Origin of the sequence: Lysinibacillus sp. NPDC097868, assembly GCF_044761135.1 — a bacterium.
In the GTDB taxonomy this organism is placed as follows: domain Bacteria; phylum Bacillota; class Bacilli; order Bacillales_A; family Planococcaceae; genus Lysinibacillus.
In genome coordinates this window covers 816,384-874,054 of the sequence record NZ_JBIWBS010000001.1, presented here as the reverse complement: position 1 = coordinate 874,054, position 57,671 = coordinate 816,384, and the positions used below count along the sequence as shown (strand labels likewise).

At 37.2% G+C, this 57,671-nt stretch carries 54 protein-coding genes (1 of these 54 only partly in view); 14 read left to right on the top strand and 40 right to left on the bottom strand.

Annotation, left to right across the window (positions count from 1 at the left end; genetic code table 11):
• The 3 genes in view from ACIQXJ_RS04090 to ACIQXJ_RS04080 are tightly spaced (at most 12 nt apart) and all read left to right on the top strand, a layout consistent with a single transcriptional unit that may run on beyond the window.
• Window positions 1–135: the 3' portion of a hypothetical protein gene (locus tag ACIQXJ_RS04090; RefSeq protein ID WP_403049950.1), read on the top strand. 600 nt of this gene lie to the left of the window's left edge; the window shows 135 of its 735 coding nt (coding positions 601–735); its start codon lies beyond the left edge, outside the window; its stop codon occupies window positions 133–135.
• On the top strand, window positions 132–830 hold the full coding sequence (locus ACIQXJ_RS04085) for a hypothetical protein (protein ID WP_403049947.1): 699 nt from the start codon (window positions 132–134) through the stop codon (window positions 828–830). Before ACIQXJ_RS04090 ends, ACIQXJ_RS04085 begins: the two co-directional genes overlap by 4 nt.
• Before the next feature lie 12 nt (window positions 831–842).
• Complete coding sequence (locus ACIQXJ_RS04080) at window positions 843–1,481, top strand: ABC transporter ATP-binding protein (protein ID WP_403049944.1); 639 nt, start codon at window positions 843–845, stop codon at window positions 1,479–1,481.
• Between the two features lie 261 nt (window positions 1,482–1,742).
• Here the strand turns inward: ACIQXJ_RS04080 and ACIQXJ_RS04075 are convergent, their stop codons facing one another.
• The 6 genes from ACIQXJ_RS04075 to ACIQXJ_RS04050 form a co-directional block, all read right to left on the bottom strand.
• Complete coding sequence (locus ACIQXJ_RS04075) at window positions 1,743–1,937, bottom strand: helix-turn-helix transcriptional regulator (protein ID WP_401010468.1); 195 nt, start codon at window positions 1,935–1,937, stop codon at window positions 1,743–1,745.
• A 15-nt stretch (window positions 1,938–1,952) separates the two neighbouring features.
• The gene (locus ACIQXJ_RS04070) at window positions 1,953–2,456 is read right to left on the bottom strand and encodes a DUF6773 family protein (protein WP_403049941.1); all 504 of its coding nucleotides are present in this window, start codon (window positions 2,454–2,456) and stop codon (window positions 1,953–1,955) included.
• A gap of 249 nt (window positions 2,457–2,705) precedes the next feature.
• Window positions 2,706–3,056, bottom strand: a complete 351-nt coding sequence (locus ACIQXJ_RS04065) for a VOC family protein (protein ID WP_403049938.1) — start codon at window positions 3,054–3,056, stop codon at window positions 2,706–2,708.
• Window positions 3,057–3,121: 65 nt separating this feature from the next.
• Window positions 3,122–3,937 (bottom strand): lipid II flippase Amj family protein, encoded by an 816-nt coding sequence (locus ACIQXJ_RS04060; protein WP_403049935.1) that lies wholly within the window; start codon window positions 3,935–3,937, stop codon window positions 3,122–3,124.
• 142 nt (window positions 3,938–4,079) lie between these two features.
• Window positions 4,080–4,976 (bottom strand): deoxyribonuclease IV, encoded by an 897-nt coding sequence (locus tag ACIQXJ_RS04055; protein WP_403049932.1) that lies wholly within the window; start codon window positions 4,974–4,976, stop codon window positions 4,080–4,082.
• Window positions 4,977–4,988: 12 nt separating this feature from the next.
• The gene (locus ACIQXJ_RS04050; protein ID WP_340823678.1) at window positions 4,989–6,290 is read right to left on the bottom strand and encodes a DEAD/DEAH box helicase; all 1,302 of its coding nucleotides are present in this window, start codon (window positions 6,288–6,290) and stop codon (window positions 4,989–4,991) included.
• 299 nt (window positions 6,291–6,589) lie between these two features.
• Between ACIQXJ_RS04050 and ACIQXJ_RS04045 the strand changes: the two genes are divergently transcribed.
• The gene (locus ACIQXJ_RS04045) at window positions 6,590–7,645 is read left to right on the top strand and encodes a 2,3-butanediol dehydrogenase (RefSeq protein ID WP_403054823.1); all 1,056 of its coding nucleotides are present in this window, start codon (window positions 6,590–6,592) and stop codon (window positions 7,643–7,645) included.
• Between the two features lie 91 nt (window positions 7,646–7,736).
• On the opposite strand, the gene kdpC is transcribed toward ACIQXJ_RS04045, so the two are convergent.
• The 3 genes from kdpC to kdpA are packed head-to-tail and all read right to left on the bottom strand — an operon-like array spanning window position 7,737 to window position 12,164.
• Window positions 7,737–8,378, bottom strand: coding sequence for a K(+)-transporting ATPase subunit C (kdpC, locus tag ACIQXJ_RS04040; protein WP_403049929.1), 642 nt, complete (start codon window positions 8,376–8,378; stop codon window positions 7,737–7,739).
• 12 nt (window positions 8,379–8,390) lie between these two features.
• Window positions 8,391–10,454, bottom strand: a complete 2,064-nt coding sequence (kdpB, locus tag ACIQXJ_RS04035) for a potassium-transporting ATPase subunit KdpB (protein WP_403049926.1) — start codon at window positions 10,452–10,454, stop codon at window positions 8,391–8,393.
• 15 nt (window positions 10,455–10,469) lie between these two features.
• Entirely contained in the window at window positions 10,470–12,164 is a 1,695-nt protein-coding gene (gene kdpA, locus ACIQXJ_RS04030; protein ID WP_403049923.1) for a potassium-transporting ATPase subunit KdpA, read from the bottom strand.
• 368 nt (window positions 12,165–12,532) lie between these two features.
• On the opposite strand from kdpA, the gene ACIQXJ_RS04025 reads away from it, so the two are divergent.
• The 4 genes from ACIQXJ_RS04025 (at window position 12,533) to ACIQXJ_RS04010 (ending at window position 17,937) form a co-directional block, all read left to right on the top strand.
• Window positions 12,533–15,241, top strand: coding sequence for an ATP-binding protein (locus tag ACIQXJ_RS04025; protein WP_403049920.1), 2,709 nt, complete (start codon window positions 12,533–12,535; stop codon window positions 15,239–15,241).
• The gene (locus ACIQXJ_RS04020) at window positions 15,234–15,938 is read left to right on the top strand and encodes a response regulator transcription factor (protein ID WP_403049917.1); all 705 of its coding nucleotides are present in this window, start codon (window positions 15,234–15,236) and stop codon (window positions 15,936–15,938) included. Before ACIQXJ_RS04025 ends, ACIQXJ_RS04020 begins: the two co-directional genes overlap by 8 nt.
• Window positions 15,939–16,356: 418 nt before the next feature.
• Window positions 16,357–16,899 (top strand): 4-hydroxy-3-methylbut-2-enyl diphosphate reductase, encoded by a 543-nt coding sequence (locus ACIQXJ_RS04015; RefSeq protein ID WP_403049914.1) that lies wholly within the window; start codon window positions 16,357–16,359, stop codon window positions 16,897–16,899.
• Window positions 16,900–16,968: 69 nt separating this feature from the next.
• Complete coding sequence (locus ACIQXJ_RS04010) at window positions 16,969–17,937, top strand: 4-hydroxy-3-methylbut-2-enyl diphosphate reductase (RefSeq protein ID WP_403049911.1); 969 nt, start codon at window positions 16,969–16,971, stop codon at window positions 17,935–17,937.
• Between the two features lie 265 nt (window positions 17,938–18,202).
• Here the strand turns inward: ACIQXJ_RS04010 and ACIQXJ_RS04005 are convergent, their stop codons facing one another.
• Both ACIQXJ_RS04005 and ACIQXJ_RS04000 read right to left on the bottom strand, forming a co-directional pair.
• Entirely contained in the window at window positions 18,203–18,904 is a 702-nt protein-coding gene (locus ACIQXJ_RS04005; RefSeq protein WP_403049908.1) for a response regulator, read from the bottom strand.
• 126 nt (window positions 18,905–19,030) lie between these two features.
• A complete protein-coding gene (locus ACIQXJ_RS04000; protein WP_403054821.1) occupies window positions 19,031–20,611 on the bottom strand; it encodes an ATP-binding protein in 1,581 nt (526 codons plus the stop codon).
• Window positions 20,612–20,723: 112 nt separating this feature from the next.
• On the opposite strand from ACIQXJ_RS04000, the gene ACIQXJ_RS03995 reads away from it, so the two are divergent.
• Together ACIQXJ_RS03995 and ACIQXJ_RS03990 are read left to right on the top strand one after the other, a co-directional pair.
• The gene (locus tag ACIQXJ_RS03995; protein ID WP_403049905.1) at window positions 20,724–21,770 is read left to right on the top strand and encodes a TRAP transporter substrate-binding protein; all 1,047 of its coding nucleotides are present in this window, start codon (window positions 20,724–20,726) and stop codon (window positions 21,768–21,770) included.
• A 259-nt stretch (window positions 21,771–22,029) separates the two neighbouring features.
• Window positions 22,030–23,292: a dicarboxylate/amino acid:cation symporter gene (locus ACIQXJ_RS03990; protein WP_403049902.1), complete on the top strand. Its 1,263-nt coding sequence runs from the start codon at window positions 22,030–22,032 to the stop codon at window positions 23,290–23,292.
• Between the two features lie 563 nt (window positions 23,293–23,855).
• On the opposite strand, the gene ACIQXJ_RS03985 is transcribed toward ACIQXJ_RS03990, so the two are convergent.
• The 4 genes from ACIQXJ_RS03985 to ACIQXJ_RS03970 all read right to left on the bottom strand — a co-directional run bounded on the left by ACIQXJ_RS03985 (window position 23,856) and on the right by ACIQXJ_RS03970 (window position 28,567).
• Window positions 23,856–25,280: a four-carbon acid sugar kinase family protein gene (locus ACIQXJ_RS03985; RefSeq protein ID WP_403054819.1), complete on the bottom strand. Its 1,425-nt coding sequence runs from the start codon at window positions 25,278–25,280 to the stop codon at window positions 23,856–23,858.
• A 6-nt stretch (window positions 25,281–25,286) separates the two neighbouring features.
• On the bottom strand, window positions 25,287–26,186 hold the full coding sequence (gene garR / locus ACIQXJ_RS03980) for a 2-hydroxy-3-oxopropionate reductase (protein WP_403049899.1): 900 nt from the start codon (window positions 26,184–26,186) through the stop codon (window positions 25,287–25,289).
• A gap of 111 nt (window positions 26,187–26,297) precedes the next feature.
• Window positions 26,298–27,659: a GntP family permease gene (locus tag ACIQXJ_RS03975; protein WP_403049896.1), complete on the bottom strand. Its 1,362-nt coding sequence runs from the start codon at window positions 27,657–27,659 to the stop codon at window positions 26,298–26,300.
• Window positions 27,660–27,718: 59 nt separating this feature from the next.
• Window positions 27,719–28,567: a MurR/RpiR family transcriptional regulator gene (locus ACIQXJ_RS03970; RefSeq protein ID WP_403049894.1), complete on the bottom strand. Its 849-nt coding sequence runs from the start codon at window positions 28,565–28,567 to the stop codon at window positions 27,719–27,721.
• 288 nt (window positions 28,568–28,855) lie between these two features.
• Here ACIQXJ_RS03970 and ACIQXJ_RS03965 point away from each other — a divergent pair, with 288 nt between their 5' ends.
• Complete coding sequence (locus tag ACIQXJ_RS03965; RefSeq protein WP_403049891.1) at window positions 28,856–29,392, top strand: tubby C-terminal domain-like protein; 537 nt, start codon at window positions 28,856–28,858, stop codon at window positions 29,390–29,392.
• 50 nt (window positions 29,393–29,442) lie between these two features.
• Window positions 29,443–29,640 (top strand): YwbE family protein, encoded by a 198-nt coding sequence (locus tag ACIQXJ_RS03960; RefSeq protein ID WP_403049888.1) that lies wholly within the window; start codon window positions 29,443–29,445, stop codon window positions 29,638–29,640.
• A 164-nt stretch (window positions 29,641–29,804) separates the two neighbouring features.
• Here the strand turns inward: ACIQXJ_RS03960 and ACIQXJ_RS03955 are convergent, their stop codons facing one another.
• The 17 genes from ACIQXJ_RS03955 to ccpN form a co-directional block, all read right to left on the bottom strand.
• Entirely contained in the window at window positions 29,805–30,695 is an 891-nt protein-coding gene (locus ACIQXJ_RS03955; protein WP_403049886.1) for a PhzF family phenazine biosynthesis isomerase, read from the bottom strand.
• 205 nt (window positions 30,696–30,900) lie between these two features.
• On the bottom strand, window positions 30,901–31,437 hold the full coding sequence (locus ACIQXJ_RS03950; protein WP_403049883.1) for an NADPH-dependent FMN reductase: 537 nt from the start codon (window positions 31,435–31,437) through the stop codon (window positions 30,901–30,903).
• Between the two features lie 318 nt (window positions 31,438–31,755).
• Window positions 31,756–32,004: a DUF2164 domain-containing protein gene (locus tag ACIQXJ_RS03945; RefSeq protein ID WP_403049880.1), complete on the bottom strand. Its 249-nt coding sequence runs from the start codon at window positions 32,002–32,004 to the stop codon at window positions 31,756–31,758.
• A gap of 125 nt (window positions 32,005–32,129) precedes the next feature.
• Window positions 32,130–32,756: an ABC transporter ATP-binding protein gene (locus ACIQXJ_RS03940; RefSeq protein WP_403049877.1), complete on the bottom strand. Its 627-nt coding sequence runs from the start codon at window positions 32,754–32,756 to the stop codon at window positions 32,130–32,132.
• Between the two features lie 22 nt (window positions 32,757–32,778).
• On the bottom strand, window positions 32,779–34,791 hold the full coding sequence (locus tag ACIQXJ_RS03935; protein WP_403049874.1) for a hypothetical protein: 2,013 nt from the start codon (window positions 34,789–34,791) through the stop codon (window positions 32,779–32,781).
• A gap of 89 nt (window positions 34,792–34,880) precedes the next feature.
• Window positions 34,881–35,303: a lactococcin 972 family bacteriocin gene (locus ACIQXJ_RS03930; protein WP_403049871.1), complete on the bottom strand. Its 423-nt coding sequence runs from the start codon at window positions 35,301–35,303 to the stop codon at window positions 34,881–34,883.
• 66 nt (window positions 35,304–35,369) lie between these two features.
• On the bottom strand, window positions 35,370–35,573 hold the full coding sequence (locus tag ACIQXJ_RS03925; RefSeq protein ID WP_403049868.1) for a hypothetical protein: 204 nt from the start codon (window positions 35,571–35,573) through the stop codon (window positions 35,370–35,372).
• A 66-nt stretch (window positions 35,574–35,639) separates the two neighbouring features.
• On the bottom strand, window positions 35,640–35,978 hold the full coding sequence (locus ACIQXJ_RS03920) for a hypothetical protein (RefSeq protein ID WP_403049866.1): 339 nt from the start codon (window positions 35,976–35,978) through the stop codon (window positions 35,640–35,642).
• Window positions 35,979–36,323: 345 nt separating this feature from the next.
• Window positions 36,324–36,554, bottom strand: coding sequence for a hypothetical protein (locus tag ACIQXJ_RS03915; RefSeq protein WP_403049864.1), 231 nt, complete (start codon window positions 36,552–36,554; stop codon window positions 36,324–36,326).
• A 9-nt stretch (window positions 36,555–36,563) separates the two neighbouring features.
• The gene (locus tag ACIQXJ_RS03910; RefSeq protein ID WP_403049861.1) at window positions 36,564–37,685 is read right to left on the bottom strand and encodes a Nif3-like dinuclear metal center hexameric protein; all 1,122 of its coding nucleotides are present in this window, start codon (window positions 37,683–37,685) and stop codon (window positions 36,564–36,566) included.
• A gap of 1 nt (window position 37,686) precedes the next feature.
• Window positions 37,687–38,379 (bottom strand): tRNA (adenine(22)-N(1))-methyltransferase, encoded by a 693-nt coding sequence (locus ACIQXJ_RS03905; protein WP_403049858.1) that lies wholly within the window; start codon window positions 38,377–38,379, stop codon window positions 37,687–37,689.
• Window positions 38,380–38,534: 155 nt separating this feature from the next.
• Window positions 38,535–38,885, bottom strand: a complete 351-nt coding sequence (cccA, locus tag ACIQXJ_RS03900) for a cytochrome c550 (RefSeq protein WP_172772070.1) — start codon at window positions 38,883–38,885, stop codon at window positions 38,535–38,537.
• Between the two features lie 495 nt (window positions 38,886–39,380).
• Window positions 39,381–39,944, bottom strand: a complete 564-nt coding sequence (locus ACIQXJ_RS03895; RefSeq protein ID WP_401010526.1) for a hypothetical protein — start codon at window positions 39,942–39,944, stop codon at window positions 39,381–39,383.
• Between the two features lie 286 nt (window positions 39,945–40,230).
• The gene (gene rpoD / locus ACIQXJ_RS03890; protein WP_172772072.1) at window positions 40,231–41,358 is read right to left on the bottom strand and encodes an RNA polymerase sigma factor RpoD; all 1,128 of its coding nucleotides are present in this window, start codon (window positions 41,356–41,358) and stop codon (window positions 40,231–40,233) included.
• A gap of 32 nt (window positions 41,359–41,390) precedes the next feature.
• Window positions 41,391–43,223 carry a DNA primase gene (dnaG, locus tag ACIQXJ_RS03885; RefSeq protein WP_401010529.1) on the bottom strand — a complete coding sequence of 611 codons (1,833 nt, stop codon included), beginning with the start codon at window positions 43,221–43,223 and terminating at the stop codon, window positions 41,391–41,393.
• Between the two features lie 208 nt (window positions 43,224–43,431).
• Complete coding sequence (locus ACIQXJ_RS03880) at window positions 43,432–44,244, bottom strand: pyruvate, water dikinase regulatory protein (protein WP_403049854.1); 813 nt, start codon at window positions 44,242–44,244, stop codon at window positions 43,432–43,434.
• Between the two features lie 18 nt (window positions 44,245–44,262).
• The gene (ccpN, locus tag ACIQXJ_RS03875) at window positions 44,263–44,895 is read right to left on the bottom strand and encodes a transcriptional regulator CcpN (protein WP_024363022.1); all 633 of its coding nucleotides are present in this window, start codon (window positions 44,893–44,895) and stop codon (window positions 44,263–44,265) included.
• Window positions 44,896–45,397: 502 nt separating this feature from the next.
• Here ccpN and ACIQXJ_RS03870 point away from each other — a divergent pair.
• The gene (locus ACIQXJ_RS03870) at window positions 45,398–46,783 is read left to right on the top strand and encodes a glycine--tRNA ligase (protein ID WP_403049851.1); all 1,386 of its coding nucleotides are present in this window, start codon (window positions 45,398–45,400) and stop codon (window positions 46,781–46,783) included.
• 286 nt (window positions 46,784–47,069) lie between these two features.
• On the opposite strand, the gene ACIQXJ_RS03865 is transcribed toward ACIQXJ_RS03870, so the two are convergent.
• Entirely contained in the window at window positions 47,070–47,834 is a 765-nt protein-coding gene (locus tag ACIQXJ_RS03865) for a GNAT family N-acetyltransferase (RefSeq protein WP_403049848.1), read from the bottom strand.
• 116 nt (window positions 47,835–47,950) lie between these two features.
• Complete coding sequence (locus ACIQXJ_RS03860; RefSeq protein ID WP_403049845.1) at window positions 47,951–49,669, bottom strand: HD-GYP domain-containing protein; 1,719 nt, start codon at window positions 49,667–49,669, stop codon at window positions 47,951–47,953.
• Window positions 49,670–50,437: 768 nt separating this feature from the next.
• Between ACIQXJ_RS03860 and ACIQXJ_RS03855 the strand changes: the two genes are divergently transcribed.
• The gene (locus ACIQXJ_RS03855) at window positions 50,438–51,868 is read left to right on the top strand and encodes an S-layer homology domain-containing protein (protein ID WP_403049842.1); all 1,431 of its coding nucleotides are present in this window, start codon (window positions 50,438–50,440) and stop codon (window positions 51,866–51,868) included.
• A 34-nt stretch (window positions 51,869–51,902) separates the two neighbouring features.
• Here the strand turns inward: ACIQXJ_RS03855 and recO are convergent, their stop codons facing one another.
• The 6 genes from recO to ACIQXJ_RS03825 all read right to left on the bottom strand — a co-directional run bounded on the left by recO (window position 51,903) and on the right by ACIQXJ_RS03825 (window position 57,393).
• A complete protein-coding gene (gene recO, locus ACIQXJ_RS03850) occupies window positions 51,903–52,697 on the bottom strand; it encodes a DNA repair protein RecO (protein ID WP_401010541.1) in 795 nt (264 codons plus the stop codon).
• A 179-nt stretch (window positions 52,698–52,876) separates the two neighbouring features.
• Window positions 52,877–53,794 (bottom strand): GTPase Era, encoded by a 918-nt coding sequence (gene era, locus ACIQXJ_RS03845; RefSeq protein WP_403049838.1) that lies wholly within the window; start codon window positions 53,792–53,794, stop codon window positions 52,877–52,879.
• Complete coding sequence (locus ACIQXJ_RS03840; protein WP_340823628.1) at window positions 53,781–54,194, bottom strand: cytidine deaminase; 414 nt, start codon at window positions 54,192–54,194, stop codon at window positions 53,781–53,783. The genes era and ACIQXJ_RS03840 overlap by 14 nt, the downstream gene beginning before the upstream one ends.
• A gap of 244 nt (window positions 54,195–54,438) precedes the next feature.
• A complete protein-coding gene (locus ACIQXJ_RS03835; protein WP_403049835.1) occupies window positions 54,439–54,789 on the bottom strand; it encodes a diacylglycerol kinase family protein in 351 nt (116 codons plus the stop codon).
• Window positions 54,790–55,263: an rRNA maturation RNase YbeY gene (gene ybeY / locus ACIQXJ_RS03830; protein ID WP_403049832.1), complete on the bottom strand. Its 474-nt coding sequence runs from the start codon at window positions 55,261–55,263 to the stop codon at window positions 54,790–54,792.
• A 9-nt stretch (window positions 55,264–55,272) separates the two neighbouring features.
• Entirely contained in the window at window positions 55,273–57,393 is a 2,121-nt protein-coding gene (locus ACIQXJ_RS03825) for an HD family phosphohydrolase (RefSeq protein WP_403049829.1), read from the bottom strand.
• Between the last annotated feature and the right edge of the window lie 278 nt (window positions 57,394–57,671).

Sequence of the window (57,671 nt, the reverse complement as noted above, 5' to 3'; positions counted from 1 at the left end):
ATTGCCTTTCACAGTGAATTAACGTCACCTTTAAGTACATTCTTTATACTAATTGCCGTTATGGTATTGCTAATCAATGCTATTCATTATTTAGTCAATAAAGTAGACTTTTACGTGCGAGATGATGATTCATGACGACATTTTCGTTAGAGTGGAAACTACTGCGAGAAGATGCCCTTAAAATTTGTTGTATTTGTATCGTCTACCCATTATGTACTACTTTATTGTTACTCTATATGACATCACTTTTTGATGGCATGACATTGCGCCAAGCATTTACTGCCCTTTTGGGACAAGTGGAGGAACTTACTTGGATGTACTGGACTTTGCTATGGTTTGGTTATGTGCTTTTAATTCAAATTATTTGGAAGCCTCGCTCCACTTCTTTTTCATACAATATGCTATTACGCTATCCAACAAAAAGCTGGTTTTGGCTTAATCGGCTGCTAATTCTACTTATATTCACTGCATGCTATGTCGCAATCACTTATCTCATGAGCTTCTTCCTTTTTTTAAAAGCTCACGTGACACTACAATTTGATATCTTGATTGTGCTACAGGCATTGATTCTGTGTATCAATATGTACTGTCATGCTTTGCTTTGGAAAATAATCGAATTATTGTTTTCAGGTAAAATTGCATCTGTGCTACTGATCATTCTATTTTTTGCGGGTATTAAGCAATCCGCTCCTTATATTCCTTTCTATTATGGGCTAATGGGAAATTTAGAGGCAAACATGGTCGCTATTGTTTTATTTATCGAAGGGCTATTAATTTGTATGATGTGTCTACTCATTGTTCGCTTCGGATTAAAAAAAGATTACTTCTAGGGAGGTTACGATATGTCAATTGAAGTATCCAACGTTTCTAAGGTGATTAAAGGAAGGACTGTGCTTCAAAATATAAATTTTCAGCTAGAACGAGGGAAAATTTATGGCTTTGTTGGTCATAACGGTTCAGGGAAATCGATGTTATTTCGCGTTATTTGTGGCTTAGTAAAACCGAGTGTCGGAACCGTAAAATTATTCGGGGATGTGTTACATCGAGATATTTCATTTCCTAAAAGTGCAAGTGTTATTCTTGAAAAACCAGGATTTTTAGAGCATTATTCAGGGTTTTCCAACTTGAATTTTTTAGCATCAATACGTAAGCAAATTACTGACCAAGAGATAAAAGCTGCGATATCAAAAGTAGGTTTAGATCCCGAAGATAAACGCCCTGTTAAAGCATACTCTCTTGGGATGAAGCAAAAACTAGCGATCGCTCAAAGCATTATGGAAAGACCAGAATTAATTTTACTAGATGAGCCAATGAATGCTTTGGACGAAGATTCTGTCCAAAATGTTTATAACATTATTAACGCGGAAAAACAGCGAGGTGCTACCATATTATTAACTTCACATAATAAAATCGATATTGATTCCTTATGTGATCAAGTTTTTAGGTTGCGTGAAGGCGTGTTAACAGAAAGTCCCGTCTGACCTCTCTTTGCCAACATATTCAGTTGATTGGAGCGAAGGACGGGCGACTCCGGGAACGCACACATTGTGAGACGCAACAAACCGCGCGTTAGCGAGGGTTGCGACTTACGTTGTGCCCGCGGAAAGCGCCAGCCCGTAGCGGAAATCCACCGCAGTATTTATCTTTTGTTTGAACACAATTGCAGTAATTTTAACTTTTGATTTCCCTCAAATATAGTAAAACCTCCACTTTGACAAAGTTCAAAATGGAGGTTTTCTTTCTTACTCTTCCCAAAACAATTCATCTAACGTTTTATTTAATGTTTTACAGATTGCAAGACATAAGTTTAATGTCGGATTATATTTACCTACTTCAATTAAGCCGATCGTTTGTCGAGTAACCCCTACTTTTTGTGCTAAATCTTCTTGTGACAGATCATGTTCTATTCGAGCCATTTTTAAACGGATATTTTTCATGCTTATCACCACTTGTTAATCTTCTAAATTTTTTTGTACGACTTGATCACTTTTCTTTTTAGCAGCCATATACGATAATCCCAAAAACCCTGCAAAAAATGGCACATATATAAGTAGAGATACTAAAAAGACAACGAAGAAATATTCTATTGCTTGTTGTGTGCTGTCAGCATAATTGAAAGCACTGTTAAGTCCTAAAATAATTGCAAAAACTAAACCAAATGCAACACCAAAAAGTACATTTTTTGTTCCTAATTTGACTTTGCTATTACTATCGTGAACCTCTATTTCATCAGTCAATATGCCAAGATAAGCCGTTCTAACATAATAATAGACAGATGATATAAATATAATCAACCACTCTGTTATTACATTATCCAAGGACACACCCATTTTAAAGAATTTAATTAAGATTGATATTGAACATACAATCATGATCAATACATAAACTTCTTTGTATATTTTATTTTGTAAATTTTCCACACGTTCATCAACTTGCTTCTTCTGTCTTGCAGCCATAATTTTCCTCCATTCGTTTTATTAATTTTATTATATAAAACAACATTGCTTTTTGCAATATATAAATTGCATTAAGTTAATTATAATTTACAAAATGCAAAATGGGTTCTTCTAAAGACATGAAAAAGGCACATTTTCTTGTGGAAAATGTGCCTTTTTCATTGATGCCATTTATATATATACTAATTATTGGTCTTGATTAAAAAAACAGAGAACCCAAATAAATGTTTCTCTGTTTTTTATTTTCGATTACTTCTCCCATAGCTCTATGCGTCTGCCTTCAGGATCTTCAATCCAAATAAACTTGCCAAATTCACTCACTTCTTTTTCCTTTACAAGCGGAACACCCATTTTTTCTAGATGTTTAATGCTGTCCTCAATATTTTCTACTTGAAAGTTTAGCATCACTTGTTGTGCTAGTGGAAAATAGCCGTCATCTTGAGAAAAGAGCGAAAAAATCGTTTCGTTCCCTTCTTGCGGCGTAATAATGGTACCATTCCACTCGTTAATATCCATATTGAGCACTTCCCTGTACCATTTTTTTATGTCCTCTATACTTCTGGTTCTCCAAAAGATTCCGCCAAAGCCCTTTATATTCATAAAAGTCACCCTTCCTATTCATCATATTTAAATTCTCGTTTTATAATCGAATTCCTTCTTAGCGATTAAGCAATCAGTTTCGCAAACCAAGCAACATAATGTGCCCCTGGTATAAATAATACTTGTGCCAAAATCGTGCCTAAAAATCTTGATGTCATCATCATAACAGATGCTCTTTTTAAATCTAAATAGCTACCTCGCTTGTTGATGACATCATCAGCAAGTATTGATATTTTTGGGTCAATGGAAATAATTAACAGAATCGTCGCTATGCCATTGATTAATCCAGAAGCCATTATAGCAGTATTATTGTGTTCAGGTACTAGTAAAGCTGCATATAAAGCGGATAAAACCCCAATCGTATATATCGCTGTAATAACAATATTAATAATAAATAATTTGACTGGAATATCCCTTAACCCAATGCCTTTTAAATAACTAAAGCTAGGCTTACGAATATGCTTAATGCCACGTCTAACATATTCAAACGTCAATCCTTTTTTCAATAAGGCAGGGATCGAACCTCTTTCCTCAGCTAAATGAATAATCCCTCTTGAAAAGATTGCTACGAATGTTGGCAGTAATAATATCCCTAATAGCGTACCGATTGATGCCGCTCCAATAATAAAGCGAAACTGATTTTCTACAAAGGTTAACGTATTGTCAGCGGGTGCAGTATCGACTAAACTCCCTGTAAACGGTTGTTGCATCATATTCGCTAACCTCGAAACCATGACCATCACATTAAAAAGAGATAAAGCAGATGCTAGTAATTTTACACGTGCTCCTGATAAGCGCACTGCATATGCAAGTGTCTCGATTGAATGAATGATTAAAATAAATAAAGCAATCATGATTAATTTGTCTGTTATGATATCCATTCTCTATACCTACTTTTATCTTCCCCATTATTTCACATGTAGACGTTTCATTTTGTAAATAGTTGCGGAATGATAAAATATCCGCGTTATTATAAAAAAACGTAGCCAAACACAAATTTCTTTGCATTTGACTACGCTTCTCTTACTCTCCTCGTAGGGCATCAATCAGCTCAGGCTTAAATTCACCACTACGTAACATATCAATTTCATATTTATAAGGTGCTGTTTTTGATTTAGCATCACTGTTTAATGCAACAAATGGTGTTTCTAATATTTTTGGCACGTCCATCAATTGAGGATGGTGGACTACGTATTTTAAAGCATCAAATCCGATATGCCCAAATCCAATATTTTCATGACGGTCTTTCCCTGCGCCACGAACATTTTTAGAATCATTTATATGAAGGACCCTAATACGATCCACACCGATAATCTTATCGAACTCGTTTAACACACCATCAAAATCTTCGACAATATTGTAGCCCGCATCATGCGTATGGCATGTATCAAAGCATACAGAAAGTCGTTCATTATGTGTAACACCATCAATAATTTTGGCAAGTTCATCGAAAGAACGCCCACACTCTGTTCCCTTACCTGCCATTGTTTCTAATGCAATTTGTACGGGAAAGTCTTGTGAAAGCACTTCATTTAAACCTTCAATAATTTTGGCAATCCCTGCATCTGCTCCAGCGCCTACATGTGCACCAGGATGTAATACAATTTGTGTTGCTTCCAATGCAGCAGTGCGCTCAATTTCTGATTGTAGGAAATCTACACCAAGACGGAAGGTTTCAGGTTTTTCAGTGTTTGCAATATTTATAATATATGGAGCGTGCACGACAATATTGGTCATGCCATGCTCTTTCATGTGTAATAGACCATTCATAATATTAAGATCTGCAATTGGTTTTCGACGCGTGTTTTGTGGAGCACCCGTATAAATCATAAAGGTGTTAGCACCATAAGAAAGAGCTTCTTTACTAGAGCCGAGCAGCATTTCTTTACCGCTCATTGAAACATGTGAGCCAAGTAACATATATATGCCTCCTTATTTTTTGCCGCGTGCTTTTATGCGACGTTCGCGTTTTTTAATTTTTTCCATTTCCCATTTCATATTACGTTTGTAGCCTGGTTTTACTTTTTTCGGCTTGCGCACTAAAGATTTTGCTTTTACATCAATTTCATTTTCGTGCTTCACTCGGTTTTTACGCGCATGACGTTCTTTTAGTTCAGACCATTCACCATCTTTGACATCCTTTTGTTCAAACGGAATACCCATTTTCTCAATGCGCGCTAATGCGTCCTCGTCTGAAGGCTCAAATAATGTAATCGCCGTTCCTTTATTGCCTGCACGTGCTGTTCGTCCAACACGGTGAATAAAGAATTCTAGATCTTCTGGAATTTCATAGTTAATGACATGTGAAATTCCTTGAATGTCGATACCACGCGCAGCAAGATCTGTTGCCACGATATATTGAAACTCTAAATCGCGAACTTGCTTCATCATTTTTTTACGATCACGAGGGGTTAAATCACCATGAATTTGACCACAGCGAATCCCTTGCTCGTTTAAATAGCCCGCAACATGCTCTGCATTTTTACGTGTATTAGTAAAAATGACCGCTAAAAACGGGTTAATGCCTTCAATGACATCAAGTAAACGTTTGTTGCGTGATTTCGAACGAACAGGCACAAGCACAAAGTCAATACCTTCTGCTACTGGACGTTTATCGTTCATATGAATGTGTACAGGAGCTTCCATGTATTTTTTTAGGAATGGCTGTAGACGTTCTGGAATTGTTGCTGAGAACACGAACATTTCAAGCTTTTCTGGCATTTGAGAAGCAAAGCCGTCAATCTCTTCGATAAAGCCCATATCGAATGCTAGGTCCGCTTCGTCCACAACTAAAATTGGTGCCGTATGCACAAATAACGCTTGAGCTGAAACAAGATCACGAATACGTCCTGGTGTACCAACAACGATTTGTGGTTGCGTTTTTAACTTATCAATGGAGCGTTGTTTGTCCGTACCCCCAATAAATAATTTCGCTTGAATCTCTGTTCCTTCTATTAATTGATTTAACGCATCAAAAATTTGTTGAGCAAGCTCTCGTGTTGGCGAAGTAATAACAGCTTGTACCTCTTGCTTGTCAACTTGAATGCGTTGCACGATTGGAATAAGGAAACTATGCGTTTTCCCTGTCCCTGTATGTGCTTGACCAATCGCACTTTTCCCTTTAAGTATTAGCGGAATAATTTCCTTTTGTATTGGTGTTGGTTCTGTGAAGCCAAGCTTTGCAATTGCGTCCTGCAAAAATGGCTGAAAATTATAATCAGTATATTTTGACATAATTCGTTCCTCCTTACATCTTTCCCATTGTACCATGATTCGGCCTTTTAGGTATGTTTCGATACCATTAACATAAGCATTTACAATATTCTCTTGTTTTTTTCATCGATGCAACGCTAACCCTTAACAAACTTACTTTAATTGCGGCTATTATGCAATGAAAAATGTAAAGTGTGAATAATGCAAAAAAAACAATAGACTTTTCATCTTTTTTATGTCGATTTTTATCCAACTAATGATTTGAATATTTTCCACATGATAAAATAAAACATCAAATATTATAAGGAGGTTGCTAGATGATGAAAGCAGCAAGATGGTATAAAGCAAGAGATATCCGTGTTGAAAATATTGAAGAGCCTACCATTGCATCTGGAAAAGTAAAAATTAAAGTACATTGGGCTGGAATTTGTGGCAGCGATCTACATAGGTATACAGTTGGACCCATCTTTATTCCAGTCAAACAACTCCATTATGATAGAAGTGATACTTATCCAATTGTTATGGGTCATGAGTTTTCAGGCGAGGTAGTAGAAGTTGGCGCAGGGGTCACAAAAGTAAAAATCGGTGATGCAGTCGTAATCGAACCTATTCTCGCCTGTGGCGAATGCGCTGCTTGTAGGAAGGGAAAGTATAATATTTGTCAGCACCTTGGTTTCCACGGACTTTCCGGCGGTGGCGGTGGCTTTTCACAATATACAATGGTAGATGACCGGATGGTGCACAAAATGCCTGAAGGCCTATCCTATGAACAAGGTGCACTTGTAGAACCAGCAGCGGTCGCTTTACACGCAGTGCGTCAAAGTAAATTAAAAGTTGGTGATAAAGCAGCTGTTTTTGGAACAGGGCCAATTGGTCTCCTTGTGATTGATGCATTACGGGCATCAGGAGCGTCTGAAATTTACGCTGTGGAACTTTCAGCCGAACGTGCTGCAAAAGCGATGGAATTGGGCGCAACCGCTGTTATTAATCCAAAGGAAGAGGATGCAGTTGCGCATATTCGTGCATTAACAGATGGTGGTGTCGAAGTAGCATTTGAAGTAACAGGCGCACCAGCCGTTTTACAACAAGCCATTGACTCCACTACTTTTGAAGGCGAAACAATAATCGTTTCTATTTGGGAATCTGTCGCTTCTATACAGCCTAACATTATTGTGCGTTCAGAGCGCACCGTAAAAGGAGTTATGGCTTATCGTGATGTCTTCCCATCTGTTATGGAGTTAATGACAAAAGGTTACTTCCCAGCAGACAAGCTTATTACAAAGCGCATTGGGCTCGATGATATTGTTACAGAAGGCTTTGAAACGTTACTGAAGGAGAAAAATCATATTAAAATTCTTGTTAACGCACAAGGATAAAACTCCGCATCATTTCTTTTACAAGCAGATAGAGAAAATTTTGCTATGCCTTTTTCTCTATCTGCCTTTTTAACTAAAGGCTTTCTATCGTCTATTCGTATTGCTTCATCTTGTTGAAAATATCCAAATTAGCCATTAAAAAATTTACTTTCTCTTCTCCAAATACTCCGAGCGCGCGTCCTTCTGTATTAACCTCCACAATTTCTTCAATTTCCTTCACTGACAGTCCGCTTGCATTTGCAATTCGGTTAATTTGAATTTGTGCTGCTTGCACACTAATATGCGGATCTAAACCTGACCCTGAGGCTGTCATTAAATCAGCAGGAATGTCTTGTTGTTTAACAGTTGGATTCTCCTCTAAAAATGATTGAATGTCTCCATCTATTCGTTTTATTAATTCTGGATTGGACGGTGCATAGTTGAAGGTTCCTGAGCTAACTCCTCCATAAACAGTTGCGCCACGTTCATCTGGTACAATATCTTCCTTTGCATAAACATTATAATTAATAGAAGAAACACGTCCTACAAAAAATGCTGGTGATGTAAAGGCTTGCCCTAGCAGTTCTGAACCAACAGCTTTGCCATCAACTTCAACAATGCTTCCATTTGCCTGCTTATTAAATAGCCCTTGGGCAATGCCAGTCACAGTAAAAGGATAAATCAAACCGCATACTACAAACATTGTTAATGATACAAATAATGCTTGCTTTGCGCTATTCCAAAATCTTTTCATGTCTTTTCCCTCCTATAGCCCAAGCATGGATAACAGTGGCCCTACTAGTAAATCAATCACCTTTATCCCTATAAAGGGGGCTAAGATGCCACCTAGTCCATAAATGAACAAGTTTTTCTGTAATAATTTAGCAGCGCTCATCGGCTTATACTTTACACCCTTGATCGCTATAGGAATTAATAACGGAATAATGACCGCGTTAAAAATTAAAGCGGAAATGATGGCACTTGTCGGTGAATAAAGTTGCATAATATTAAGCGAGCTCATTTCTGGTACTGCCACCATCAGCATGGCAGGGATAATCGCAAAATATTTCGCAACATCATTTGCAATACTAAATGTAGTAAGTGCGCCACGCGTCATTAATAATTGTTTCCCAATCTCTACAACTTCAATTATTTTAGTTGGATTTGAATCTAAATCTACCATGTTTGCAGCCTCTTTTGCTGCATTCGTCCCTGAATTCATAGCAAGACCAACATTCGCCTGCGCCAAAGCAGGTGCATCATTCGTTCCGTCTCCTGTCATCGCAACAACTTTCCCAAGTGCCTGTTCATCTTTTATAACCTTTATTTTGTCCTCAGGCTTACTTTCAGCAATAAAGCTATCCACGCCGGATTCTTTGGCTATAGCCGCTGCTGTAAGTGGATTATCCCCTGTACACATAATTGTTTTAATACCCATTGCACGCAACTGTTCAAATCGTTCTTTTAAACCGGATTTTACAACATCTTTAAGATGGATTACACCTAAAATATTATTATTCATCGACACTACAAGTGGTGTACCCCCAACAGATGATACTTGTTGGACTAACTGCTCCAAATTTTGAGGAATAGAATGCCCTGCAGCAATACTTTCTTGTTTAATTGTATCGTAAGCCCCTTTACGAATTTTTGTGCCATCCTTCAAATTTAATCCACTCATCCGTGTTTGTGCAGAAAATGGCATATGCTCACTTGCTTTAATAATTTGTTTTTCATCTGTCGTATTCACACCTAAATCGCATGCCAACGATAATATAGATTTTCCTTCAGGTGTGTCATCGGTTAAGGAACTAAGCCATGCAGCTTGCATTAATGTTAGATGTGCTACTCCCTTTACAGGTAAAAACTCCGATGCCATGCGATTGCCATAAGTGATCGTTCCTGTTTTATCTAATATTAGTGTGTCTACGTCACCGCAGGCTTCTACTGCTCTTCCTGACATCGCAATGACATTAAACTGTGTCACACGGTCCATTCCAGCAATACCAATGGCGGACAGTAAGCCCCCGATTGTAGTTGGGATTAAACAAACTGTCAGTGCAATTAATGTTGCAATGGAGATGTGCACATTTAAATAAGTCGTCATAGGATATAATGTCACGACTACTAATAAGAAAATCATCGTTAAACTTACTAACAATGTATTTAACGCAATTTCATTGGGTGTTTTTTTTCGACTTGCTCCTTCAATAAGGGTAATCATTTTATCTAAAAATGACTCTCCTGGCAGTGAAGTAATTTCAATTATGAGCCAATCACTTGTGACCGTCGTACCACCTGTAACAGATGAAAAGTCACCACTTCGTTCTTTTACGACAGGTGCTGACTCACCCGTAATGGCCGATTCATCGACTGTTGCAATTCCTTCAATTACCTCGCCGTCATTTGGAATGACCTCCCCTGCTTGAACTAAAACAATATCTCCTTTTTTCAGCTCATGTGCCTGTTTCATTATTTCCGAACCATCCGCTAAAAGAACTCGTGCCTGTGTAATTGTTTTTGTATTTTTTAACGTTTGTACCTGAGCCTTACCTCTCCCTTCTGCTATAGACTCTGCAAAGTTAGCAAATAATATCGTAACAAAGAGAATAATAGCTACAATAACATTATAGAGTCGATCATGCACTCCTCCCCCGCTCCCAAGCAAATTAGGGAAAAATGATAACAATAGCACAAAGATAAATCCGACCTCTACAACGAACATTACGGGATTTTTAATCATATAAAATGGATTAAATTTTTTCAACGCACCAATCATGGAATGCTTTATCATATCGCTCGAAATAAAACTTTTTCTTACTGTTTCCATTTATTTCTCTCCTCGTTAGGAATGTATTTGTAAATGCTCTGTAATTGGACCAAGTGCCAATGCTGGTAAGAATGTCAATGCGCCAATCATCAGTACAATTCCAACAAGCAAACATGTAAACATCGAAGTATCTGTTTTCAATGTTCCAATTGAATCGCTATGCAACATTTTTTTAGCAAGTAACGAAGCAATTGCCAATTGAATTATGATCGTTAAATAACGTCCAAAAAACATCGCTAGTCCTGTCGATACATTCCAAAATGTCGAGTTATCGGCTAGTCCTTCAAAGCCGGAGCCATTGTTGGCAGAGGCAGAGGCAAATTCATATAGTACTTGCGATAAACCATGCGCCCCTGGATTTGTTATGCCCGCCACTCCTGCTGTCGTAGCAACAGCAAGCCCAGAAAATAGCAAGATGATGGCAGGATGAATTAAAATACAAAGCGCTATAAGCTTCATTTCCTTTTCCTCAATTTTCTTCCCTAAAAATTGCGGGGTGCGGCCTATCATTAAACAAGCTATAAAAATCGTCAGTAGCACATACATCATCATGTTCATTAGCCCAACGCCTTTACCACCGAATACAACGTTTATCATCATGTTAAACATCGGCACAAGTCCACCAAGCGGTGTTAAAGTATCATGCATGTTATTGACAGAGCCAGTTGTAAAAGCAGTTGTAACAGCAGTAAAAAGAGCCGATTGTGCTATACCAAAGCGCATTTCTTTTCCTTCCATACTGCCAAGTTCCTGTGTAATACCTAGCTCACTAATAAGTGGATTTCCAGCACGCTCAGCTATGTACACTGTTACTAGACCAATTAGAAACAGCATACTCATGGCACTAAAGATTGCTAGCCCTTGTTTACCAACTATCGCCTTCTTTTTTCTATAAGCAACCATCAAGCCAAATGCTATAACACAAGCCCCAGGTAACAACATCATAGATAGCATTTCTACGATGTTGGATATAGCTGTAGGGTTTTCAAAAGGAGTCGTGGAATTGGCTCCATTAAAGCCACCTCCATTTGTACCAACATGTTTAATCGATTCTAGCGATGCAACAGGTCCAAGTGCGATATCTTGCATCTTTCCTTCGATCGTTTGGACGGTTTTATTCGCACTTAATGTTTGAGGCGAACCTTGCGATACTAAAATAATGGCAACTACAATTGAAATTGGCATTAATACACGTGTGATCACACGTACAAAATCTACATAAAAATTGCCTAAAGTATCACTTTTCGCCACTAACCGTCGACAAAATGCCATACAAGCTGCATAGCCTGTCGCTGCTGATGTGAACATCATAAAAATAATGACGAGCATTTGTGACAAATAACTTAAACCAGATTCACCACTATAATGCTGCAGATTTGTGTTTGTCATAAACGAAATAATCGTATTAAAGGATAGCGTTGCCTCCATATTTTCAATTTCATTAGGGTTTAACAACAAAAAAGATTGAATGCGCAATAGTATATATCCAATGAACACCATAAAAGCATTCGAAATAATTAACGACAGCACGTATTGTCTTCCGGTCATATCCACTTGTTTTATGCCACATAATTTATAAATGACATAATCTACTTTATCCATCACTGGATCGAGCCATGTTTTTTTATGCATCGTTACATGAAAAAGATAATGGCCCGTTAGGATAACAAGCGGTAAATATATAATACAAACGATGGCTATTTGCCACATACTCTATTCCTCCTGCATCCTATTAATAATTTTCTGGATATAAGAGGGCGTACCCTAAATATCCAAAAAGTAAGATAAGTATAATTCCAATAACAATCCCCATATTTATCCCCCTTACTCTTCGACTAACTTGTAGCACCAAATTGTTAACGCATATAGACTGGCAAAACTAATGATTAATAAGCCAATCATATAAAAGTCCATCAATTCACATCACCATTCCCTCCATTTGATGTTTTCATCATACTGACTTTGAAATTAATGTAGTGTTAGGAAATCGCTTTTTATATTAAGAAACGATAAAGAGGTTAAATCTTTACACTTTCTTAATGTCAGATAACGCTATAATACAAATGAGGTGAAGGTTGATGGAAAATGAGCGCCCCACTCCAGAAGAGTTTTTAGCAAGGATTCATCAGGAGCAAGCAACTGTTGGTAGACTGAAAATTTTTATCGGTTATGCTGCTGGTGTAGGTAAAACGTATGCCATGTTAGATGCAGCCCATCTAGCAAAAAAACTTGGCAAAGACGTAGTAATTGGCTATATAGAGCCACATCCACGGCCAGATACATTAGCTTTACTCGACGGACTTGAGCAAATACCGACTAGAAATATTCATTATAAAGGGAGAAACTTTCAAGAATTAGATATAGATGCAGTCTTGCAACGCAAACCCGAAATTGTGCTAATCGATGAGTTGGCACATACAAATGTGCCACTTATGCGACATACAAAAAGGTTTGGGGATGTAGAAGAACTACTTGCAAAAGGTATCCATGTATATACAACTGTAAATATTCAACATATTGAAAGTCTTCATGATATGGTAGAAGAAATTACGGGGGTACAAGTGCGAGAACGCATTCCTGATTATTTAATTGATCAAGCAGCACTTATCAAAATTGTGGATATTGAGCCTGATGAGTTAATTCAACGCTTAAAAGAAGGCAAAATCTATCACAAACAACAAGCTGAAAAAGCATTAGCATCTTTTTTTCGCAAACAAAATTTAGTTGCACTTCGGGAAATTGCCCTACGCAGGACCGCCGATACGATTAATTACAAACACATAAACGATAGCGAATCGATTAGGCAAACGAAACAAATTGAAGAGCATATTTTAGTTGGTATTAGTAGCTCTCCAACTAATGCAAAAGTTATTCGCACTGCCGCAAGACTTGCCCAAGCATTGCATGGCAAATTCACTGCGCTTTATGTACAAAAGGTGCAAGAGAGTCGTTTTAATGAAGCGAATGCTGAACGATTGCAACAACATATAAAATTGACAGAGCAACTTGGAGGTCATGTCGTAATCGTTCAAGAGAATGATGTCGCAGCTGCCCTAGCAAATTATGCACAATTAAGTGGGGTCACAAAGCTAGTACTTGGCAGAACTGCTTTGAAAAAGAAATGGTGGCTGCCGCATCCGAAAATCAGTGACCGGCTCAATGAATTCGCGCCGAATTTAACTATTCATATTGTTCCAGACCAAGAAAATGAACAATTGTATTTTCCTACTGGCGTTCGAAATCGACTAACTATTGAATGGTTAGATTTATTAAAAATGGCAGTAGTGTTTATCTTGGGTTCTTTTTTAGCTTTATTTTTCTTTACAATAGGAGTCAGCGAATCCAACATTATTACGATTTATATTCTCAATGTGTTAATTCTAGCGATATGGTCGTCCGGATGGCTGATGAACATTATTAGCTCTGCAGTAGCTGTGCTTCTATTCAACTTTTTATTCACTGAACCAAGATTTTCCCTTGAAGCATATCATCGGGACTATCCTATTACTTTTTTGATTATGTTTTTCTCTGGCATCATCACAAGTAGCTTAACTAAAAAGATAAAAGAGCAGGCCATCGTGGCTGTTCGTAAATCTTATCGGATGGAAGTTTTACTAGAAACAAATCGAAAATTACAACATGCCAAATCTATCGAAGAAATCATTACTGAAGGCATGACACAAATTGTTAAATTAGTAGAAAAACCTGTACAATTTTTTGAAATAGAACAGAAAATAATTACAAACACTATTTTTTTCCCAACTACTAGTCTATCTAATATGGAGAACACTAAAGTAGCATCACTCTTTAAAGATACAAATGAGTTAGGTGTCATACATTGGGTTATTAATAATAAACATTTTGCTGGCGTATCAACAGATATATTTCCTGAAGTGAACGGCTATTATTTACCTGTTATTTCAAATGGGAGCGTTAAGGGCATTGTAGGAATTGCTCTTTCTAAGCAAGCACCTCTACCCGCATTTGAGCGGGATATTTTACATGCCATTATGAATGATTTTTCATTTGCTCTCGATAAATGGTATTTGCAAAGTTTAAATGAGCAAGTTGCAAGGGAAGCGGAACTTGAACAAATGAGAGCTAATCTTTTGCGTGCCATCTCACACGATTTACGAACACCGCTTACAACTATTTCAGGGAATGCAGATATACTGTTAACAAATAAAGCTCATATTCCCGAAATCGAAAAAACACGATTATACGAAGATATATATAAAAACTCAAAATGGCTTGTTCAGATGGTTGAAAACCTACTGGCAGTTTCGATGTTAGAAGATGGACAATTTGCATTAGAGATGCAGTTAGAGCTAGTGGAGGATATTATTCAAGAGGCGCTACTACATGTTACTCCACGTGACAATACACATAACATTTCTTATCATGTAGAGCCTGATTTAGTCATGGCATTGATGGATGCACGCCTTATGATTCAAGTAATTATAAATATTATAGATAATGCACTAACCTATACACCTGCAGGTAGTGACATCTCTTTCATTGCAAAAGATAGAGGCAAGTTTGTTGACATTAGTATTACTGATAATGGACCAGGTATTGACGATTCGTTAAAAGAAAAACTGTTTGAGCCGTTTATAACGGGCAAAGTACTGCGTAGTGATAGCCGAAGGGGCTTAGGTTTAGGGTTAGCATTATGTCAAACAATTTTAAAATTACATGATAGTGAATTAGAAGTTGCAGATAACTATCCGACTGGAACCATCTTTCGTTTTACTTTAAAAAAAGGAGTTGTCAGTATAAATGAATAAGCGGATTTTAGTCGTAGAAGATGATGTAGCAATCGGCAATTTAATTAGAATGACCTTAACTACTCAGCACTATGAATTCGATATTGCACAAGATGGTTCTAGTGCCTTGCAAAAAGCTATTTCATTGAATCCTAATGTCATTATCCTCGATTTAGGCTTACCAGATATGGACGGGATAGACTTTATCAATAAAATACGCGGTTGGACCCAAACACCTATTATCGTTGTTAGTGCCCGTGGTGAAGAATTCGATAAAATTAATGCCTTAGATGCTGGTGCAGATGACTATGTCACAAAACCTTTTAGCGTGGAGGAGCTCCTTGCTCGTATACGTGTCGCATTACGAAGAACTAGTAGCGAACATCAGCTTGAAGCTGAGTCCGCAGTGTTTGTTAACGGTCATTTAGAAATTCATTACTTGGCAAACACCGTGTTTGTTAACTGTGTGGAAGTGCACTTGACTCCTATCGAGTATAAACTTTTAGTCGTGCTATCCAAGCACGTTGGCAAAGTACTTACACATAATTTTTTATTGAAGGAGATTTGGCAAAATGCTCTTCAATCAGATGTTCCAAGTCTTCGTGTATTTATGGCGACTCTTCGAAAGAAAATAGAAGATAATCCATCACAACCAAAGTATATTCAGACTCACGTTCGTGTTGGATATAGAATGCTACGAGTTAATGATGATGAATAATGGAAGTTCACATGGCACTGTCGATTAAGCCATTAAACTAAAACAACTCCATTTCTATACTGTAAAATCTTTACGCATGGCTCCTATTCTATGGAGACATGCCTTTACTCAATTGTAGAAGGCAATTCGACTATTCAATAACAGAAAACATTTCCTATACCGATGCAGAACAATTCTTTTGCCCAAATAAGCTTAAATACACAAAATATTATACAATGTTTTGTGTATTTTTTTAGAATTTTCTTTACCCCATAATCCATTCTATCGTGACTTACATAACCTAATATGAAAGAGCACATAGGAGCCCTTTCAATTGTTCATTTATTAGCATTTGTCGAACGCTAACATCAGCGTCTGCATATCATATCTATAATCAGGTATGTCATCAATGAAAAGCATACAATGAAAGGAGATCATTATGGTATTTAGACCACCTTATCAATACCCGATGTATCCGGGTGGCATGCAAATGCCTGCGCAGATGCCAGCGCAAATGCGGATGCCAACACCTCCTCAGATGCCACCGCAGTCCTTTTATCCGCCTGGAGGTTATCCTCAACCACGAATTCCAGGTGGCTTTCCAATGTCCGGTGGAATGAGGGGGGCATTCGGAGGGCAAATGCCGACGCCACCCGTACAGGAACCTTCCAAAATCGGTTCATTTTTACAGCAAGCAAATAGTTTATTTAACTCTGCCAAAACGTATACCCCTTATATACAACAAGCAATGCCGATGGTGAAAAACATCCCTTCACTTTTAAAACTGTATAAAGGTTTTCAGGGACTACCAGCAGCTGGAGCGGCAGCAGGGGTTGCAGCAGCTGCTGCAACAGATGCAGCGGCAGCAAGTAAGGTAGCAGGCTCCTCTAAAGGTAGACGTTCAACACAAAAAAATGCGACACCTACCCCACGAGAACCAATTCCATCCAAGCCGCGTATTTTCCAGCCACCTATGGAGTGAAGGTTTCTTTGTATTCGCCGTGCCTGTCCGTTATAATGTAGGTAGGTAAGCTTGAAAGGAGTCACAACCATGCAAGTATTAAAAATTAATCCACGTGGCTATTGCTACGGTGTTGTTGATGCGATGGTCATTGCACGTAACGCCGCACTCGATAAAACATTACCAAGACCTATCTACATTTTAGGGATGATTGTGCACAATAAACATGTTACAGATGCCTTTGAAGAAGATGGTATCATTACACTAGACGGCGATAATCGCTTAGAAATTATTGAACAGGTTGAAACTGGCACTGTTATTTTCACGGCGCATGGTGTTTCACCTGAAATTCGTGAAATTGCGAAACGCAAAGGCCTAGTATCCATTGATGCTACATGTCCTGACGTAACAGTAACACACGATTTAATTCGTGAAAAATCAGCTGAAGGCTACGATATTATTTATATTGGTAAGAAAGGTCATCCAGAGCCAGAGGGTGCAATCGGTGTTGCGCCAGACCATGTTCATTTAGTCCAATCTTCAACGGATATTGATGCATTAAACTTAACAAATGATAAATTGCTAGTAACGAACCAGACGACTATGAGTCAATGGGATGTTGCTCATTTAATGGATAGTTTAAAAGAAAAATTCCCACATATTGAAGTTCATAAAGAAATTTGTTTAGCAACACAAGTTCGTCAAGAGGCCGTTGCGAAGCAAGCAGGGGAAGCAGATTTATTAATTGTTGTTGGCGATCCAAAATCTAATAACTCGAACCGTCTAACACAAGTATCAGTAGAAATTGCAGGTACACCTTCTTATCGTATTGCAGACGTTTCTGAGCTTAAAATTGATTGGTTAAAAGGAATTAATACGGTTGCAGTCACTGCAGGTGCATCAACACCAACACCTATTGTGAAAGAGGTTATTAACTTCCTTGAGCAATTTGATGAAAATGATGAAACGACGCATAGTATCCAACGCACAGTTACACTTGATAAAATTTTACCAAAAATAAAAACACCTAAGCCTGTCGATAAAATTTTGCCTTATTAATTTCAACAGACCCAAGGCAATGTGAAAAGTACCCTATTGTTTATCAGACAATCGAGTGTGTGTACGACAAAATGCATCAAGATGTTTAGCTTGATGCATTTTGTCATTTTTATATATTTCATCGAATCAACGACTAACGTGTTGAGTTGATGGAAGTGAATGGCGGCGACTTCTATGGGAATCGGAGGCATTTCGCGGGGTTAGCGAAGGTTGCAGACTATTCCACACGTAACGGAAATCAACTGTAATATTTACCTTTTTTTCATTATTTACTAAAATAATAATTAATAGGACGACCAATGCCACCATAATGTACATCCATCGTTATTTCCTTTTGCTTTTCTAAAAAATCTAAGTATCGTCTTGCTGTCACCCGTGCAATGCCTACTCCACTTGCAACATCTTCTGCCGATGCACCATCTACCGATTGCAAATAATGCACTACCTTCTCTAAGGTCGCTCGATTATAACCCTTTGGCAAACTTTTTTCAGTTTTCTCCTCAATTGGTGTTAGAGCCTTTCCTTCTCCACTATGATAATGGAATAACTGATCGAGCTCTCCTTGCGTTAGCTCCCGTTCTGTTTGCATTTGTTGCTTAAATCGAATGTAGTTTTCTAACGTTCCTTGCACTCGCTCAAACGAAAATGGCTTCATTACATAATCAAAGACACCAAGATGCAAAACTTGTTTGACCGTTTCCATATCATTGGCTGCTGTTACAGTAATAACATCGACAGGAATTTTGAGTTCACGTATTTTTCGCAAGCTTGTTATACCATCTTGCTCAGGCATGAAAATATCCATAAACACTAAATCAGGTCGTAGCGTACGGATTTTGTCTATTCCCTCTACGCCGTTTGATGCTTGCCCTATTACATTAAATCCTGCAACTTTTTCAATGAATTGACGGTTTACCTCCCGCACCATTGGATCATCCTCTACTAATAACACGTTTATTTGCGTCACTGTCTAGCCCTCCATACAAATGATTACAACTCTCCTCTAAAATGTGAATTCAACATACTTGTTTCTGAAGAGATACGAAGTGGATGTTTTCGTACCATGTCCATTATAGAGTGATAAATCAAAACACTAAGGATGATAAAATGTTAATAAAAAGCTTGTCCCTTTACTTGGTTCACTTATTACCTCAATTTCACCTTGCCCTTTTTGCACAATTTCTTTTATTAAATACAGTCCGATACCTCGACCCTTTTTTTCTTTTGTTGAATAGCCATTATCAAAAATTTGTGCCTTTACCGCTTCCGTCATGCCGACTCCGTTATCTGTTACTAAAATAGCAAGTACATCATCATCTTCATCTACTGAAATATGAACAATCTTCTCTTCAACTGGACTATCTTTTAATGCATCAAATGCATTTTCAATTAAATTCCCAAATAAGATGACAAAATCATGATGATCTAAATTTTTCGGGAATGTTGTGAGTCGACTAGCTCGGTCTATTTCTAATGTAATTCCATGCTCTTTCGCATGAGCAATTTTACTAAGTAATAACCCCGAAATATTTTCATTTTTAATGCGCTCATTTAAAAAATTAGTGATTTCATCATGCTCTTCCTTTACTTGTGTTAAATAGGAAAGTGCTTGATCATGATGGCCAAGCTGTAAAAGACCAGCGATCGTATGCAATTTATTTTTATGTTCATGCGTTTGTACACGTAATGCCTGGACAAACGCCTTAACACCGGTTAATTCCTCGGCTAATTTCTTCACCTCTGTCCGATCCTTAAACATCGCTACAGCACCAACGGTTTCACCATTGACTTGTATAGGGATACGATTACTCATAATACTATGATCATTTATATAGAGTTCACGATTATAGATAGGACGATCTAACGCTAATATTTCGGGTAAACGAGTATCTGGTAACACCTCGAAAATTTTCTTGCCAATTAACGAAGACGGCCGTTCTGCTACACCTAAAATATCACATGCTTTTTCGTTAAAAATTGTAATCGTCAATTCTGTATCAATTGCGATAATCCCTTCATGCATAGCATTAAAAGTTTCAGTGCGTTCCACATACATTTTAGCAATTTCATGTGGCTCTAATCCAAACATTTGCTTTTTCATATGACGACCTAATGTGTGTGCTCCCCATGCACTAAATAATAGTGATAAAGCTACTGTAATCATTAGCTCTTTTTGGATAGATAATAGAAGCTCGCTAACCGTTAATACACTATAGCCTACGATTACAACGCCAATTTGACGTCCATTGTCAGTCATAATTGGGACGAAAGCGCGTACCATATCTCCGCGTTCACCATGTGCAATGGATGTATAATAATGCTCAGAAAATGCAGCGTTTAAATCTCCTGATTGTGAGATGGTGCCGATTTCCTCCTCATTTGGATGGGAATACTTTCGTCGCTGCATATCGAGCACAACTATATACTGTGCCCCATTAATATCACGTATTTCTTCCACAACAGGATTAATATGTTTGGTCGCTTCTGTGAAATCACGATTGGCAATAGCAGTTTTCATTTCTGGTAGCTGTGAGACAGTTTTTGCAACTAGTAATGCCTGTTCTGCCAGCTTTTCTTTTTGTTCATTCATGACAAACCCAAGCAAAAACGTTCCACCTATACTAAAAGATAACAAAAGTATAAAAAAAGTAAGAGACATGATTTTGCCCTTCATCGATAACTTTTGAAATTTCAAGATCATGGCCTCCCTCTTACTATATTTTAGCTTACTCCTTATGTTAGAATAACAAAAACATGTGAAAATACGAATCAATTGGGTGTAGAATATGAAAAAATTTATTATTGGGACGATTGCAACCGTTTTGATCTTAACCATTGTATTTAGTATACAGCAAGGAATATTATTTTCGAAAACGCTCCCCTATGATGATGAACAAAAGGGCCTTGATACACAAATTACGATACATTTGAGTCATGTTGTAGCTGAAAATACGCCAAAAGGTCAAGCTGCAACGAAATTTGCTGAACTTGTAGAGGAAAAGACAAATGGGAAGGTAAAAGTGCATGTTTATCCAAATGCCTCGTTATTTAACGATGAAAATGAATTTAAAGCTTTACAAGATGGGAAAGTCGAGATCATCATTCCTACTTTTTCTAAAATGACTTCCTATGTACCAGATTGGCAAGTGCTTGACCTACCTTATCTTTTTCATACAGATGATGAAGTTCATAAGGTACTGACAGGCCCAATCGGTGAACAATTATTGGATGAGTTAAAGCCTTTTAATGTACGGGGTCTCGGCTTTTGGCACAATGGCTTTAAACAGTTAACAGCTGAGCATCCAATTCATACGTTTGAAGATTTACAAGGGTTACGCATACGCACAATGCCAAGTAAAACGCTTGAAAAGCAATTTAGCTTAGTCGGTGCTACGCCTGTCCCGATTTCCTTCAGTGAAGTTTTTACTGACTTAGAAACACATGCAATCGATGCACAAGAAAATACGGCATCTAATATTTTTTCAAAGGGCTTTTACAAAGTACAAAAAAATATGACGTTAACAAACCATGGGATTTTAGGCTATTCAGTTTTAATGAACGAAAAATTTTGGGATAATTTGCCAAACAAAGTCCAACAGCAGCTAATGGATGCCATGAAAGAAACAACTGAATGGCAATTTAAGCAGGCTGTGTTAATGAACGACAATGATTTACGAAAACTACAACAAGAAGCCGATTTTGAAATTTATACGATGAGCGATGAGGAGCGTCAACGCTTTCAAGAAAAACTTGCACCTGTCTATGATTTCTATCGTGCCAATGTAAAACAGCATAATGTATTACCTGAAATCCAAAAGATTGTTTCTCCTTAAAACTTTTGGTCATTAACAATACATCCCCACTTTATGTGGGGATTTTTTCTTTTGTATTATAATAGTTTAGAGAAATTGCATTCTACTATAAAACAGCCTCAAACCATTGATATTCCTAGCTTTCTTTCTAATCAAATGGAAAATGAACAAAATGAACAATAGAAACTTTACGGCCATAAAACCTATTGTCGGAAAATTTCAGCTATGATAACCCCATGAAAGCGTTCACAAAGTTCACATTTTTTTAGGGGGAAGTATTATGCGGATAAATTTTAAAAACTTAACGGTACAAGTGCTAATTGCCATTATACTCGGTATTATTGTTGGTGCTGCATTCCCAGAGTTCGGTGCTAGCTTAAAAATATTAGCTGATATTTTTATTAAATTAATTAAAATGTTAATTGCACCTATTATTTTCTTAACTGTTGTTATCGGGATTGGTAGCATGGGTGATGTAAAAAAGGTCGGTAAAATTGGTGGTAAGGCATTAATTTATTTTGAAATTGTCTCGACTTTCGCACTTGCGATTGGCTTACTTGTTGTAAATATCATTCAACCTGGTAAAGGATTTAATACAGATGCAGCAAACGCTGCGGATGTTTCACAATATACAGAGCAAGCTGCTGCTGCTGAGCATGGTTTTGGGGCATTTATAATGCAAATTATCCCAGATAATGTTGTCGGTGCACTTGCGAATGGTGAGTTATTACCTGTTTTATTTTCAGCTGTATTATTCGGGTTAGCAGCAGCGGCTATTGGAGAACCGGCTAAACCTGTTATCAAATTTTTCGAGCAAGTAGCAGATATTTTCTTTAAAATTGTGAACATGGTGATGAAAATTTCCCCAATTGGTGCATTTGGTGCTATGAGTTACACAATCGGGAACTTCGGTATAAAATCACTTGGGAACTTAGGTTTCTTAATGTTATCTGTCTATATAACAATGTTCATATTTATCGTTGTCGTTATTGGTTTAATTACTCGCTTCTTTGGCTTTAGTATTTTTAAATTCATTAAATATATTAAAGATGAAATTTTTATCGTTATCGGTACATCTTCTTCTGAATCTGCGCTCCCTTCGATGATGCGCAAATTAGAAAATTACGGTTGTTCAAAACAAGTTGTAGGTCTTGTTATTCCAACAGGTTATTCCTTTAATCTGGACGGCACTTCCATTTATCTATCAATGGCGGCTATTTTTATCGCACAAGCTTATGGGGTTGATTTAGATATTTGGCATCAGCTTACTTTACTTGCTATTTTAATGTTAACGTCTAAAGGAGCTGCTGGTGTAACAGGCTCAGGCTTTATTACGCTTGCTGCAACACTCGCTGCATTCCCTATGATTCCGGTAGAAGGGATTGCCCTGTTAATTGGTGTCGATCGTTTTATGTCAGAGGCCCGCGCTGTTACTAACTTAATTGGTAACGGTGTAGCGACAGTAGTTGTATCTAAGATGGAAAATGAATTCGATCCAGAGCAAGAAAAACGTGCATTATCCGGTAAAATTATTTCTAACTAATAATAGTGAAACCTCCAGTCTAGCTTACGCGTATAGTAAGTAGATTGGAGGTTTTTTTATGGCAACATTTACATATGGATGAATTTGAAGTCACTGAATGGCATGCGATTTAAATAACTTTTTAGTCAATATAATTATAAAACCACTTACTAGTGCTATCCCCAAAAACGAGGTGCAGAAAAAAACTATGGGGGAACCTATAAAAACAACCATAACATTAGTATGCTTTTCAACTACATATCCTCCCCCTAGATTAACCCTTTCGAATATCATTTTAATAAATGGCCATCCCAAAATAATGAAAAAGTAAAGTATATGAATAAATAGCGAACAACAAATTGCCTGTATAATCGTTTTCATGACAAACTCCTCCCAGCTAACTGATTCACAAGAAGGAATCTACTCCCTACCTCGGTTATTTATGCATTTTTTCATGTAACCAACAATTATTTTAGCAAATTTTCGCTCAACCTAGTCTTCATCCAAAAGAAAAACCGAAACTCCTTTATTAGTGGTAAGAAATCCCGGTCTATCTTTTTATTAATGGTTAATAAATGGTTTCTTTACTTCCCTTCTAATACTTCAATAACTTCTTTTAACGTGTTTGTTGTTCCCACATTGCCAGGGAAGATGATGAAAGGGAAAGCAGGAAACTTGCTTTCTTCTCCTGTTAGCCATACTGGAACACCCGGTTTAATTTGACCTGCTACTTCCGCTCGCTTAACTGTTAGTCCGACTGTTCCTACGCTTGAAGAAGTGATTCCGCCTTTTGCAACTATGTACTTCGGTCGTACCTTTAAGTCTTTGACAATGCTCGTCACTGCTTGTGAAATTTTAACAGACAGTTGAAGTTCATTTTCTCCTTGATTCTCGCCTAAGTCCAGTCTCTCTCGACGAGTGTAATACACAACGGATTTTCCGGCAGTGATTAGCTCCTCGCACGTAGTACGAACACGTAGAACTTCCTGTTGGAATTGCTCCTCATCGTGTACAAGATGTACATTAAACTCTACCCCTGTGACAAGACCACTATCAAGAAGGGCATATAATTGATCTGTTGTTTTTTGAACATGCGAGCCTACAACGACAAGTCCTCCATTTGTCGCCTCTTCCGAAATAAGCTCTGATCTTGATAATAATGGCTTATCTGCAATGCCTCCAAGTACTTTTGTTAAGGAAGCGGCACTTCGAAAAATAAATGTTTTTCCCGCTTTCACGACATGAATCAAGGCAATCATAAACACTTCAACATCGCTGTAGGCAATTGCATTCACAACGACTTTTTTGAAATTTTCAGCTTCCAACAATTGCGCTTTTATTGCTTCAATATTTAGTGAACGTAGTGCTTCAATACTGATATAAATTGTGTCTTCCTTTGTATAATCACCATTTGTTTTTTCTTCAATCCATTCGCCTAGATGCGATGAACAATAGCTAAAAGTTCGGTCTTTAGCAAATTCGGTTTCACCAGCTGGAACGAGTTCCTCTCCATTCTGCACATAATGAATATTATCGATTGTTAGCCGGCCGCCTTCTTTAAAGAAAGGAATAACAATTTCCCCATCAAACTCAGTATCTGAAATTTCTTCAATCGTGTTTTTCATTGTTTCCGTCTCTAGCGGGTAATGACCACGCAATGTAGAATCCCCGCGGCTAACCAGTAGATAAGGAATTCCTTCATGTAAGGAAACCTCATGCACTCGGCGAGCTATATCCTGATGAACAACCGCTGTTTCCTCAGCGGTAAAACTGCGGGAGTTTGTTAGCAGAAAAAATATTTGATTCTGTTCCCGGAATCCTTGCTTAATGCTTTCTTCAGTCCAATCAGTATAAACAGAAACACCGTGAACGGTTTGTACACCTGTTGGGTCATCATCAAGAATAACGATTTTATGGTTAAACCCTTTTCGCGCATCCTCCAATTTCATCTGAATTTGCTCGCAACTTGGTTCAATAAGACCTGATAATAGTTCCGATGCTTTTCTCACTACCATTTATCGCACCTCTCTTGAAACTTCAACATTTGCTAATTTCTCATAGTGTTGGACAATGCTTGCGTGATCTAGGGTTTCCATTCCATTAGCTTTTAAAGAATAGAAAATTTCTAAGAGCTGAGCTGATAACGGAAGTGGAACAGCTAGCTCGTGAGCAGTATGCATCACATTATTTATATCTTTAAGATTAATGTCGACACGGCCACCTGCTTTAAAATTCCGGTCAAGAATCATTGGGGTTTTTGCATCCATTACGGTACTTCCTGCAAGACCACCGCGAATTGCCTGATACATTTTCTCCACATTAATACCTGCTTTTGTCGCAAACACAAGTGCTTCAGATATTGCCGCAATATTTAAGTTTACGATAATTTGATTTGCAAGCTTTGCAGTAGATCCGCTGCCTGATTCACCGACAAGTACAATGTTATTGCCCATATCGCCAAGAATGCCTTTTACACTTTCAAACACTTCTTCTTTTCCACCAACCATGATTGTCAGTGAACCATCAATTGCTTTCGGCTCACCACCACTGACTGGTGCATCAAGAAAATGTACCCCTTGTTTTGCAGAAAGCTCGTACATTTCTTTTGATTCAACTGGTGTGACAGAGCTCATGTCGATGATGACCATACCCTCACGAGCACCTTCCATAACCCCATGTTCACCAAAGATAGCTTGTTGGACTTGTCTCCCTTTCGGCAACATTGTAATTACGACATCACTTGTTAATGCTACCCCCTTTCCAGAGGTAGCTATCTTTGCACCTTCTTTTGCAAGCATCTCAACCGCTATTGTATTCAGGTCGAATACAGTAACCTCATTACCCTTTTTCAAAAGGTTGCGTACCATTGGTGCCCCCATAATGCCAAGTCCAATAAATCCAAGTTTCTTCTTCAATTTAACTTCAGCTCCAATCTAGTTGTTCATTAACTGATATAAAGTACCCTATTCATACTTAATCAACTATATATAGCGATGGGCTAGCCATCCGCCTATTAAACAAGTAAATTACAAACCTGGTAAAATTCCTTGGAACATGCTTAGAACGTAAACGAAAATTAATACGGTCACCCCTGATAAGAAGCCCCCTATTGACCAAACTTTAATTGTTTCTGTCATCGATAAACGTCCAAATTTACTTACTACCCAGAAACCGGAATCATTAGGTAGTGATAAGCCGATTCCACCAGCGCAAATAGCAAGACCTAACACGACTGGTGATACGCCAAGTTCTGCAGCTAACGGTCCCATAATTGCAGATGTTGTAACAAGAGCAACTGTTGCAGATCCGAGCGAAGCGCGTAGAATTTGCGCAAATAAAAAAGCAAGTAATAAAGCAGGAATGTTCAGCCCTTGCATCATGCTAATAATTAAATCTCCTATGCCGGTTTCTTGAACAACTTTACCAAAGGCACCCCCTGCACCAGTAATTAGGATGACCGCTCCACTTTGATCTAACGCCTTGGCAAAAACGGTTTTAATATCTTCCTTGATGTATGGCTTTAAGGAAAACATTGCGACAAGCACACTGATTAACAACGCAACATTTTTATCTCCAATAACGGAGAAAAGTGTCGGAACGAATTGTTCTGTGTTGTCTCTGAAAAGTAAATTTATTAGCGTATTCGATAAAATCAAGATGATTGGTAAAGCGAGCATCCCAAAAGAAAGAGCAGTTGAAATTTCTTTTCTTCCAGAAAGAGTGATGTCTGTTTCCGCTATGTCGGATTCATCAAGACGTACCTCATTTTTAATTCGCTTTCCAATAAACTTTCCATAGATTACACCGCCTACTAGTACTCCAGGAATTGAAACTAGCAGTCCATAAATAAAGAACATACCGATATCTGATCCAGTTTGGTCGGCTACAACCAATGGTCCTGGGGTCGGAATAATTAAACTATGAGCTGTGATTAACCCAATCGAGAGAATCGCAACAAAAGTAGCAAGAGAAATTTTTGTTTTAAGAGAAATATTTTGAATTAATTTATGTAAAATAATAAACGCTGCGTCAAAGAACACAGGAATTGAAACAGTAATCGATGTCATTGCAATTGCGTATGGAGATTTTTTGACCCCAAAAACGCGTAGCATTCCAGTAGCAATTTTATTAATGGCACTAGATGATGCTAAAAATTGACCAAATATAATTCCAAGACCAATCAAAATACCGACGCCTGCTAGTGTGTTGCCAAATCCTGTGGCAATTATGCCAGGGACTTCTTTCGCTGGAATGCCTGATAATAAGCCGAGACCAAGGGCAACTACTAAAAGAGAGACGAAAGCATCCCACTTGAATCTAATAATTAGGACAAACAATATAATTAGAGCAAGAACAAACCCAAAAATGAGTGTATTACCTGTTAACATTGCAATGTATCCTCCTTAAGTAAAATATCTTTAAGGTGACAACGCTTACATTTTAACTATTATTTTTTCATTCTTGTAACAGCTAACCGTGATATATTAATGGATTCTTTGACACGACTACCCCCGATTGCAACAACTCTTGTAAATAATGTGTCAATTAATGTAAGCTGCATGAGACGGCTGACCATCGCATCAGACCGTTTTTCAGTCTCTTGCGCCTGTGTAAGGAGCAGTGTATCAGCCATTTTGGCAAGCGTTGTGTTTGAACTCGATGTAATGACAATGACATACGCACCACTTTTTTGACTCATTTTAACGACTTCAATAATATTGACCGTTTCTCCTGAATGAGATATTACAATTACAACATCTTCCTTGTTCATATGATTGGCATATATCGCTTGATAATGTGGATCCTTAACAGCAATTGTTGTACTGCCTATCCTCATAAATTTATGAGCGCCGTCTTCAGCCATCGTACCGGAAAGACCTTGTCCGAAGAAAAATAGTCTCTTTGCTTTTGAAATTATTTGAACAGCTTCTTCCATGTGCTTGACGTTTAATTTCTTTTTAGTCATCGACATGGCTATAGAAAGCTGATCTGAAATTTTATCAAAAACAACATCCGCAAGATCTTCATCGCTAATCTCATTCTGGTTCGACATTGTTGAGTAGTTGTTATTCACTTGCTCTTGTGCCAGTGCGACTTTTAACTCTTGGTAACTGGCATAACCAAGTTTTCTATACAAACGAACAACACTAGGTTCACTTACGTTGCTTAATGTAGAGAGTTCGTTCATTGATAACAAAAATGGTTGTTCATGCATTTTCAGCTGTTCAACAACTTTTTTCTCAGAAATTGTTAGCGCATTCACTTTACTATTTATTCGTTCTTCGAAACTTAACAATTAGAAATCGCCTCCTAAATTCAATTGTAATTTTACTACATCGAAACTCCCCGTTCAAGTTTATTTATCTAAAAAGGCGTAATTTTGTTACTAATTACTATTTTTTATCATATTTTTATCAGCGGTATGTAGTGAAATTACAATTAAATGTAGTTTTATTACATCAAGCGGTTTTTTCAATCCAGAGCAAGAAAAACGTGCACTATCCGGTAAAATTATTTCTAACTAATAATAGTGAAACCTCCAGTCTAGCTTACGCGTATAGTAAGTAGATTGGAGGTTTTTTTCATGGCAACATTTACACTTACATATCCAAAAGCATTTGATAGGCTTTCAAAATTACCAATCCTAAACAGTCAAAATGAAACAGTTTGCATACTCCAAAAAGTTGAGCGCTCAAATATCGGAAAAGTACTTAATGCCGCTTATCTAGTAGCATCACAGCAACCGTTACCGCACCGTTATGAAACACGGACAACACATGGAGAACCCCTTTTTCAAGTGCGTTCTACGCTGCTCACTAAAGGGGTCAGTCATGAAATCATCATGCCTGATGGGAGTAGCATACCTGTCCAAAGAAAAACTGTTCAATTATTAGAATCTTCCTATTCCTTTACGATGGATGGTCTTGTCTTTCGCTTTGAGAAAGATTTCACGTCAACTGCTTATTTATATTGTAATGATGAAAAAATTGCGAGTGCAAACTACGTAGAAAATGGGATAGTACGGGAAGGCATTGTTTACAAGCTATTCCATTCAGAGGATACTTTATTTGTTGCTTTACTAGCCTCATTGTTTCAATCACTATTTGCAATAGGTAACTAACTGCACTTATGCTATAATTTGAATCATTCTAAATACATGTGAGGTTACGTATGAACGGTCAAAATAGAAAAGATATTCACCCAGGGCTTGAAGTCAACATTATTCTCAAAAAAGATCAGCGAACAGGCGTTAAAACGCGAGGGATTGTAAAAGATATTTTAACCAATTCCTCACACCATCCACATGGCATTAAGGTTCGTTTAACGGATGGCCAAATAGGTAGAGTATGTGATATTTTACAAAAGTAATGAAAGAGACTGTTCTAGCGATGAACAGTCTCTTTTGTTTCAAATTGTTTGGGTGCCTGGCACTTAGCCAGTGTAAGCCTCACCCCTCGCAAACACGCGGGATTGCTCCGTCTTACTTTGCAAAATATATGATTAGTACGATAAATTGTGTGAGTGCCTGGCACTTATATTTCTACTTTGAATTCCTTAACATAGACAGCAGTTCCAGTAATCGAAATGTCCAAGTTGTTGTTTATTTTATTTACATGAACATACACCCGACCATCTCGATCAAGCTCTTGTCCTTGTTCAACAATAAGTGTTTTTGGGTAAGTTACATCACTATCAACATACTTCGCATAATATGCCCCCATCACACCTGAAGCCGTTCCCGTTACTATATCTTGTATTGTGCCAGAGTATGGCGAAGAAAAATGTCTTGCGTGCATGTCTGCTGTTTCATCAAATGCCTCTAAACAAAATGGATGCAATGAAGCTTTTGGCATTTCTTTTAAGATAGACGGAAATTTAGCGGTTTGTGGATTCATCTTTTTGAAAGAGCTTAATTTTTGGACAGGTATTAGTAAGGTCCACAATCCTGTGCTACCATAGACAATTGGTAAATCTGAATGTAATTCATCCTCGTCAATGCCTATTGACTCAGCAAGCGCAACTCTAGAGCCATTAAATGCTTCAAATTGTGGTGCAGCATGCTGCATTGTTATGTATAGCTTTTCCTCTTTTTCTTCCAGACGAATTGGTAATATCCCAGCCTTGGTTTCGATAGTAATAGTCGTTTTATTTGCTAATAAACCTTGCGTTTGTAATGCATAAATAGTTGCCATTGTGGCATGTCCACATAAATTGACTTCATGTCCTGGTGTAAAATAACGAATGCGTAAATCAGCTTTTTCAGATGTCAAAGCAAAGGCTGTTTCATTAAAACCAACCATTTTCGCAATTTCTTGCATCTCATGCTCACTGTATTGATTTCCTTCCACTACTACTCCAGCAGGATTCCCCTTGTTTGGTACATGACTAAATGCATCATAATGTTGAACAGTAATTGTTTTCATATACTTCCCCACTTTGTAATTAGAATATGATCATCGATTTTACAGAAGAACTAACCAATATTATACTGCTATATTAGCATAACGTATTGACGTGACCAACGGAAAATTTTCTTTTTTTTCGAAATTGTTTGAGTGTCTGGCACCTAAAAAGCATACTGGAAGTATTCCAGTATGCTTTATAAAGTGCTATATAATTCACTCTAGCCTAGCGAATTGTTTTTAAGGCTGTTGCCCATGGAATGACTTGATCTAACATTTGGTTTACTGAATCAGCTTGCACATCTTTTGGTTTAAACACATTGCCATTTTCGAAATCAGTAAATAACGACAGTGCAGGGTGTACACGAACATCTGCTACTGATAATTCTCCAAGAATACCACGTAAATGTTCGGCCGCACGTGCACCACCTACAGAACCGTATGACACGATACCAGCTGCTTTATTATTCCATTCTTGACGTAAATAATCTAGAGCATTTTTAAGCGCTCCTGAAATAGAATGATTGTATTCTTGCACAATAAAAACAAACCCATCACATGCAGCAACTCTTTGAGACCATGCTGCCGCACCAGAAGCGTCGCCACCTGGCTCTCCTAAAAGAGGTAATTTGAAGTCAGCAATATCAATAATTTCATATTCAGCATCACGACGTTTTTCTGCTAATTCCTTTACCCACTGACCAACTTGTGGACTGACACGTCCTTCACGTGTACTACCTAAAATAATCCCAATTTTCAACATCACTATTCCTCCTTATTCGTACCTAAAAGTGCTTTGCCGATTGCATTAATCTTTGATGATTTTCAAAAAATTTGCGCTCTTACCCATGGTGTTCAAATAAAAAGTACTTTATTCAATCAAAAATCATAAAGTAACCTTCCCATCTCCGTTACTTTGAATTCATGTATCTTTATTTCGAGATAAAATTAACATATTTACATTGTCCTTGTCAATTGTTCAGCTGTTATTTTTTTGATTTTAAACTAAAGTATACGAATAAAAATTGTTCCCACTAAAGAAAGAGAAACGACTTTCTAATAATCGTTTCTCTTTTTGTTCTCATTTTATTTTTATTGGGCGCTCCAAAGCTACTAGCTCATCTTCAATTGCGGATAATTGACTATCTACTACATATTTTGCATCTGAAATCGCTGCATTATAAATATACGGAGCGATATTTTCTTTAATAAACTCAAACACTCGTTCCGCTTCAAAATCGGAAATATCCTCATCCCGCTGATTATAGAAAAAGCGTTGTATATCGGCGATGATTTGCTCTTGTTGCTCTGTTGTTAAACGGATAAACATATTTCGCCACTCCCTTCTGCATTACATTAAATCAAGTATAGACTAAGGCAGCATTTTGTATATTGGTCATTGCAAATTTTTCATATCCAAAGTCACTTATTCGATTGCTAGCCGTTTTCCCTCAATCAATTAAATTCAAACAAATTGATACTTCTATCACAAACATTGACGAGCCGTTCATCGTGGGTCGCAATAATGACACTCGCACCGTTTTGACTACATGTTTTTAATAGATTAATAATCATTTCTCTGTTTGATTTATCTAGCGAGGCTGTTGGTTCATCCGCAAAGATAATAGTGGCTTTCTTATAAATTGCACGCGCTACGCCTAGTCGCTGTTTCTCTCCACCTGATAAAACAGCTGCCATCTCTTGACCTCTTCCTTCAAGTCCAACAGTCTGGAGGATTTCTTCAACAAACTTTGACCTTGCTTGTCGCTTATTTAATGTCACATTATAACTGACGTTTTCATCTTCAATGATGCCATAGTCTTGATAAATAAATGCCGCTTTTTCTTTCCAAAAACTTGTTTTTTCTTTTTCTTTCCATTTACTAGCATGTTGATTTTCTATTAGGATATCCCCACTATTAACTGATTGAATAAGCCCTAAACAATTTAAAAGTGTTGTTTTGCCACTACCAGATGGACCAGTAATGGCAATCATTTCATTCGGGTTAATCTCTAAGGAAATATTAGATAAAATCGTTTTTCCACTAATTTCAATGCCAATATTTTTTGTTTGAATAATCATATCCATTACTCCTTTAGTACATTTAATTGTACCGATGACTCGTACGATAAAAAGCTTGTTTTGCAGATTTCTTAAAAGAAAGGTAACTTCCTATCCCATATAAAATTCCGACAAGCAAAGCAGATAAAAGTAATACGCCAAGTTGCACGTGGTGTACCAAATAACCAATTATAGAACCGACAATTGTTGTTATGATGATGATAAATAATTGTCGCTTGAAAACCGGTCCAATAATCGATGTGTATGGTAAACCAAAGGTATGCAAGGTGAAAATACGTTTACCATTCGTGCCAGCCCACAGTCTGCCATTCAATATAGCAGTCAAAAACATTGTTACGAAAATTAGCAGTCCCGCTACAATATAGTAAACGTATTGTTGTTTAAACCTTTGAGCCGTTTCCAAAGCAACGTCTGCTATCCCATTAATCGACGTGATAGAAGGTTTCATAACGGAGTTAGCTAAAGCGGCTTGTAAATGATTTTCATCAAAAAAAACGATATTTCCACTAGAAGCTAAAGATATTAAGAACCCTTTCGATTTTACAATGTCTGTTAGCTGACCATCTATCAATATAACTAACGGATTTTCTGCTTGTACTGTTTCACCTCCTAAACCAACATTTGGTGGTAATGCAAGAAATTTCGTTCCCTTATATTCGTAAAAATTCAAACCTTGCGCTGGATAAACATCATTATGTTTCGTCCATAGCGGAATTTGCCCTTCTAAAAACGAAGCCAATTCATCTGGTAAATCTTTAACATCCTTTGCAATGAGTTTCCCGCCCTTGCCTTCTGTTTCCACACCTATTTCTAGCAAATCAATCCAAGCACGATCTGTCATAATAATATGATCATAGCCACCCATTCGATATGGCTCTAAAAAAATCGCTTTATCGATAACTAAAGAAAGACTTAAATTATTAGCTTCTTGCATTTTAGAAAAAAAAGCTTCTACCTCGGGAAGAGTCGCCTCTTGTTCTAATGAATCCAAGTCAAACATGGATAGCCGAACGATATTGTGCATTTTGTCCCAAAGCGCATATTCTTTCGACAGTTGATTGGTTATTAGTATAGAGGTAATGATGGTCGGGATAACAATTAGCGATAAAATCATAACAAGAACATGACTTAGCTTTCCCATGACGGAAAAGCGCTTTAACGGAATTTGTCTTTTCGCTATATGGGCAGCTTTTGGACTAGCAATTAGCGAAAGCAATGCTGTGATGATGCTAACGACAATCAAGAATAGCAATAAACAAAGTAGTAGACGATTGAACACCAATGGAATTTGTCGAATGTCCTTTATGACACCTACATAGCCTAATGACATAAACAAACCTAGTAAAAATCCGACAAAGATAAAAGATACGATTGTCGTTGTATCTTCCACATGAACTTTCCCTGCTTTCACACCGCCTAATAATCGAATAGACCTTGCTTTTGCATGTTTAAATATCCAAGTAATAATGGTCGTTACTAATAACAGCAAGGAAGCAAGCACTGCATTTCCTATACCATTTTGAAATAAGTATGCATATAAAATTGTTAAATTAGATGGTTCTGGAACCCATAAAAGCCCAATTTGATGCTGTTGCGTCCAATGTTCAAGTGCTTCTCGGAAATCTTTCCCGGCGTTAAAAGCATAGATGCCTGATAAGGAACGGGTGCCTATATCTGCAGTGGAAAGCAATTCACCTGTTAAAGAAGATTCGAACCACTTAATCGCATTGTGCTCTATAAGCAAGCCATGAAATGCTGGTTTAGCAGTCCCAAAATAAATAATATCCTTTTTGTTGTCATAGTTTTCGGGGTCAACAGAAGTTTTTACTACGATTGCGTTATATTGATCTGTTAGTTGATTAAGGTCCGAAACCAATTGATCTTTTGCAATCGTGGTTTCAGCAAGATTTAAATCAAATTGATTGGTAGTGCCTAATGGCAACCGTTGTTGGACAAGTGACGTATATTGAAAAATAAGCAGGGACAGCATAATTACAGCAATCAATGATGTCAGTTGCACTGCTCTTTTAAGCATAACCACTCCCCCTAAATCTTTAATTGAGAAGCTTGGAAAGCCTACTGCTAAAGGCATTCCAAGCCTCTAAAGTATTGAAGCTCTAGTAATTAATCGCATACACGATAGTAATAACGATCAACGTGGGTAGGGTACTGCACCGCCCAAAGTTCAGCAATAGATCTTTGTCCTGGTGCTGTATCAGCTGATCTTGATCGATTACCATTCAACTCTACTGTGCTTCCATGACAGCGATCCACTGTGTAGTATGAACGAACTTTAGCATTCCAAAATCCATACTCCCAAGTGCCACCTTCATTTGGATATTGTGTGATGGGTCCTGGTGCTAGCCATTTACGAGAAACATCTCCTCGGTTGAATGGATCACTTTGTGTGGCAACCGTTGATGATGCAGCAATTAAAGGTTCCTGAATAGCATGATGAGACACTGCAAAAGCCCCAGATGGCCATAACAATAATGCCACCAACGCTAACACGACTATTTTCACCCTCACAGTTTTTTTGGCTAACATATGGCTCACCTCCTTTCATTTGAGCTCTTTATTATTTTTTAAAATAGAATGTATAAATAGAGCATTTTACTTTTTGAAAAATTTATCTCTATCCAAATATGTGAGTACTGACAATCCTAAAATGCTAAATATCGCAAAAACCGTTATCCAAATAGGTTTACTTTCATAATCTCTTATTAATGATTGTAACGAAATAAATATTAGCATTAGATAAACATATGGTGCTGGAATTTTTTTAATTTTCACAGCATTTTCACCGCCTCTTTTCATACAGAAATACTCCTCCAAAAATCAATAATTCTATTCAAGTTTGCATATATGATTGTTCAAATTACGCTAAGTAGATTTTAATTGGTCACAGTAATTCAGTATCACCGTGCTTCCATGGCAAAGATCCACTGTGTAGTATGAACGAACTTTAGCATTCCAAAATCCATACTCCCAAGTGCCACCTTCATTTGGATATTGTGTGATGGGTCCTGGTGCTAGCCATTTATGAGAAACGTCTCTTTGGTTGAATTGATCACTTTGTGTGGCAACCGTTGCTGTTGCAGCAATTAAAGGATCATGAATAGCATTATGAGACACTGCCAAAACCCCATTTGCAGATGGAAATAATAGTACCACCCACGCTAACACTACTATTTTCACCCTCACAGTTCTTTTGGCTAACATATTATTCACCTCCTTTCATTTGACAAGGAAGAATTTTGTTTAATGGCTATTTTTTATTATGTATGGAGCTGGAAACTTTTTAATTTTACCGTCTCTTTTCTTTTAGAAACACCCCTCCTATTTCTAGCTTTATTGTTGTCGCCAACACTTTTCTACATTAGTTCAATTTGCATTCTCAATCGATTCTCATTTAATTAATTTTTATATACTATAAAATAATAGAAAAATCAATATATTTTAAATATTTATATAACAGTAAAAAATAGTAGATTTATCTTTTTAAGCCTCAACAAAAAAACGCAACCTTTAAAGGAAATTCCTCTAAAAGTTGCGTTTATTCACATACTATTTGTTACATTCAAACGAATAGTTCGTTGATAAAAAATTCTTTTCTTTCGATACAATGGCATTGCCCCCATCGTCCTCACATTGCTCGGTCATTGCGTCTATTTTTTTCTCGTTCATCATATTCGTCATGATTGTCATGCCGCCTCCGAACACAGCAATTAGTAAACCAATTATAATCCATAACTTGCCGGCACTATTGCCAGCAGGTCTCCCATTTGCCACACCCATTCCCCTCTCTTAAACAAATAAAAACGGTTCCGTATGAATAGTAGATTGAACAAACTCTACTGCATATTTTTTTGTCTCACACATCGTCGCCATTTTTTTCGCAACCCCTGCAATCATTACTTTTTCTACATGATGACCTGGGTCAACAATTTGTAAACCAATTGCTTGTGCATCCTGTGCCGTATGGAAATACATATCGCCTGTTAAAAACACATCCGCTCCAGCACGCTTTGCCGTATTAATATACTTATTTCCGTCTCCACCAACGAGGGCAATCTTTCTTACTATTGACTGCAAATCGCCAACAACACGAACAGCTGGTACATCTAGTTGCTTCTTTACAAACTCTGCAAAATCTTTTAATGTCATATCTTTAGGTAAATAGCCAACACGGCCTAATCCCATAATGTTCGTTTGCTGATCTAATCGAATTACATCATACGCAGGCTCCTCATATGGATGGGCATTTAACATCGCTTTTAAAACACGATTTTTAATAGAAGTTGGGAATACAACTTCCACTTTGACTTCTTCCTCCACATGTAATTCACCAACCGATCCAACATACGGATTAGCCCCTTCTAGTGCTCGGAATCGACCTTCCCCAGTTGTTGTATAGCTACATGCTTCATAAGAACCTATACGCCCTGCTCCTGCCTTTGCTAGTGCCTCACGTAACGTATCAGCATTTGCCGTCGGAACGAACACAGCTAACTTAAGAACATCCTCAGCATATGTTTCTTCTAAAATAGAACGTTTTTCAAGTAACAGTGCATCAGCCAATAAATCATTGACACCACCCTCAGCCACATCTAAATTTGTATGCGCTGCATAAACAGCTATATCATGCTTGATAAGCTTTTCGTATAATTGTCCTGCTGGATTGTCCGTACGAATATTTGCTAGGCGGCGAAAAATTGGTGGATGATGCGCGATAATTAGTTCACAACCTTGTTCGATTGCTTCGTCTGCTACTGCTTCATTGACATCCAATGTGATTAAAACCTTACTTACTGGTTTATTTAATGTTCCAATGGCAAGCCCAATTGGATCATTTTCCATGCATGCAAGATTCTTTGGTGACCACGATTCAAATACTTGTATAATTTCCTGACCATTGACAGATTTCATGCTATAAAACCCCTTCCACTAAATCAAGTAGCGCTTTTAATTCTGCACGTTTTTCCTCAATTTCAAGTGTCGGCTCGGCCCCTTCAATAGATTGTAAAACGCGCTGCCAATTTTCCTTTTCTCGATTCCATTTTTTCATAAATGCTGGTGATTTACGAAGTAATAATTTAGGTCCAAATAAGATGTCTGCTGCAGTTAGCTCCATCGGCCCTCGTTGTAAAACAAGAATTTCGTAAATTTTTTCATCTTCCTCTAAAATATCTTCATCGAGGATCGCCCAATTATTTTTTAAAGCCCATTCCCGAATTACTTTTGCATGAATGTTTGGCTGCAAAATTAGACGTGTGACACCTTGTAAGCTTTGTGGATGTTTCTCTAATATCGACACAATAAGAGGTCCACCCATTCCAGCAATTGTAATAGTATCTACATGGTCTGATTCTTCCACTGCAGCTAAGCCGTCTGCCAGTCTAACCGTGATTTTTTCTGTTAATCCTTCTTTTTTCACTTGTCCCACCGCTGAATCATAAGGGCCTTTCACAACTTCCCCTGCTACCGCGCTAGTAGCTATTCCCTTATGAATTAAATAGCATGGTAAATAAGCATGATCACTGCCAATATCCGCCACAACCGCACCTGTTGGAACAAATTTTGCCACTGTTTCTAATCGCTTTGATAATTTTTGTGCGTTCATTTTTAACCGCCTACCTTATATAGAGTCCATTCTAGTATGTATGATGTTGAACAAAAAAACAAATGGCGTTGTCTCATATATTGAGCAACCCCATTATAATAATAGAAGCTGTACTAAAAGCGTAATTACACTTTTAGTACAGCCACTTTTCAAAACTATTCTAGAGTAGAAATGTACTCAGCGATTGCTTTTGCTTCCGCTTCGTTTTTCATTCCTGGTGTCATTGGAGTTCCTGGAATACCGTTTGTTAACACGTCTACGATATGAGCTTCATCTAAACCATGTAGGTTTGGACCAACACTACCAGTTAAGTCACCACCGTGACAACCGATACAAGTTTGTACTAATGCAGAACCATCATCATTAGCTTCTGTAGTTTCGCCACCACCCTCATGTTCAGCAGCAATTTCTTTCTTGTTATCTGCGCCTTGTAAAGACATGAAGAAAATAAGACCAATACCAAATGCCAGAATCAAGATGTAAGGAACGACTGGATTGTTTTTCATATGTTTCCCCTCCTCATTAATAAATCTACTTCTATTATAATATAGAATCAGTCAACATCTAATATTGTACTGCATTAAACATGAAACGAAAAGCCCCATTCGCTAAGTTTTCCTTTGTTTGTAACAATTTCGACATTTCTGTATCAATTGGATAAATTATGTCTTGTTAAAACCAATATTTAGACTTATGGAGAACCCTTTCCAAACTAAAATCGTTTTACTTCTCGCAAATATTTTGCCACTTCCATTGCATTCATATACGTCTAACGATAAAAATTAATTGCTCCTTTCTACTTAAACCTTTGTGCTTTATTAAGCTGACTATATATAATAACATTTGCATAAATAGGTTATACTATTATTTCAATATATTATTATTTACTATTTTTTTATTAAATTTCTTTTGAAATTACTTTTCCAATAAAGCCATACTACTATATTAGAAAAATAAATACCCTTCTATGAACAATAGTAGTCATAGAAGGGTATTTATTTTTACATAAAATTATACAAGTAATAACCAATTAGTGCCACTAGCCCTAGAACACCAGAGACTGTGAAATAAAGTAGTTTCATTTTTAACCCTGAAAATAACCAGACGCCACAATTTGCCGCTATAAAGGCAAATAACGCTATATTATTTCCACTAAAATATGTAGTATACATGCGAATCGATAAACTAAATAACAATATAGCAGCAATAATATGCAAAGCAGGCGCTAATAAGTTATTTTTGCTCGCAGACCGGAAAGCTATTATGAATAATGTAATTGCAGCGATTGCTACAATGCCCGTTAAAACAAGCAACAAAGAAGTTACTGTAAAATAAAAATACAAGAGCACCATCATACCCAAGCATAATCCCACAATGAAGAACAACATTTTTCTTTTTTCTAAAGGCAATACAGCCTGTTTATGAGTTGCTGACTCTAACTCCTCTATATCATTTCCCTCAGCATAAAGAGTCGCTAAAAAGTCACAGTAGTGCTCTGGTAATAGCTTATTTTGCTTCCAAAACAATATCTCATTTAAAATAATTTTTTTCCGTGGATTTGTCATCGTATATTCTCCAAACATTGCTTAATAATGGTTGTAATACAATTTTATCTCACAATTCATGAAAGAACATCTGTAAAAAGTCGCAAAAATGGAACTACTACACCGTTCAAATTATATATTTTTACATTACTTTAGCAATTATTTAAAGTTTCTTTCGCTAATATATTGATTATATCGAGGGTATTGCTGTTTTGTAGTTGCATTTCAATCGCTAATACAGGGCAAACCCCGCCATGAATAGTAATGGCGGGGTTTGCATTTATAATAAAAGTATTGTGTTTGTTTATTATTCCAAGAAATCTTTTAATCGTTTGCTGCGAGAAGGGTGGCGTAACTTACGAAGTGCCTTTGCTTCAATTTGGCGAATACGTTCACGTGTTACACCAAATACTTTACCTACCTCTTCTAATGTACGTGTACGACCATCATCTAAACCAAAACGTAAACGAAGTACGTTTTCTTCACGGTCTGTTAATGTATCTAATACATCTTCTAGTTGCTCTTTTAACAATTCATATGCTGCATGGTCAGAAGGAGACTGTGCTTCAGAGTCCTCAATGAAATCCCCTAAGTGTGAATCATCTTCTTCACCGATTGGCGTTTCAAGAGATACAGGTTCTTGTGCAATTTTTAAAATTTCACGTACTTTTTCAGGTGTTAAATCCATTTCCTCACCAATTTCTTCTGGAGACGGCTCACGACCTAAGTCTTGTAACAATTGACGTTGTACACGGATTAGTTTATTAATCGTTTCTACCATGTGTACAGGAATACGAATTGTACGTGCTTGGTCGGCAATTGCACGTGTGATTGCTTGACGAATCCACCATGTTGCATATGTTGAGAATTTAAAGCCTTTACGATAGTCGAATTTCTCAACTGCCTTAATAAGCCCCATGTTCCCCTCTTGAATTAAATCAAGGAAAAGCATTCCACGACCTACATAGCGTTTTGCAATCGATACTACAAGACGTAAATTCGCCTCTGCTAAACGTTTACGTGCTTCTTCATCACCTTGCTCAATACGCTCTGCTAAAGCAATTTCCTGCTCTGCAGAAAGTAAATCAACACGGCCAATCTCTTTCAAATACATACGTACAGGATCATTAATTTTCACGCCTGGTGGTACGCTCAAATCGTTTAAATCGAACGTTTCTTCGTTAGCTTCTTCTTTCATTAAGCTCTCTTCTTCAAATTCTTCTTTACCAATAATTTGAATGTCTTTATTTTTTTCAAGATCTTCAGCGAAGTGGAAAACTTCTTCATTTTCCAATTCATAAGGCAATAATTTCTCTGAAATTTCCTTCATCGAAATTTCCCCTTCAGTTTTCGCCTTTTCTTGTAGTAATTTTTTTGCCTCATCTAATGTAATTTCTACTTCTACCTCTTTTGAACGTTCAGACTTGTCCGCCATAAACCTTCCTCCTTCTAAACAACCGAATCGGGTTAAATCGCCGATAACGATTTTCTTAAATGAATAATCTGTTGGGCGATTTCAAGAGCACGCGCATACTCGTGCATCTTCTCCGCTTCCTTTGACTCATGCATCTTTTGATGAATTTCTTGCTCAATTCTATATTTTTGAAGCTGTCGGATAGAATCTGCGATTTCTGATTCTGCCTGGTCAGGATCACGTTCTACTAAAGCAGCTTCCATAACAATTTTGCGTAATTCAGCGTCATCTAAGATTTCTACAAAGCGCTGATAATCTGGATGACCATATTCCTCATAAAATCCTACCAATCGAACAAAAACAGCCATATATGCATCTCTTACAAAAGGCTCTGTTTGCTCACTACGTAATACCCTGTCCACTACATCTATATTATGAAGCATATGTGCAAGTAATAAACGTTCGGCACGTTCGGCTGCGTCCATAGGCTTTTGTTGCTGCGTGACTGGCATCGAAGGTGTATGCGTTGGCATTTCCACTTTCGCAGAGCGTACTTGATTTGCCTCTAGTTTTCGGAATTGGGCATAAATAGCTTCTTCCGAAATCGTCGTTTCATTTGATAGCTGTCGGATATACAAATCTCGCTCAATTGGTGAGGAGCTACCCACTAATTGTTCGAGTACTTCTTGAATATATTGAAGCGTATCATTTTCAAATTGAAAATTCTTATTTCGTCTAGCATGCATCATCATAAAAGCAATATACGTATGTGGGTTTTCCAAAATTTGTTCCTTAAAAGCCTGTCCACCTAAACTTTGAATATACTCATCAGGATCGAGCTTATCAGGTATCACCGCAATATTAACTTTCATGCGCTCCGTTTGTAGTAACTGTGCCGCTCTTTTCGCCGCATCAAATCCAGCATTATCACCGTCATAGCAAATCGTAACTTGCTCTACTAAGCGTTTGAGCTTTGTGATATGCTGATTCGTAAGCGAGGTTCCCATTGTTGCTACGGCATTTGTTACGCCAACTGAGCTTGCAGCCAAAACATCCATAAAACCTTCCATCAACACTACTTGACGATTTTTTCTAATAGAGGTTCGTGCCTTGTCTAGGTTATATAACACTTCACTCTTTTGAAAAATTGGTGATTCTGGACTATTTAAATATTTTGCCTCTTCACCTGTCGATGACAATATTCGTCCTGAGAAGGCAATAATTTTACCGTTCTCATCACGAATCGGGAACATAATACGTCCTCGAAAACGATCAAAATAGCGTTCTTCCCCTTCACGTTTGATTACTAGACCACTATCTGCGATTTCTTGTAAGTTATAACCTTTTCTTTCAAGCAATATCGTTAATGCATCAAAGCTTGGGAGAGACCATCCAATGCTATTAGATTCGATAAGTTCCCTTGTAAATCCTCTTTCTAGCAAATAATTTAAAGGCTCTTCCCCATCTTCTGTGTTTAGCAGTAAATGATGAAAAAAATCAGCCGCAAAAGCATGCGCTTCTTTCATCCTCTCTTCCGCTTTAGAAATCTTTGTCGTCGCCTCTGGTAAGCTTGGGCCTACATCTAAATGCATGCCAACACGTTCACCAAGTTTTACGACGGCGTCTGGGAAAGAAATCCCTTCGATATCCATGACGAAAGTAATAGCATTACCACCTGCTCCGCAACCAAAGCAGTGAAAAATCTGTTTGTCTGTTGACACAGAAAAAGATGGCGTTTGTTCTCCATGAAAAGGACAGAGACCAAACCAATTGCGCCCACGCTTTGTCAGCTGCATGTATTCGCTTATGACATCCACAATATCTGATTGTGTACGTATTTGCTCAATTACTTCTTCTGGTATTTTCCCTGCCAAATTCATCACCATCTTTAATTTACGTTCTAGAACACAATTCGATATTCGTTTTAAAAATCCTTTATTTCTCGACAAAAAAATAGGATTTTTCTCATTTTAAATATTTTTACCACAATTTTATTATTATAAAACAAATTTTAGTATTTATCTATACAATTTTAAAAACCGACTCAAAAAAACCGCCTCTAATAACCCGAGGTGGTTTACTAAATTTGGTTTCTTATTTACGGCTTGCAAGATATTCAATAATAACGTTAGCTGTTTCCTCTACTGCTTTGTTCGTTACATCAATCACTTTGCAACCTATTTCAGCAACAACTTTTTCAAAATGTTGTATTTCTTCTAAAATACGTACATGTTGCGCATAGATGGCGTCATCATTTAAACCTAATGTCATTAATCTTTCTTTTCTTATCGAGTTTAATTTATCTGGAGAAATAACTAAGCCAAAACATTTTTTCGAATCAATTTTCAATAATTCTTCTGGTGGGGCTACCTCCGGGACTAATGGTACATTTGCCACCTTATAACGTTTATGTGCTAAATACTGTGAAAGCGGCGTTTTTGAAGTGCGTGAAACTCCAACAAGTACAATGTCAGCTTGCAATAAGCCTCGTGGATCTCTGCCATCATCATACTTCACTGCAAATTCAATAGCCTCAATTTTTTTAAAGTAGTCATCATCCAGTTGATGCACAATACCCGGAGTCTCTAATGGCATTTCTTCCATAAAGGTTGCCATCGATTTTAACGCTGGTCCCAATATATCTACAGCATGAACTTTTTCTTTTTCGCATAAATCATGCAATAATGCGCGCATGTCTTGTCGAACTAGTGTATAAACTACAAATGCCTTCTGTTTCGCAGCGAGGCAGACTATTTTTCGAACAAGCTCTTCTGTTTGAATATGCGGAAAGCGCCGAATAATCGTATTTTCTAAGCCTGGTCGGAACTGGCTAATAACTGCCTTAGCTACTTGATCACCAGTTTCGCCGACGGAATCAGATATAACAAAAACGCGTAATCTCTTCATGCTGTTCCCCTTCAACTGTTAGACATTTTGCGCAAGAGATAAGAAAGCACGTGTAATTGTCGTTTTCGTTAAACGGCCAACTATTGTCAATCCACCCTCTTGAGGTTCGATTACCGGTAACGAATCTACTTCTCGTTCTATTAACTTATTTGCTGCAACAACTAACGAATCTGATCTTTCACAGTACGAGATATTTGGCATTCGTGTCATAATAATATGTACAGGAATTTTATTTAAATCCTGCGTGCCAATACTTGTACGCAGTAAATCTTTACGAGAGAGAACCCCTGTTAAAAATTCGTTCTTATCTACAACAAAAAGGGTTCCGACATCCTCTGAAAACATGAAACAAATGGCATCATATACCGTCATTGTTTCAGGTACAACAACAGGTCCCGAGTGAAAATCTTTTACTTTTAAATTGTTAATGCTATCCGTTAAAGTTACGGATGTTTTTTTCCCAGAATAGAAATAACCAACTCGTGGTCTAGCATCTAAAAAGCCAGCCATCGTTAAAATTGCTAAGTCTGGTCTTAAAGTCGCTCTTGTCAGATTGAGACGTTCTGCAATATGCTCCCCTGTTATCGGGCCGTTCTCTTTCACAATTTGTAAAATGTCTTCCTGACGTTTGTTGAGTTCGATTGGACTCACCGCCTCAAATCTAATAGTGTTATACTTATGCTCAATTATTATATACTATTTTAATGGTTATTGCGAAGAAAAGAACTACATGCTACAATATTGACACATACGCTTGCTCTAAATGTATTTTCGAGCAACTTGCGTTATACAGGCGATGATAGGAAAAAAGTATCTGTTCAATTTTTAGCGAGTAGAAAATGGTGAAAGTCTACAATGTGGCAGAGAAAAGGCACTCCTTGAGCTAACTTTTTGAAAAGAGGTTTTAAACAGTTCGTTTAAAACAATCAGGGTGGAACCGCGGGTATTAGCACTCGTCCCTGGGCATTATTTGTGCCCGGAGACGGGTGCTATTTTTAATTTAGCTCATGCTAAATTAAAATCATGCAATATGCGCATGTGGCGAATTAGATTTGAAAATGACAAAGTTATACTGGTCATTCCTCCAATTCGTCAGGTAACACAATTACTTTTCACTCTTGTGCAAGTAAAAATTATGAAGGAGGCTATTATAATGGCTAACAAATCAATGGAAACAATCGTATCTTTAGCAAAGCATCGAGGCTTTGTCTTCCCAGGTTCTGAAATCTACGGAGGCTTAGCAAACACTTGGGATTACGGTCCACTGGGTGTTGAATTAAAAAATAATGTAAAAAAAGCTTGGTGGCTAAAGTTTGTCCAAGAATCGGAACATAATGTTGGAATTGATGCAGCAATCCTTATGAATCCAAAAGCATGGGTCGCATCTGGTCACGTTGGTAACTTCAACGACCCAATGGTAGACTGTAAAGCTTGTAAAGCGCGTCACCGTGCAGATAAAATCATCGAGGATGCTGCACTGGCAAAAGGTGATGAAATTATTGTAGACGGTATGACATTTGATCAAATGAAAGAAACAATGGTGAAATACGATGTTGTTTGTCCTGACTGTGGGAAAGCAGATTTCACTGATATTCGTCAATTCAATTTAATGTTTAAAACATTCCAAGGTGTTACAGAATCTTCAACTAACGAAATCTACCTACGTCCTGAAACTGCACAAGGAATTTTCGTAAACTTTAAAAACGTTCAACGTTCTATGCGTAAACGTACACCATTCGGTATTGCACAAATCGGTAAATCTTTCCGTAACGAAATTACACCAGGTAACTTCACATTCCGTACACGTGAATTTGAACAAATGGAGCTTGAATTCTTCTGTAAACCAGGTGAGGATCTTGAATGGCATGCGTATTGGAAAGAATTCTGTAAAAACTGGTTACTGAACTTAGGTATGAAAGAAGAATCAATGCGTTTACGTGACCACGAGGATGACGAATTATCACATTACTCTAACGCAACAACGGATATCGAATTTAAATTCCCATTCGGCTGGGGTGAGCTTTGGGGTGTAGCTGATCGTACAGACTACGACTTAAAACAACATATGGAGCATTCAGGTGAAGATTTCACTTATATTGATCCTGTGTCAAACGAACGCTACGTACCTTACTGCATCGAGCCATCTTTAGGTGCTGACCGTGTTACATTAGCATTTTTATGTGACGCTTATGATGAAGAAGAGCTAGAGGGTGATGACAAACGTACAGTATTACGCTTCCACCCTGCTTTAGCACCATTTAAAGCAGCAGTACTTCCACTTTCTAAAAAGTTATCAGATGAGGCAGCAGATGTATGGTCAGAACTACGTAAATCGTTCCCAGTTGATTTTGATGAATCTCAATCAATTGGTAAACGCTACCGTCGTCAAGATGAAATCGGTACGCCATTCTGTATCACATTCGATTTCGATTCAAAAGAAGACGGTCAAGTAACTGTTCGTCACCGTGATTCAATGGAACAAGTTCGTATGCCAATCGCTGATGTAAAAGCTTATATCGAAAAGCATCTTCAATTTTAATTTGAATTAAATTTGTCTAAAGCCAAGCCGCTGTGACAAAAGAAAAAAGTGTTAGATTGACTGCAATCAATCTGACACTTTTTTTCTATGCCGTTAATGTCTTCTACGGCAGTTGCTTTCCGAAAGTTTACAGGCGATTCACGGACTTTTACCATCGTTTTCTCCTGTCTTACCAGCGATTTTTGGACTTCTATCGGCTATTTTTCTAGGTTTACAGGCGGTGATTCTAGGGCTTCTCTCTACGTAATTGCGTCCAGATTTATTATTTTCATCTACAATGTCACTGCTAAAATGTACGTAACTCTTTTAAACGCTTCATCGCTGAATGGACAGTAAGTCTGTGAAAGGCTATTAATTTACCTTTATAGACGACTCCATAGATACCATAGGGTGTTGGAGAAAGTCTTAACAATTCTTCCCTATTTTGCAAATCAATTAATTGTGCCTGAATGCCAAGTTTTTTTGCTCCCTCCACAACATTGTCCGTTGCAATATCTACAAATGGGCATTGAGGAGTATGGAAAATCGTTAACTTTTGAAAGGGAGACAGCCGCTCGTCCCAATCATTCGGAAAGTATGGATCAGGCGCATTTCCAAATTTACAAACTAGCAACTCAAAGCCATATGGTGCGTGAGCTATTTCTTTGAAATTATGCTTCAAAAAAATATGCTTACTTGGAGTCCAAGAAGTATCTGGGTTTGTGATAACAATTACCCCTGCCTTATTTTGTTCCTTAGCATCTAATAGACACTTATTAATCAGTTTAGAGGCATAGCCCTTTCCAGTAATACCTACCCACAAACAATGAATCACCATATAGTTTTCACCAAACACAACTCTTGAAGAGGACTCAATTGGTGTATATTCAATAAATCCTGCCTGCTTATTATTCTCCATTATTTTTATATACTTTAAACCTTCGTGAAATCGTTCAAGAAGCCATTTATTTTTATTTATATACCCTGTAGCATTTGTTTTACTACGTTGACAAAAGCATCCACTTTGAGAAATATTATGTTCATTCAATTCTATTACATTTTCAATAACCACTTTTACTCCCTCCTAAAACTAGCTCCATATACATATGATTTTCAATACTTAACCAACAATCCCTTTTTATAAATTTACAAAAATAAAAACCAAATCAAGTTTTGATTTGGCCATTTCTATGCTTTTAACGATATAAATAATCGCTCCTGCATTTTTTCCTCAAATAAAAACTTTTTCATATTCATTCCAACTAAGTTTACTAATAGTTCCTCAATATCACTTAAAGAATAATATAAAAATGTGCCTTCACGCATAGGGCGAACTCTTTTGTCTATCGTCAGTTCCTCCCCAATAAAGTAAGCGACATTGACCCCGCAATGCTCCATCAGTTGTGTAATACGTTGATCATCGCCAGGATTGATAAAGAACGGCACAATCTTATCAATATACAAAATACTCTGAACAAGTTTGATAAAAAAGTTCTCACGAATAGAAGTTTCAACAACTAAAATTGTTGTTTGCTCATGCTGATAATCCATGTACAAAACACTTAATTGCTCTTCCAATAGTTTCTTTAAAATATGAATGGAATTTTTATATTTCTTCATATCTGTTTGAATTTCTCGAGTTAGTAGCCGTAGAATACGATAGGCAGGTAGGAAGATTTTTAAAACAATTTCTTTTGGATGTAAATGATCGATTAATTTATTGAAATATTCTTTTAAAGTATTTTCATCATTTCGTATCAACTGTTCGATAAATAAATTGAAAATTTCTTCAAAACTGTTTGCACGATAATCAATCATTTTAACAATTTTCACACTATAATTCAGAGGTAAATTCATGGACGTTTGCTCATCTAATAATTTTACTTTCGGTAACGTTGGAAATAAATCATAGACAAGCTCTACTTGTGCACTACGATTATCAGATAGTAACACAACTGAGTTTACAGGATAAATGCCAAGACACTCTACAAATTTATGCATAAACTTTTCATTATATAAATGTCGATCCCGATATAATACAGCTAAAGCATCTGTTGCGTTATACCCCGAATGATATACACGCTTTGAGGTCATCGCCGAATAGACATCAATAATTTGTAATAGTTGAACGCCATCACTCATCTCATCTGCACATAGTTGATTAGGATACCCTTTTCCCGCAAAACGTTCGTGGTGATCACGTGCTAAATAAGCGATATCCGCTTCACCATATTCTAGAAGGAGCTCATAGCCTTTTGTTGTATGTGTTTTAACAATATCAAATTCATCTTCGGACAGCTTTCTTTTTAAGCTTAGTATCTCTTGTGGAATAAATACTTTGCCGATATCATGAAATAAATAACCACGTGCTAGCATCTCTATGTCCGTTAAGCCTATTTGCCGCGCAAAAATAGTCCCAAGTACAAAGGCATCAAATGAATGGACAAACGAGTACTCATCCCATTCTCTTAAACGTATTAGTAAATCGTAGCGATGTTTTTTTTCTAAAATTCGCTCAAACACGCCTCTGACATATGCTGTGTCCTGAGTACTTTTTAATATTTGACCATAACGCAATTCGTGCACAACACTTTCTAATGTTGTCATAAATAGATTGTTGACCGCTACTTTATATTCGTCTATTTCCTCTTTTTGTTCTAAAAGCGGTGCAAATACATCCTCATACTCTCTTGTACGCTGTAAACTTAAATCATGAACAACCCTTACTGAATCTGGTGATAAAAAAACTGATAATTCCCCTACTTTTCTCAGTTTAAGTAATGCTATAATTCTCTCAGTTAGCACTAAATCTTTTTTAGCTAATAGGCGATACTCGGAAAAAATATCTTCTGCTAAAATATCGTTTGCTTCTACTTCATCAATACTTAATGTCACTTTTCTTAGCATTTATTCAGCCACACACGCGTCTTTACAGCATTATGTGACCTCCCTCCCTTTTCCATAGGACTGCATTAATCTATTACGCACTATTGTACGTTTTGCTGATAGAGGCACGGTTTTCATATATATGTGTCAAATTAAATAATCAAAACTAGGTTTCCATTTTATTAATTAGTATAATTATACAAAAATAACTAATATATATTTCCTTTATCTTTACAATATCATAGGTTAAAATGCCTTTTCAACTAGTATATGGGATTGAAATGATTAGTTAATACTATGCATATATTATAAACTATTTAAAAAGTAGTTCTTTGGAATTATAAATTCTTTAACCTCCACTATTTCGTCCAGTTAAATTTCACTTCATTTGACCTAATTTACTCAAACACAAAGTTTATTTTTATAAAAAATAACTACTTTTCTATTAATGTAACATATAGCTAAAAAACCAAAATTTTTCTCGCGTTTTCATACATTTGACGTTCTACTAATCTTTATTTCCTAATAATGAGAAGATTTCCTATCAATGCACACTACATAATTTCCATTTTATAGTGGATAATATTCCCTCTATTCTCACCTTCAACAATTTGATATAAATATATTATTATAGTTAATCTTTTATGTTAAAGTACATTTTTTTAACAATACATAGTAATACCAACCATTCACAATCAATCGTCCGGAAGTTTGAAACTGTACATAGGAAGGATTCTTACTAGAAAGAAAAATGCTATAAATGTATATCTATTCATTGGAGGAAACAAATTGAATACACAACGTTTTTATCAAATGGCTTTGGCTGCCACTTTAGCAACAAGCGCTATTGTTATAGCCCCCCCAGCAGCTAATGCCGCTACGTTATTTCCCGATATTAATCCATCTACTGAGGAAGGCAAAGCGATTATTAACTTAGCCGAGCGTGGTATCATTTCTGGTTATCCTGATGGCACGTTCAAACCCGCAAATTTTATTACTCGTACACAGGCTGCTAAAATTTTAGCAGGCATTTTACATCTTGATACTGTTCATGTAAAAAATCCTCACTTTAAGGATATTACCCCTGATAACGAAAACTATGGTGCAATCGCTGCTCTTGCAGAGGCAGGAATAATTAGTGGCTCTAATGGCTATTTTAATCCGACAAAACAAATTACACGTGGTCAACTATCCAAAATGCTTGTAAAAGGCTTCGATTTAACAATCACTGACGATATAGATACACCTTTTACAGATGTAAAGGCTGGCAGTGAATATGAGCCGTATATTCAAACATTATTTGCTAATAACATTACAAAAGGTACGACGCCTACTACCTTTGGACCTCAAAGCTATGTAAAACGTTCTCAACTAGCCTCTTTTGTAGTGCGCGCTGAAAACACTCAAAATAACGCAATGATCCATGCAGATAATTATAATCAAGATTTTATTTTTGCATCATATGGCGGGATAGAACCAGCGGAGGATATTTTCACTTGGGATGACGAACAAGAGATAACAAATACCATTACAATCAAACCATTAAAAGAAGGCACTGGTAAATTAGTTATCACTGGTTTTAACGAAGATACAGAGGAATTTACAGATTTCTTTTTCTTAGTTCATGTGAAATCTGTCAATGGTAAGCTGCAAGCTACGCTAGAAGAAGTAAATGAAGGAGATTATTTAGAAAATCTACCTCTTAATTTAAATGAAACGGATTTAACGTTCACACCAACAGAAGTAAGTATTCAGACAGCTGATGGCCAAGCGTTATCTTCAGATTCCTACGCATTCGATACTAAAGATAACGTCGCAACATTATCAATATTTAAAGATGGACAATACTTATTAACTTTTACAAATGGTACACAACAACAAACAATGGCGGCTGATGTGTATACGTATGATTTTGTACGTAGTATTGACCTTTACGAAATTACAAATGAATTATCGTTTACAAGCGATTACTTTACTTTTGAGCCTGTGCAAGTTGCATTAGAAGATTTAGATGATAGCTCTGATCCAACACACAAAGTACCAGTCAAAGCCGTAATCGATGGCAACAAATTGATTGTAACGCCATTAGCAGAAGGCAGTGCTGTGTTACACGTAACTGGAAAAAATGGAGAAACTGCATATTTAAATGTTGAGTTTATGAAAATTGCAGATAAATGGGCTACTTATTACGGTTTATACGATGACTCCGATGCCTATTAATACGTACGAAACTTAAAAAATACCAGAGGACATATTAATTGTCCTCTGGCATTTCTGTTTTGTCTGTAGACGGTCTTAACTGTAATTCAGGTGTTCTTTCTAATTGCTCTATGAATTTCTTTGTCTTAAAGCGGATACCAGTTTGTTCTTCATAAATGGTTGTAATAATTTTTTTAATGAAATATTTTGTTTCTTTTTTTAATTCTAGTTTGCCGATTTGATCGATTGGAACTGTATAAAACATGCGAATCAGCTTTAACTGTGTTGGTGTTAGCCGAATAATATATGGATCGTGCTGATAACAACGATGACATAGGAAGCCCCCTTGTGCAAAGGAAAAGGCAAATTCCCCATCAACTGCTCCGCATGACGCACAAGCATGGAGTATTGGTTGTACACCTGTGTAAGGAAGCATTTTCCACTCTACAAAAAGTGTAATGGCTTCTGGATCATAGCCATCTTCAATCGCTTGTAATGCTTGTAGGAGTACTTCAAATGCAAAAGGCTCAGCCTTCCCTTCTTCCACAACACGTTCAATTAGTTCCATTATATAGCTTGCATAGGCAGTTGCTACAATATCCTCACGTATATGACGCATTGAATTTAGATGCTCTCCTTGTTGCAATGTACCCATACCTGTATGATGCTGTACCATAAACATCCCATATGTAAATGGCTGTGTCACCGCAGATAATCTGCTCGAGGGCTTTTTCGCACCTCGCGCCATAGTTGCTACTTTACCTGCTTCTCTCGTTAGTAGCGTGACAATTTTATTTGATTCTCCGTATGCACGAACCTTTAGCACAATGCCTTCCCATTTATAAAGCATCCATCCCCCTCCTTCCTGCAAGTTTTCAAAGAAAATAGAGCTCTCCAAACAGTATTTGGACAGCTCTGTTTTACTATTTCCTGTATAGCTAAAAGCATCCCTTCAGCTGACGCTTTGTCCACTTCAAGAAATCGAAAATTTTATCATCTCAACTACGTAATTAAGCCACGCAAAGAAAATTAATATTCATCATCACGGAATCCAAAATCACGAAGATGCGTCGATTTATTACGCCAATCTTTTTGCACTTTTACCCAAAGCTCTAAATACACTTTAGATCCGAGTAGCATTTCTATATCTTTACGAGCACGAATACCCACTTCTTTCAGTAGTGCACCATGTTTACCTATAACTATACCTTTTTGAGAATCACGTTCTACAATAATTGTCGCCGCTACACGGATTTTTCCTTCTGTTTCTTCATCACGACGAATTTTATCAATGACTACCGCTATAGAATGTGGTATTTCCTCACGCGTTAAATGTAACACTTTTTCACGAATCAACTCTGAAATAATAAAGCGTTCTGGATGGTCTGTTACTTGATCGGCAGGATAATATTGTGGACCTTCGGGTAAATATTTTGTTAAAGTTGCCAATAAATTTTCAACGTTATTACCTTGAAGTGCTGAGATTGGCACTATTTCTGCAAAGTCATAACGCTCCTTATAGCTGTCGATAATACTCATTAATTCATCTGGGTGAATTTGATCGATTTTATTAATTACTAAAAATACAGGTGTTGGGTTGCCTTCAAGCATTTCTAAAATAAACTCGTCACCTTTACCAAGCTTTTGCTCAGCGTTTACCATAAACATAATAACGTCTACTTCACGTAATGTATTTTTCGATACTTTTAACATGAAATCGCCTAGCTTATGTTTTGGCTTATGGATACCTGGTGTATCAATAAAGATCATTTGGCTATCGTCTGTTGTTAGTACACCTTGTACTTTATTTCGTGTTGTTTGTGGCTTATCGCTCATAATGGCAATTTTTTGACCAATAACTCTGTTTAAAAAGGTAGACTTTCCGACATTTGGTCGTCCAATAATTGAGATAAAGCCTGACTTATAGCCAGTATTATTTTCCAGCATTCTCTAAATCCTCCGTTGTAAATGCAAACGGTAGTAACTCGCCAACTGACGTTACCGTGACATCACCATTTAAATTTGTTAAATATACAGGCATAGATGGTTCACAAAATTCCATCATTACTTGGCGACACGCACCACAAGGGGCACAAGGGCCGTCCGTATCAGCTACAATAGCAATCGCCTCAAAATCATAAACACCTTCTGAGACTGCTTTGAAAAACGCCGTACGCTCTGCACAGTTCGTCATACTATAACCTGCATTTTCAATATTACAGCCATGGATGACATCCCCATTTTTTGTTAAAAGCGCAGCACCCACTTTAAATTTTGAATAAGGCACATATGCCTTCTCGCGTGCTTTTTTAGATTCTTCTAGTAACGCATGCATATCCATCTTCATCTATGCTAATTCTCCTCTACATAAAAATCATCTATGCCTTTATTAACTAGGCACTCTTTAATCAATTAAGCGTTAGCATAATTGCGTCCAGATTTTTTTCGAGCCTGCTCGAAAAGCCACTCTAAAATCTGTGACATTCTCCTCGCCTTTATATAGCCAAAGTTTAAACTCCCACTAAATTTAGTGCACAATTTTGGCATTCATTCCCCTCTTTTAAAGGTGAAGGACTTTTGCTAAAAACAAGTTAAAACCATTTTGGAATAAAGATTAGTAAACCGATTATAGCACTGAATACCGCAAATACAAGCACCGCACCTGCTGCAATATCTTTTGCTTGCTTAGCAAGTGGGTGAATATCTGTTGAAGCTAAGTCTACAACTCGTTCAATAGCGGTATTCATCATTTCAAGCGCAAACATCAGTGCTATTAATAATAGCACAATAAACCATTCTACTCGTGATAAACCTGTGAAATAACCAGCAATTAAAACAATGCCCGCACTGAGCAAATGTGATTGAAAATTTTGCTCTTTACATGCTGTGATTATACCTTCAAAAGCATATCCAAATGAACGTAAATATTTGCGTAAGTTCATTTAGTCACGTCCTAAGCCATAAGATTGTAAAATCTCCTCTTGCTTACCGAACATCACCTTTTCATCCTCTGGTACCATATGGTCATAACCTAATAAGTGCAAGAAGCCATGGACAGCTAAAAAGCCCAATTCACGCTCAAAAGAATGTCCATATTCCTCTGCTTGCTCCTTTGTGCGATCCGTTGAAATGATAATATCACCTAAAATACGTGGCATTCCTTCAAATGTTACTTCCATTTCACCTTCTCCTAATTCCTCTAAGGCGAACGATATAACATCCGTTGGTTGATCTTTACCGCGATAGTCTTTGTTAATCTCTTGGATAGCTTCGTTTGTCACAAAGGTTACTGATACTTCTGTTTCAGGTTCAATCTTTTCTACTTTTGCAGCATGTTGTAAAAGCTTCTCCACAAGCTCCATATGCTGTGCAGTTACTTCATTTGTTTCATCTGTAAAATCAATCGTTAAAATCATTAGTGCCTCCTACTTATCTGCCTTTGGATATTCAATACGTGAATGGAAAATCCCATTTAACGTCTCACAAAGTACTTGCTCTATACATTTTAACTCTTTTATCGAAATATCGCATTCATCAAACTGATGGTCCTGTACACGATCATCAATAATAGCACGCACGAGCTTGTGAATTTTCTCAGCATTTGGTTCTTTCATTGAACGAACCGCCGCTTCCACACTGTCTGCTACACTTATTACGGCAGCCTCTTTCGTTTGTGGTTTCGGTCCTGGATAACGGAACTTTGCCTCATCAATCACTTTTCCCTCTTCCTTTGCTTTGTAAAGGAAAAATTTAAGTAGACTTGTCCCATGATGTTGTAGAGCTATATCAATGATTTCTTGAGGCATTTTATATCGTCTTAGCATGTCAGCTCCATCAGTAGTATGTGCAATAATTATTTCTGCACTAGTTTCTGGCGGCATTGAATCGTGTGGATTCATACCTGACATTTGATTTTCAATAAAGAAAGCTGGACGCTTTGTCTTGCCAATATCATGATAATAACAACCTACTCTTGCTAGTAATCCATCTGCCCCAATAGCTTCGCATGCAGCTTCAGCTAAATTTGCCACCATTACACTATGATGATATGTGCCAGGTGTTTCCATTAGTAGTTTTTTTAACAACGGATGATTTGGATTGGACAGCTCGATTAAACGCAATGTCGATAGTAAACTAAATGCCGACTCAAAAAATGGTAATAGGCCCATTGTAAGTGCGCCAGATAAAAGTGCCGATAATATTGCGGCTATAAAATAAAACAGCAGCTCAGATAATCCATACGATGATTGTGTCATCAGTAAATAAAATGCGATAAAGCCCATATTTACAAGTGATATAACAGCAACAGCCTGCAAAATATGTGAGCGCTTTTCTACACTGCGCATAAAGAATAAACTCGCAAAACCACCAAATATAATATACAACGTAATTTCCATCTGCATCACAGATGAATACCCTTCTTGGAAAATAACCCCTGCCGAAGCAGCAGTCATAACGGTAATTAATACCGCCGCACGATCATCAGCTAACAGTCTAACAAGCATTGTAGCTAATGCAGTTGGGAATAAAAATGCAACCGTCACATCAAAACCATCTGCCACTAAGCTTATAAACTTCATTAGAAGAATTGAAAAACTATATACAATAACCGTTACGAGCAATGCATTACGCTTTTTGGGTTCTTCTATTTCCCAGCGATCAAATAAAATATACATGAATATCAGTTGAAGGAAGGTTAAAATAATCAACCCTGCAATCGGCTTCATTGATGCTTTATTACTCACCATTCCAAGTAGCTCTAATTGCCTAAATGTCTCATTATCAATAATCTGACCTTCCTGTACAATAATTTGACCTTGGAGTATACGCGTTGGTTCAACCGCTTCCTTAGCTTGCTCTATTCTAACTTTTGTTTGTTCCTCATTAATTGTTTCGTTTTCAACAATACTTGCACGTCCAATTAATATGACTGTACTTAAAATCTTATCAGGATAGCCACGCTGTCCACGAATTTTTGTTTCAAAATCATTTTGAGCAGCTAATACATTTTCTTTACGAATCGATTTTTGTAAATATTCTTGTACAAGTTTTGAAAGTTGCACGCTTGTTCTCTTTAAATCTGCTTCACTTTGTTGTAATAAGCCTTCAAGCTGTGCATCTGTAAAAATGACAGGCATTTGATCAACATCAATAGATTCTAATTTTTTGCGGAGCTTTGCCACTTGGTCGACTTCTGCATCGGCATCTTTATCGCTGTCAACAGCCTTTTTCACTTCAAGCACATAATCAAATAAAGACGTCACGATGGCTACACGTTGTTTTGCAACATCTTCTGAAAATTGATAGACGGGCGTAACTGCATTGGCAGCCTTTTCTCGTTCCTGCTGAGTCTTAACTGTATCTTCAATTGTTTTTGTCGACCTCACTGTTTCCGATGCAAGTTGCAATGGTTTAAAATCGTATGTAACACCCTTTACATTGCCATACATAAATGTAAACTGTAATGCCCCTGTAAGGATGAGAACGACAATCAAAAAGTAGCGAAATCCAATAAGCTCCGTAATTTTTTGAAGTTGTTTCTCCATTCGGCACCTCCTCTATCTATCTTCTATCATACCAATTCAAAAAACATTTTTCCCGAAAAATGTATAAGAAAGCAAAAAAACAGCTATACGTATTTGTATAGCCGTCACATTTTTCATTTTTCAACCTTAAATATGCATAAATCGCTGGATTTGTCGCTTCATTTTTGGTACAGGTTGTTTCAGTTGATTTCCACTGCAGGCGGGCGCTTTCCGCGGGCACAACGTAAGCCGCAACCGTCGCTGTCGCGCCGCCTGTTGCGTCTTATGTTTTGTGCTGT

What these genes read in the sequence shown, in the direction of transcription:
- ACIQXJ_RS04085 (WP_403049947.1), top strand. Translation starts at nt 132, where the DNA reads ATGACGACATTTTCGTTAGAGTGGAAACTACTGCGAGAAGATGCCCTT.
- ACIQXJ_RS04080 (WP_403049944.1), top strand. Translation starts at nt 843, where the DNA reads ATGTCAATTGAAGTATCCAACGTTTCTAAGGTGATTAAAGGAAGGACT.
- ACIQXJ_RS04075 (WP_401010468.1), bottom strand. Translation starts at nt 1,937, where the DNA reads ATGAAAAATATCCGTTTAAAAATGGCTCGAATAGAACATGATCTGTCA.
- ACIQXJ_RS04070 (WP_403049941.1), bottom strand. Translation starts at nt 2,456, where the DNA reads ATGGCTGCAAGACAGAAGAAGCAAGTTGATGAACGTGTGGAAAATTTA.
- ACIQXJ_RS04065 (WP_403049938.1), bottom strand. Translation starts at nt 3,056, where the DNA reads ATGAATATAAAGGGCTTTGGCGGAATCTTTTGGAGAACCAGAAGTATA.
- ACIQXJ_RS04060 (WP_403049935.1), bottom strand. Translation starts at nt 3,937, where the DNA reads ATGGATATCATAACAGACAAATTAATCATGATTGCTTTATTTATTTTA.
- ACIQXJ_RS04055 (WP_403049932.1), bottom strand. Translation starts at nt 4,976, where the DNA reads ATGTTACTTGGCTCACATGTTTCAATGAGCGGTAAAGAAATGCTGCTC.
- ACIQXJ_RS04050 (WP_340823678.1), bottom strand. Translation starts at nt 6,290, where the DNA reads ATGTCAAAATATACTGATTATAATTTTCAGCCATTTTTGCAGGACGCA.
- ACIQXJ_RS04045 (WP_403054823.1), top strand. Translation starts at nt 6,590, where the DNA reads ATGAAAGCAGCAAGATGGTATAAAGCAAGAGATATCCGTGTTGAAAAT.
- kdpC (WP_403049929.1), bottom strand. Translation starts at nt 8,378, where the DNA reads ATGAAAAGATTTTGGAATAGCGCAAAGCAAGCATTATTTGTATCATTA.
- kdpB (WP_403049926.1), bottom strand. Translation starts at nt 10,454, where the DNA reads ATGGAAACAGTAAGAAAAAGTTTTATTTCGAGCGATATGATAAAGCAT.
- kdpA (WP_403049923.1), bottom strand. Translation starts at nt 12,164, where the DNA reads ATGTGGCAAATAGCCATCGTTTGTATTATATATTTACCGCTTGTTATC.
- ACIQXJ_RS04025 (WP_403049920.1), top strand. Translation starts at nt 12,533, where the DNA reads ATGGAAAATGAGCGCCCCACTCCAGAAGAGTTTTTAGCAAGGATTCAT.
- ACIQXJ_RS04020 (WP_403049917.1), top strand. Translation starts at nt 15,234, where the DNA reads ATGAATAAGCGGATTTTAGTCGTAGAAGATGATGTAGCAATCGGCAAT.
- ACIQXJ_RS04015 (WP_403049914.1), top strand. Translation starts at nt 16,357, where the DNA reads ATGGTATTTAGACCACCTTATCAATACCCGATGTATCCGGGTGGCATG.
- ACIQXJ_RS04010 (WP_403049911.1), top strand. Translation starts at nt 16,969, where the DNA reads ATGCAAGTATTAAAAATTAATCCACGTGGCTATTGCTACGGTGTTGTT.
- ACIQXJ_RS04000 (WP_403054821.1), bottom strand. Translation starts at nt 20,611, where the DNA reads ATGAAGGGCAAAATCATGTCTCTTACTTTTTTTATACTTTTGTTATCT.
- ACIQXJ_RS03995 (WP_403049905.1), top strand. Translation starts at nt 20,724, where the DNA reads ATGAAAAAATTTATTATTGGGACGATTGCAACCGTTTTGATCTTAACC.
- ACIQXJ_RS03990 (WP_403049902.1), top strand. Translation starts at nt 22,030, where the DNA reads ATGCGGATAAATTTTAAAAACTTAACGGTACAAGTGCTAATTGCCATT.
- ACIQXJ_RS03975 (WP_403049896.1), bottom strand. Translation starts at nt 27,659, where the DNA reads ATGTTAACAGGTAATACACTCATTTTTGGGTTTGTTCTTGCTCTAATT.
- ACIQXJ_RS03965 (WP_403049891.1), top strand. Translation starts at nt 28,856, where the DNA reads ATGGCAACATTTACACTTACATATCCAAAAGCATTTGATAGGCTTTCA.
- ACIQXJ_RS03960 (WP_403049888.1), top strand. Translation starts at nt 29,443, where the DNA reads ATGAACGGTCAAAATAGAAAAGATATTCACCCAGGGCTTGAAGTCAAC.
- ACIQXJ_RS03955 (WP_403049886.1), bottom strand. Translation starts at nt 30,695, where the DNA reads ATGAAAACAATTACTGTTCAACATTATGATGCATTTAGTCATGTACCA.
- ACIQXJ_RS03950 (WP_403049883.1), bottom strand. Translation starts at nt 31,437, where the DNA reads ATGTTGAAAATTGGGATTATTTTAGGTAGTACACGTGAAGGACGTGTC.
- ACIQXJ_RS03945 (WP_403049880.1), bottom strand. Translation starts at nt 32,004, where the DNA reads ATGTTTATCCGTTTAACAACAGAGCAACAAGAGCAAATCATCGCCGAT.
- ACIQXJ_RS03940 (WP_403049877.1), bottom strand. Translation starts at nt 32,756, where the DNA reads ATGATTATTCAAACAAAAAATATTGGCATTGAAATTAGTGGAAAAACG.
- ACIQXJ_RS03935 (WP_403049874.1), bottom strand. Translation starts at nt 34,791, where the DNA reads ATGCTTAAAAGAGCAGTGCAACTGACATCATTGATTGCTGTAATTATG.
- ACIQXJ_RS03930 (WP_403049871.1), bottom strand. Translation starts at nt 35,303, where the DNA reads ATGTTAGCCAAAAAAACTGTGAGGGTGAAAATAGTCGTGTTAGCGTTG.
- ACIQXJ_RS03925 (WP_403049868.1), bottom strand. Translation starts at nt 35,573, where the DNA reads ATGAAAAGAGGCGGTGAAAATGCTGTGAAAATTAAAAAAATTCCAGCA.
- ACIQXJ_RS03920 (WP_403049866.1), bottom strand. Translation starts at nt 35,978, where the DNA reads ATGTTAGCCAAAAGAACTGTGAGGGTGAAAATAGTAGTGTTAGCGTGG.
- ACIQXJ_RS03915 (WP_403049864.1), bottom strand. Translation starts at nt 36,554, where the DNA reads ATGGGTGTGGCAAATGGGAGACCTGCTGGCAATAGTGCCGGCAAGTTA.
- ACIQXJ_RS03910 (WP_403049861.1), bottom strand. Translation starts at nt 37,685, where the DNA reads ATGAAATCTGTCAATGGTCAGGAAATTATACAAGTATTTGAATCGTGG.
- ACIQXJ_RS03905 (WP_403049858.1), bottom strand. Translation starts at nt 38,379, where the DNA reads ATGAACGCACAAAAATTATCAAAGCGATTAGAAACAGTGGCAAAATTT.
- cccA (WP_172772070.1), bottom strand. Translation starts at nt 38,885, where the DNA reads ATGAAAAACAATCCAGTCGTTCCTTACATCTTGATTCTGGCATTTGGT.
- ACIQXJ_RS03895 (WP_401010526.1), bottom strand. Translation starts at nt 39,944, where the DNA reads ATGACAAATCCACGGAAAAAAATTATTTTAAATGAGATATTGTTTTGG.
- rpoD (WP_172772072.1), bottom strand. Translation starts at nt 41,358, where the DNA reads ATGGCGGACAAGTCTGAACGTTCAAAAGAGGTAGAAGTAGAAATTACA.
- dnaG (WP_401010529.1), bottom strand. Translation starts at nt 43,223, where the DNA reads ATGGTGATGAATTTGGCAGGGAAAATACCAGAAGAAGTAATTGAGCAA.
- ACIQXJ_RS03880 (WP_403049854.1), bottom strand. Translation starts at nt 44,244, where the DNA reads ATGAAGAGATTACGCGTTTTTGTTATATCTGATTCCGTCGGCGAAACT.
- ACIQXJ_RS03870 (WP_403049851.1), top strand. Translation starts at nt 45,398, where the DNA reads ATGGCTAACAAATCAATGGAAACAATCGTATCTTTAGCAAAGCATCGA.
- ACIQXJ_RS03860 (WP_403049845.1), bottom strand. Translation starts at nt 49,669, where the DNA reads ATGCTAAGAAAAGTGACATTAAGTATTGATGAAGTAGAAGCAAACGAT.
- recO (WP_401010541.1), bottom strand. Translation starts at nt 52,697, where the DNA reads ATGCTTTATAAATGGGAAGGCATTGTGCTAAAGGTTCGTGCATACGGA.
- era (WP_403049838.1), bottom strand. Translation starts at nt 53,794, where the DNA reads ATGCTGGAAAATAATACTGGCTATAAGTCAGGCTTTATCTCAATTATT.
- ACIQXJ_RS03840 (WP_340823628.1), bottom strand. Translation starts at nt 54,194, where the DNA reads ATGAAGATGGATATGCATGCGTTACTAGAAGAATCTAAAAAAGCACGC.
- ACIQXJ_RS03835 (WP_403049835.1), bottom strand. Translation starts at nt 54,789, where the DNA reads ATGAACTTACGCAAATATTTACGTTCATTTGGATATGCTTTTGAAGGT.
- ybeY (WP_403049832.1), bottom strand. Translation starts at nt 55,263, where the DNA reads ATGATTTTAACGATTGATTTTACAGATGAAACAAATGAAGTAACTGCA.
- ACIQXJ_RS03825 (WP_403049829.1), bottom strand. Translation starts at nt 57,393, where the DNA reads ATGGAGAAACAACTTCAAAAAATTACGGAGCTTATTGGATTTCGCTAC.